Origin of the sequence: Paenibacillus sp. FSL R5-0636, assembly GCF_037974255.1 — a bacterium.
GTDB classification, from domain to species: domain Bacteria; phylum Bacillota; class Bacilli; order Paenibacillales; family Paenibacillaceae; genus Paenibacillus_AQ; species Paenibacillus_AQ odorifer.
Genome location: NZ_CP150232.1, coordinates 4,037,001 through 4,094,671, shown reverse-complemented (window position 1 = coordinate 4,094,671; position 57,671 = coordinate 4,037,001). Strand labels below are relative to the sequence as shown.

The 57,671-nt window shown below is 43.0% G+C and carries 40 protein-coding genes and 1 pseudogene (2 of these 41 cut by a window edge); 26 read left to right on the top strand and 15 right to left on the bottom strand.

The window, feature by feature from the left end; translation table 11 throughout:
• Window positions 1–638, top strand: the 3' end of a protein-coding gene (locus tag MKX34_RS18635) for an arylsulfatase (RefSeq protein WP_076146426.1). It extends 862 nt beyond the left edge of the window; the window shows 638 of its 1,500 coding nt (coding positions 863–1,500); the start codon falls outside the window, past its left edge; the stop codon is at window positions 636–638.
• Between the two features lie 72 nt (window positions 639–710).
• On the opposite strand, the gene MKX34_RS18630 is transcribed toward MKX34_RS18635, so the two are convergent.
• Window positions 711–2,165 carry a sulfatase-like hydrolase/transferase gene (locus MKX34_RS18630; protein ID WP_076098970.1) on the bottom strand — a complete coding sequence of 485 codons (1,455 nt, stop codon included), beginning with the start codon at window positions 2,163–2,165 and terminating at the stop codon, window positions 711–713.
• A 154-nt stretch (window positions 2,166–2,319) separates the two neighbouring features.
• Between MKX34_RS18630 and MKX34_RS18625 the strand changes: the two genes are divergently transcribed.
• Window positions 2,320–4,065 (top strand): beta-galactosidase, encoded by a 1,746-nt coding sequence (locus tag MKX34_RS18625; protein WP_076296233.1) that lies wholly within the window; start codon window positions 2,320–2,322, stop codon window positions 4,063–4,065.
• Window positions 4,066–4,196: 131 nt separating this feature from the next.
• The gene (locus MKX34_RS18620; protein ID WP_076225205.1) at window positions 4,197–4,586 is read left to right on the top strand and encodes a hypothetical protein; all 390 of its coding nucleotides are present in this window, start codon (window positions 4,197–4,199) and stop codon (window positions 4,584–4,586) included.
• Between the two features lie 81 nt (window positions 4,587–4,667).
• Here the strand turns inward: MKX34_RS18620 and MKX34_RS18615 are convergent, their stop codons facing one another.
• Both MKX34_RS18615 and MKX34_RS18610 read right to left on the bottom strand, forming a co-directional pair.
• Complete coding sequence (locus MKX34_RS18615; protein WP_076296232.1) at window positions 4,668–5,693, bottom strand: serine hydrolase; 1,026 nt, start codon at window positions 5,691–5,693, stop codon at window positions 4,668–4,670.
• 13 nt (window positions 5,694–5,706) lie between these two features.
• Entirely contained in the window at window positions 5,707–6,537 is an 831-nt protein-coding gene (locus MKX34_RS18610; protein ID WP_076098972.1) for a MerR family transcriptional regulator, read from the bottom strand.
• Between the two features lie 297 nt (window positions 6,538–6,834).
• Between MKX34_RS18610 and MKX34_RS18605 the strand changes: the two genes are divergently transcribed.
• Window positions 6,835–7,254 (top strand): hypothetical protein, encoded by a 420-nt coding sequence (locus MKX34_RS18605; protein ID WP_036688177.1) that lies wholly within the window; start codon window positions 6,835–6,837, stop codon window positions 7,252–7,254.
• 54 nt (window positions 7,255–7,308) lie between these two features.
• On the opposite strand, the gene MKX34_RS18600 is transcribed toward MKX34_RS18605, so the two are convergent.
• A complete protein-coding gene (locus MKX34_RS18600; RefSeq protein WP_076296231.1) occupies window positions 7,309–9,225 on the bottom strand; it encodes a right-handed parallel beta-helix repeat-containing protein in 1,917 nt (638 codons plus the stop codon).
• A gap of 120 nt (window positions 9,226–9,345) precedes the next feature.
• On the opposite strand from MKX34_RS18600, the gene MKX34_RS18595 reads away from it, so the two are divergent.
• Window positions 9,346–10,125 carry a helix-turn-helix domain-containing protein gene (locus tag MKX34_RS18595; RefSeq protein ID WP_076296230.1) on the top strand — a complete coding sequence of 260 codons (780 nt, stop codon included), beginning with the start codon at window positions 9,346–9,348 and terminating at the stop codon, window positions 10,123–10,125.
• Between the two features lie 79 nt (window positions 10,126–10,204).
• Here the strand turns inward: MKX34_RS18595 and MKX34_RS18590 are convergent, their stop codons facing one another.
• The 6 genes from MKX34_RS18590 to MKX34_RS18565 form a co-directional block, all read right to left on the bottom strand.
• Entirely contained in the window at window positions 10,205–16,078 is a 5,874-nt protein-coding gene (locus MKX34_RS18590; RefSeq protein ID WP_076296229.1) for a bacterial Ig-like domain-containing protein, read from the bottom strand.
• 231 nt (window positions 16,079–16,309) lie between these two features.
• Window positions 16,310–16,432, bottom strand: coding sequence for a hypothetical protein (locus tag MKX34_RS18585; RefSeq protein WP_256717821.1), 123 nt, complete (start codon window positions 16,430–16,432; stop codon window positions 16,310–16,312).
• A gap of 484 nt (window positions 16,433–16,916) precedes the next feature.
• Window positions 16,917–17,924, bottom strand: coding sequence for an alpha/beta hydrolase (locus MKX34_RS18580; protein ID WP_076296228.1), 1,008 nt, complete (start codon window positions 17,922–17,924; stop codon window positions 16,917–16,919).
• The gene (locus MKX34_RS18575) at window positions 17,908–18,585 is read right to left on the bottom strand and encodes an N-acetyltransferase (RefSeq protein ID WP_038571702.1); all 678 of its coding nucleotides are present in this window, start codon (window positions 18,583–18,585) and stop codon (window positions 17,908–17,910) included. Before MKX34_RS18575 ends, MKX34_RS18580 begins: the two co-directional genes overlap by 17 nt.
• A complete protein-coding gene (locus MKX34_RS18570) occupies window positions 18,582–19,370 on the bottom strand; it encodes a MerR family transcriptional regulator (protein WP_076296227.1) in 789 nt (262 codons plus the stop codon). Before MKX34_RS18570 ends, MKX34_RS18575 begins: the two co-directional genes overlap by 4 nt.
• A 481-nt stretch (window positions 19,371–19,851) precedes the next feature.
• The gene (locus MKX34_RS18565; RefSeq protein ID WP_076296226.1) at window positions 19,852–20,499 is read right to left on the bottom strand and encodes a transcriptional regulator; all 648 of its coding nucleotides are present in this window, start codon (window positions 20,497–20,499) and stop codon (window positions 19,852–19,854) included.
• 1,223 nt (window positions 20,500–21,722) lie between these two features.
• Here MKX34_RS18565 and MKX34_RS18560 point away from each other — a divergent pair.
• From MKX34_RS18560 to MKX34_RS18535, 6 genes are all read left to right on the top strand, one after another.
• On the top strand, window positions 21,723–24,833 hold the full coding sequence (locus tag MKX34_RS18560; protein ID WP_143763724.1) for an ATP-binding protein: 3,111 nt from the start codon (window positions 21,723–21,725) through the stop codon (window positions 24,831–24,833).
• A 3-nt stretch (window positions 24,834–24,836) separates the two neighbouring features.
• Window positions 24,837–25,928: a response regulator gene (locus tag MKX34_RS18555; protein ID WP_076296487.1), complete on the top strand. Its 1,092-nt coding sequence runs from the start codon at window positions 24,837–24,839 to the stop codon at window positions 25,926–25,928.
• A 133-nt stretch (window positions 25,929–26,061) separates the two neighbouring features.
• Window positions 26,062–30,456, top strand: a complete 4,395-nt coding sequence (locus tag MKX34_RS18550; protein ID WP_076296488.1) for an Ig-like domain-containing protein — start codon at window positions 26,062–26,064, stop codon at window positions 30,454–30,456.
• A 161-nt stretch (window positions 30,457–30,617) separates the two neighbouring features.
• The gene (locus MKX34_RS18545; protein WP_076296489.1) at window positions 30,618–31,157 is read left to right on the top strand and encodes an ankyrin repeat domain-containing protein; all 540 of its coding nucleotides are present in this window, start codon (window positions 30,618–30,620) and stop codon (window positions 31,155–31,157) included.
• On the top strand, window positions 31,138–31,512 hold the full coding sequence (locus MKX34_RS18540; protein WP_036688100.1) for a DUF4180 domain-containing protein: 375 nt from the start codon (window positions 31,138–31,140) through the stop codon (window positions 31,510–31,512). The genes MKX34_RS18545 and MKX34_RS18540 overlap by 20 nt, the downstream gene beginning before the upstream one ends.
• Before the next feature lie 19 nt (window positions 31,513–31,531).
• Window positions 31,532–31,906 carry a DUF1801 domain-containing protein gene (locus MKX34_RS18535; protein ID WP_036688098.1) on the top strand — a complete coding sequence of 125 codons (375 nt, stop codon included), beginning with the start codon at window positions 31,532–31,534 and terminating at the stop codon, window positions 31,904–31,906.
• A 129-nt stretch (window positions 31,907–32,035) separates the two neighbouring features.
• Here the strand turns inward: MKX34_RS18535 and MKX34_RS18530 are convergent, their stop codons facing one another.
• Window positions 32,036–32,968: a helix-turn-helix domain-containing protein gene (locus MKX34_RS18530; protein WP_235219558.1), complete on the bottom strand. Its 933-nt coding sequence runs from the start codon at window positions 32,966–32,968 to the stop codon at window positions 32,036–32,038.
• 143 nt (window positions 32,969–33,111) lie between these two features.
• Here MKX34_RS18530 and MKX34_RS18525 point away from each other — a divergent pair, with 143 nt between their 5' ends.
• Window positions 33,112–35,865, top strand: coding sequence for a glycoside hydrolase family 2 (locus tag MKX34_RS18525; RefSeq protein ID WP_076296490.1), 2,754 nt, complete (start codon window positions 33,112–33,114; stop codon window positions 35,863–35,865).
• 77 nt (window positions 35,866–35,942) lie between these two features.
• Here MKX34_RS18525 and MKX34_RS18520 read toward each other — a convergent pair whose 3' ends face one another.
• A complete protein-coding gene (locus MKX34_RS18520) occupies window positions 35,943–37,637 on the bottom strand; it encodes a M3 family oligoendopeptidase (protein WP_076296491.1) in 1,695 nt (564 codons plus the stop codon).
• 230 nt (window positions 37,638–37,867) lie between these two features.
• Between MKX34_RS18520 and MKX34_RS18515 the strand changes: the two are divergent.
• The 8 genes and pseudogenes from MKX34_RS18515 to MKX34_RS18480 all read left to right on the top strand — a co-directional run.
• A pseudogene (locus MKX34_RS18515) lies at window positions 37,868–38,002 on the top strand (VOC family protein); the annotation flags it as partial.
• Between the two features lie 218 nt (window positions 38,003–38,220).
• Window positions 38,221–39,405: a GntR family transcriptional regulator gene (locus MKX34_RS18510; RefSeq protein ID WP_076296492.1), complete on the top strand. Its 1,185-nt coding sequence runs from the start codon at window positions 38,221–38,223 to the stop codon at window positions 39,403–39,405.
• A gap of 245 nt (window positions 39,406–39,650) precedes the next feature.
• The gene (locus MKX34_RS18505; protein WP_076296493.1) at window positions 39,651–40,916 is read left to right on the top strand and encodes a glycoside hydrolase family 125 protein; all 1,266 of its coding nucleotides are present in this window, start codon (window positions 39,651–39,653) and stop codon (window positions 40,914–40,916) included.
• A 44-nt stretch (window positions 40,917–40,960) separates the two neighbouring features.
• On the top strand, window positions 40,961–42,265 hold the full coding sequence (locus MKX34_RS18500; protein WP_076296494.1) for an ABC transporter substrate-binding protein: 1,305 nt from the start codon (window positions 40,961–40,963) through the stop codon (window positions 42,263–42,265).
• A gap of 64 nt (window positions 42,266–42,329) precedes the next feature.
• Complete coding sequence (locus MKX34_RS18495; RefSeq protein ID WP_076296495.1) at window positions 42,330–43,217, top strand: sugar ABC transporter permease; 888 nt, start codon at window positions 42,330–42,332, stop codon at window positions 43,215–43,217.
• Between the two features lie 33 nt (window positions 43,218–43,250).
• On the top strand, window positions 43,251–44,138 hold the full coding sequence (locus MKX34_RS18490; protein ID WP_036688085.1) for a carbohydrate ABC transporter permease: 888 nt from the start codon (window positions 43,251–43,253) through the stop codon (window positions 44,136–44,138).
• A gap of 33 nt (window positions 44,139–44,171) precedes the next feature.
• Complete coding sequence (locus MKX34_RS18485; RefSeq protein ID WP_076296496.1) at window positions 44,172–45,227, top strand: glycoside hydrolase family 76 protein; 1,056 nt, start codon at window positions 44,172–44,174, stop codon at window positions 45,225–45,227.
• 12 nt (window positions 45,228–45,239) lie between these two features.
• Window positions 45,240–46,301 carry a glycoside hydrolase family 76 protein gene (locus MKX34_RS18480; protein WP_076296497.1) on the top strand — a complete coding sequence of 354 codons (1,062 nt, stop codon included), beginning with the start codon at window positions 45,240–45,242 and terminating at the stop codon, window positions 46,299–46,301.
• A 63-nt stretch (window positions 46,302–46,364) separates the two neighbouring features.
• Here MKX34_RS18480 and MKX34_RS18475 read toward each other — a convergent pair whose 3' ends face one another.
• Window positions 46,365–47,471 (bottom strand): glycoside hydrolase family 88 protein, encoded by a 1,107-nt coding sequence (locus MKX34_RS18475; protein WP_051491557.1) that lies wholly within the window; start codon window positions 47,469–47,471, stop codon window positions 46,365–46,367.
• A gap of 212 nt (window positions 47,472–47,683) precedes the next feature.
• On the opposite strand from MKX34_RS18475, the gene MKX34_RS18470 reads away from it, so the two are divergent.
• Window positions 47,684–49,138 carry a glycosyl hydrolase family 28 protein gene (locus MKX34_RS18470; protein WP_076296498.1) on the top strand — a complete coding sequence of 485 codons (1,455 nt, stop codon included), beginning with the start codon at window positions 47,684–47,686 and terminating at the stop codon, window positions 49,136–49,138.
• A gap of 7 nt (window positions 49,139–49,145) precedes the next feature.
• Here the strand turns inward: MKX34_RS18470 and MKX34_RS18465 are convergent, their stop codons facing one another.
• Window positions 49,146–50,003 (bottom strand): AraC family transcriptional regulator, encoded by an 858-nt coding sequence (locus tag MKX34_RS18465; protein WP_051491556.1) that lies wholly within the window; start codon window positions 50,001–50,003, stop codon window positions 49,146–49,148.
• 121 nt (window positions 50,004–50,124) lie between these two features.
• Here MKX34_RS18465 and MKX34_RS18460 point away from each other — a divergent pair, with 121 nt between their 5' ends.
• The 3 genes from MKX34_RS18460 (at window position 50,125) to MKX34_RS18450 (ending at window position 53,157) form a co-directional block, all read left to right on the top strand.
• Entirely contained in the window at window positions 50,125–51,708 is a 1,584-nt protein-coding gene (locus MKX34_RS18460; protein ID WP_076296499.1) for a glycoside hydrolase family 43 protein, read from the top strand.
• A 92-nt stretch (window positions 51,709–51,800) separates the two neighbouring features.
• The gene (locus tag MKX34_RS18455; RefSeq protein ID WP_036688074.1) at window positions 51,801–52,634 is read left to right on the top strand and encodes a hypothetical protein; all 834 of its coding nucleotides are present in this window, start codon (window positions 51,801–51,803) and stop codon (window positions 52,632–52,634) included.
• Between the two features lie 160 nt (window positions 52,635–52,794).
• A complete protein-coding gene (locus tag MKX34_RS18450; protein WP_036688073.1) occupies window positions 52,795–53,157 on the top strand; it encodes a DUF1304 domain-containing protein in 363 nt (120 codons plus the stop codon).
• 384 nt (window positions 53,158–53,541) lie between these two features.
• Here the strand turns inward: MKX34_RS18450 and MKX34_RS18445 are convergent, their stop codons facing one another.
• On the bottom strand, window positions 53,542–54,429 hold the full coding sequence (locus MKX34_RS18445) for a fructose bisphosphate aldolase (protein WP_076296500.1): 888 nt from the start codon (window positions 54,427–54,429) through the stop codon (window positions 53,542–53,544).
• Between the two features lie 174 nt (window positions 54,430–54,603).
• Here MKX34_RS18445 and MKX34_RS18440 point away from each other — a divergent pair, with 174 nt between their 5' ends.
• Window positions 54,604–54,786 carry a hypothetical protein gene (locus MKX34_RS18440; protein WP_143763725.1) on the top strand — a complete coding sequence of 61 codons (183 nt, stop codon included), beginning with the start codon at window positions 54,604–54,606 and terminating at the stop codon, window positions 54,784–54,786.
• Between the two features lie 1,916 nt (window positions 54,787–56,702).
• On the top strand, window positions 56,703–57,671 hold the 5' portion of the coding sequence (gene zwf / locus MKX34_RS18435; protein WP_076296501.1) for a glucose-6-phosphate dehydrogenase. Its footprint extends 567 nt past the window's final position; only the first 969 of its 1,536 coding nucleotides appear in the window; its start codon is at window positions 56,703–56,705; its stop codon lies beyond the right edge, outside the window.

Below are 57,671 nucleotides of genomic sequence, written 5' to 3'. Positions count from 1 at the left end.
ATCTTGACGACCAAATTGGGAGGTTGATCAATGGGCTGCAGGAGTATGGAGTTTTAAATGAAACTTTGATTCTATTTACTTCTGATCATGGTGAAATGATGGGGGATCACCATTACTTCCGCAAATCTCTTCCTTATGAAGGAAGTGCTAAGATTCCTTTCATAGTGTTTGATCCGGGAGAAACGCTTGGACTTCTTGCAGGCTCCCGGCCTGATTCCATTGTAGAGCTTCGCGATATTATGCCCACATTTCTTGAAGCTGCTGGCGTCCAAATACCAGTTCCAGTAGAAGGGCAAAGTGTGTTGCCGCTGTGCAGGGGAGATCAGACATTATGGCGATCTTATATTCATGGGGAACAAGCCTATGGAGAAAAGTCCCACCACTTCTTAACGGATGGAAGAGAGAAATTTATTTGGTATTCTCAGACAGGGGAAGAGCAGTATTTTGATCTAGCGGCAGACCCCTCAGAGAAGATTAATGCGATAGGCTGTACTGATAAATTTGAGCGTATAAAAGAGTGGAGAGAGCGTCTTATTCACGAGCTGGAGGGACGAGAGGAAGGGTTTGTAAACAACGGCGAATGGATTGCCGGACGCCCAATATCTCATATTCTAAAGGCATCCCAATTGGGGAAATAATCATAACATAGGGCAACCAGAACTCACAGGTTGCCCTACGTCTGTTACGGATATAAAGAAAGGTTAGTGAATTTACCAGCTACTCCGGCGTTCAGGCAAAGGGTCCTGATCTTGAATCATTCGATGGACGAGCAATTCAACCATCGAATGGCGAATATCACTATAATCGGGATCTTCAAAACGATTGGAGTTTTCATGAGGATCCTCTTTCAAATCATACAATTCGCCGTAGGTCTCACCTGCGAAAATCACCAGCTTATAACGTGTTGTACGCAAACACTTAGCGTTAATGCCGCGGTCATGAGCAATATAAGCGGTCAGGGCAGAATTGCGCACATGGGACTCTCTTCCAGCCAGCACCTCCATCTGTGACACACCTTGAATTCCGTAGGGAGTTTTGAGACCTGCGGCTGCAAGCAGTGTGGGGACAATATCAACATGTTCCATCAAAGCAGGGACCCGTTGCCCGGAAGCAATCCCAGGACCGCGTACGATCATCGGGATTCGTGTTAACCCTTCATAAAACCACGGCCCCTTGTAAATTAGTCCATGGTCACCGAGCAGTTCTCCATGATCGCTGGTAAAGAGGATGACTACATCATCGTACATTTCTTTTTGACGCCAAGCTTTTATAATACGTCCGATCTGCGCATCAATGAAGGTAATCATCGCATAATAATTTCGGGTGAGCCGTTTCATATGCGCTTCATCAAGAGAATGCTCCTCACCGCCACCAGGCCAATATCCTCCCTGACTCTGACGCAGCAGATGTGGAGGACGAAGATGCACGTCATCTGCTTCTCTGGCTGGAGATGGAATGTCAGTGTCAGCGTACATATCCGCGTAAGCTTTTGGAGGGTCAAAGGGGTGATGTGGATCGACGAAACTGGTCCATAAAAATAGCGGTTGCTCGGTTTTGTGGGCGAGGATAGCATCGATACTCCGTTCAGCAATCCAATAAGTCTGATGCAGCTCCGGAGGGAGTTCGCTCTCCCACACATCGTTTTGAGCATTAGAAGCTCTGTAATGGTCCTTGCTGAAACGCTCTGCCACTTCAGGGTTACGCTGTCTAAGCCACTCCATATATTCCCCGATACAATTATCTTCCGTAATATGATGTTCATCAAATCCGTAGTACGTTCCATCGGAAGCTCTTCCGCGGTCACGATAAGCAGGCTCTTCATATTCTTGTGAAAAGTTCCCCTTCATCTGAGGGCGGAAATGCATCTTTCCTATACCGATGGTTTCATAATCCGCTTTCTTTAAATGATCGCATAAGGTAAGTTCGTCTTCTCTGAGTGTGGTACCGATGTTCCAGGCACCATGAACATGCGGATACCTGCCTGTAAAAATGGAAGAACGTGAAGGCGTGCAAACGGGACTAGCGCAGTAAGCGCCAGTGAAGAGTGTGCCTTCCGAAGCAAGCTGGTCAAGTTCAGGTGTCAGTACGGAAGCGTTTTCGATACCTAGTGCGTCCGCGCGCATTTGATCTGTGGTAATTAACCAAATATGAGTTCTTTTTGACATCCGTAATAACCCCCTATGAATATAGTGTATAGCATCACAAAAGCCCCTAGCAACCAATGAATTCTCCATATATTTCATTAGAATCGTCCATATGGGTTGATATTTTTATTACCTATAATTAAATAGTCTATCTCAATGTTGGAGGAGAAATTATATGCGGAAGTTATCCATATCAGGGGATCATTTTATATTGGACGAACAACCCATCCGGTTGCTTTCTGGTGCGCTTCATTATTTCCGGATCGTTCCGGAATATTGGCAGGATCGTTTGCTGAAGCTGAAGGCTTGTGGATTGAATACTGTTGAAACCTATATTCCTTGGAATTTACACGAACCAGAGGAGGGGAACTTCAATTTTGCTGGATTTGCTGACATCGAGGCTTTCGTTAGACTTGCCGGAGAGCTTGGTTTGCACGTGATTTTGCGGCCAAGTCCTTATATTTGTGCGGAATGGGAATTCGGTGGATTGCCAGCTTGGTTACTTGCGGACAATAACATACAACTGCGTTGTAATGATAACGTCTATTTATCTAAGTTGGATGCCTATTTCGATGAGTTGCTTCCACGTCTGCGGCCCTTGTTAAGCACTAACGGTGGGCCTGTGCTTGCCCTTCAAGTAGAGAACGAATATGGAAGCTTTGGTAGTGATAAGACTTACCTGAATGATCTAAAAGCAGGAATAATCGCCCGCGGCATGGACGTTTTGCTGTTTACTTCAGATGGAGCTGAAGATCATATGCTCCAAGGCGGTATGATTGACGGAGTGTTCGCCACTGTAAATTTTGGTTCACGGGCAAAGGAAGCCTTTGCTAAACTACGTGAATATCAGCCTACGGGACCGTTGATGTGTATGGAATTCTGGAATGGATGGTTTGACCACTGGATGAAACCGCATAATACACGCCCCGAATCTGAAGTAGCGGAGACTTTGGATGAAATGCTGGCTTTAGGAGCCTCTGTTAACTTCTATATGTTCCATGGGGGGACGAATTTTGGATTTATGAATGGGGCAAATCTTTTTGACAAATATGAGCCCATCGTAACCAGCTACGATTATGATACGCTGCTGGACGAATCCGGTAAGCCAACTGCAAAATTCTATGCAGCACGAAAAATAATTGAGAAATACGTAACGTTACCGCCACTGGAATTACCGCCGTTATTAAAGTCACAAGCTTATGGTAAAGTGTTGATGACAGAAGCAGCACCACTGTTCACTCAGTTAGACGTTTTGTCTACCCCAGAACATAGAGCATGTCCCGAGCCAATGGAGAAACTGGGTCAGAATCATGGGTTCATCTTATATTCGACGAGGATCAGTGGACCCCGCAGCAGTATGGAGCTCGTCCTTCAAGAAGTACGTGATCGTGCGCTTGTATTCGCGAATGGGGCCTTTGTCGGTACAGTTGAACGCTGGGATCCGCGAGGAATTCCATTAGAGGTTCCAACGGAGGGACTGCAGATCGACATCCTTGTGGAGAATATGGGGCGTGTAAATTATGGCCCGCTGCTTTGTGATCCAAAAGGCATAACCTGTGGCGTTAGACTCGGCTATCAATTCCTGCATGATTGGACCATTCATTCTTTGCCTTTAACCAATCTTAAGGGATTATCATTCACACCGATAGATTGCGAGCAACGTCAGCAGCCTACTTTTTACCGGGGGAGCTTTCAAGTCAGTAAGTCTGAGGATACTTTTTTGCGGCTGGACGGATGGAGTAAAGGTCAGGTTTTCATAAACGGCTTTAATTTAGGGCGCTACTGGGAGCAGGGTCCAACTAAAACACTATACTTACCAGCTCCGCTTCTGCGTCAAGGTGATAACGAGCTTATCTTATTCGAACTACATGGCGTAATGGAGCCAGTAGTTACTTTTGTAGATACACCGGTGCTCACATGATATTTAACGGTTGAGTAAGTATCATGATTCTATAGTACGGGTCTGATGATTTTTAATATATAATCAAAACAGCCCAACAATTTATAGGAACTGAAAATGCACGATTAGGGTGGGTTAGAGGAGGATTTTAAATGAGCTATGATTTGATGGCATTTGAGACGTCTAAAGCACCGCAAGAGAGAGCAACGTTTATGGAGTGGTATGAGCAGCAAGTGCAGTGGTCGGAAGACCATGCCTATAACGATCCATCGGTTTTATCGGAGGCGCTGCAACGCTTTTATAGTGAGTTGTCTGAGCAATTTCCTAATATGAATGTAGAGGACGAGATTTTTGAGGCGATGGAGGAAGCCGGAACGGATAACCGGTTAACTGACTACTCGCTTGGCTCATCCGTCATCTATGCGGCTTTTGCGTATTCCGTAGCTGACGAAGCTTATACGGCGATGCGGGAGTTGGCTATAAAACATAAAGTTGGATTTTTTGATGTAAGCAGCAACGAAGGTGATATTATTTTTCCTTGAAGCAATATGATTTAGAGTGTAGACAGCTGGTTGCTCTCCTAGTTGTGAATGAAGGGGCAACCAGCATGTTTTTTATCTTCTTTACTCTACTACAGACGGAATAATACACTCCTTAATCAGAGGCCAGCGGTCACGAGGCTGAAGTGTGAATTCTGAGGCGATGGTTACGACAAGATCCTTTTCTGGAATGCAGCAAATGACATTACCACCATCACCTAACGCTGAGTAGGTGTAAACCCCGTCTTCTTCGCGTAGCCACCACAAGTAACCGTAATGATTAGGGTTCATCGCTGTTGATTCCTCAATCCATGTCTCCGAAATGATCTGATTTTGCTCCCATTGTCCACGGTTCAAATATAATAAACCAAAACGCGCCATATCGCGTGGAGACAACGTAAGTCCCCATCCTCCTGTGGTGATACGATTTGGGTCTTCCACCCACCCCTTCACATTTACCCCAAACAAATCATCGAACCCAAATGAGCTCATCTCATAATCCGGGATTTCATTCATTCCGATAGGTTTAAATAAACGTTCGTTGGCGAACTCACGGGCACTTTGTCCAGTGCTGCGCGTGATGATGGCAGAAAGCAGATGTGCTCCAGCGGTAGAATATTTGAAATCCCCAATTGTTCCTTGTTGGCCTAGCATATCCAGCGTATATTTTACCCAGTCAGGCTGCATACACATTTGCTCCAGCGGTTCGTGCCAATCTGCAAAAGCATAAGGTGCGGTCATCGTAAGGAGATGGTGCAAGGTGATTTCTTGTTTTTGCGGATCTTGAGCAGCGTTTGGAACATAGTCCGGGAAAAACTCCAGTACCTTTTGATCTGCATTGTTAATAAAGCCAGCATCTATGGCAATGCCTATGAGCGCGGATATGATACTTTTTGTTACAGAGGCCACATGATGTGTGTCATTCGGGCCAGCGCCATTATAATATTTTTCATAAGCGATAGTTCCACTTCTTATCACAACAATCCCGTTGATATTGCTATACTCGGATTTGATCCTTGATTCTAGTTCTGAAAGCATATCAGCATCCATTCCCAAGTTTGCGGGGGCTGAGATTTGCCAATCTGAAGTTGGATAATTGTTTTTGAGCATGAAAGTAACTCCTTTATGAATTTTTTTTCTTTACTGGAAAATAGACCTCGGTAACCAGATCCTCAGGCACAGCGGCTTGTATCGGGTCCGTTACATATATTTCATAGGGCGAATTCACCATTTCATAACCTTCATTTTCTATCCATTCTCTCAGCTTTGCATAGACCGAGGTCAATTCTGAATAGGCGCCTTTAAGAACAGATCTCGCACAAAGAGCATCAGGCAAATCTCTTGTACCTTTTACAACCTCTTTTATGGGGAGAGCAAACTCTGTATCATTTCCGGCTGGATTATATTCATGGCTGTGATAAATTGTTATTGGCGTACCGAGCAAAGTGAGTTTTTCAGTGGCGATTTTTTCATATAGCCCGCTAAAATAATGTCCATAACCTAGCGCATAGTCATCACTGCTCAACATCTGACGCGTAAAAAGAATATTCATAGGCTGAGTTTCAACAAGCTCTACTTTTATCTCATTCAGGTAGGACATCATGGGGATACCTTTCTCCAAATTTAATACATCACTATTGATTTGTTTTAAGGTGTATTCATAAGTACTTATTTTCTCCTGTATTTCTTTTTTCTTGAGATTAAGGGCTGAGTAGAGCTTCTCTTCTGAATGATCCTGTTCCCATTGCAAAATGTCTCTGATTTCTTCCAGCGAGAAATAATAAGCTTTTAGACGATTGATAAAAAGCATTTTTTTAAGTTGTTTGATGGAGTAATACCTATAACCGTTCTCAGGGTTAATCTCATCGGGATGAATTAATCCGATCTCATCATAATATCGAAGCGTCTTCGTAGAAACTTCGCATATCTTCGAGAATTCTCCAATCGACAGCAAAAAGTCATCTCCTTTTTTCGTTTGAATTAAGCTTCCAAGCTAAAACATCGATGTTTGGTTCTAGATCTACTTAACACCTTACCCTAAGGTCAAAGTCAACAGCAAAATAGTGAACCGATTCCAAGGTTACGACAATATATAGGTAAATGGCCATTCAGAAAGGAGTAGCCAACGGGGCTACCCTTATTTATTAGAGTGTATCATTTTAGCTAAAGCCTTCAAATATTTCCCATAAAACTTCTAGAACATGTTAAGATTTTCACAAGAAAAGATTATAGGAATGGAGAGGAGAACATTTTGTCTAGAAAAAAATACGTATCTTTATTCGTTTTGTTTATCGTCCTGTTATCGGGTTGCGAAAAAAACAATGCCGATATATCCAATAATACAGATGTAGATGTAACTGATGATCAAGAATATAACTTGCTGATTACGAATAACAGTCCGTTATTTTTAAAAAGTGTAGTTGTTACCGTTGATGAAGGAAATGACGTTCAAATTAACTCTTTGATCGACAGTAATATTAAGCATGGTGGGGTAGCAAAGTTCCCCATAGATAATGGAAAGCATTTATTTAAGGTTACACTCAATCCGAAAGATAATTACTCGGTCAGTAAAGAATTTAAGGAAGAATTTAAAGCAGGAGAGATTGTTGAATATCAGATCCTAATAGAACAAAACGAAGTATCTATTCAAAAGATTAAGGATATTAAATAGCAGACTCAATTATAGCAATGAAAAAGCAGGTGGACTTGCCACCTGCTTTACCGATCACCACACTTTAATATAATTTTTGCCCTTATTCAAAAGTGTAAGAGGTCCTAAAGTGCTTTTATGTTCTTTCTTTTTATCCAGAAAATCTGTATCCAGGATTATATTGCTGCCATCCGGATTCTCAAACTCGGCATCCACGATGCGCACCCGCGGCAAAGTCTCAGTTGAATGTACCTCACCTAAGAAGTTAACGAAGCTTTCAGGCAGATCAATAGAAAGGAATCCTTCTTCTCCTTGATCTACAATAAAGAAGTCTGGACCAAAGCTTTCCTCAACCAGCTTTACATTCTCTCTTTCGAAAGGCTCAGCACCGTTTAAATAAGCGTTGTTATTAATGAACATAGGCTGTTCAACGAGTTCAAACTCCTCAAGATCACCGTGTAACTTATGGACATTCTCGATATACTCCGCCAAAGAGGTGGTGTAGTTATTGAAATGTGATGTTCCCACGCCTGTCCATCCGTCTTTTCCAACAATGATATTGTTATAGAATCGATCGTCCCCACCATAAATAAGTGAGAAACCGGCAATTTTTGTACTATGCGGAAGATGATATTGCGTGGACCGGTTTAGTACCTTTCGATGAACCATCCTGCCGCCGATCAGATTGTTGATATAGGCTCCACCTTGGGCTACATTCTCCAAAGCATGTTTAGCTGTCAAGATATTATGGTCAACAATGTAAGGGCCATGGCTTACTTCTATAAACAAATCCCGGTGATTTTGATAGAACAGATTTTTACTGATTCTTGTCCCTTGGGTCTGCCAATCCAGCCATAAACCTAAAGTACAATCGTGAATCCGGTTATGGTGGATGTGAGTATCGATCGGTGCGTGAAGCTTGATCCCGGCAATTTCGTGGCCCCAGAATTCCCGTTTTATCGCAATGTTGTAAATATGGTTATGATGAATTTCGCTGAAAATACAACCTAAGTGGCCGACGATGGCATTTTGGCCGCAATCATAAATGGTATTATGGCGGATAAGATGTGAACCGATCGATTCTTTGCTCCAGCCCTGACGCTCAGCAGTAAAGACGGATTCAAGCTGATATTGATATCCGGGTTTGTCTTTTCGAATGGTACGGTAATTATGGCCTGTGGAAGCTTCTTTGCCGATACTGATAGCGCTGCATTTTGCATCGTGAATGATATTATTTTCAATAATCCAGCCTTTGCTCCAGTTAGTGCCCAGCAGTCCGGGCTGGTCTGCCGTTGGAGGTGCCCAAGGTGTTGCCGCATGCGCCATTTCAAAACCTTTTACAGTAATATAATCAATCCCGGTTTCTTCAGGGTAGAAACAAGATCTGCGTACATTGATTTCTACCAGTTCTTTGTTCGGGTTGGCACCTTGGAAATTAGCGTAAATCGTGGTGTGGTCAGGGCTTACTTTGGCAAACCAAACATAGGTCGTCTGTTTTGGATTTTGGACCGGAACCATCTCATGTGTCCAGAGATCCTTGAACTCCAGCTTTTCGACGGGAGCTGCCAGTTGATCATACTGACTGACCTCATAAAAAGACATGCCATTTAGATATACATCGCCTAAGTGTCTTGTCTCCTCTATAGTGACGAGCCAATCGCCAGACACTTCCTCAACATACGGATTAAAGCTGCCAAAAAACGTGTTCGGCAAGATCGCTTTCCAAATATGATTCTCAACCTGCTGCCAATCTTGTATATGTTCAGAGCCTTTTATGACAACCTGCTCGTCTTCAGCGGCTTGATAAATAATTCTTCTTTGTTCGCTTAATCCTTTGTATCTCGGTTTTACCCATTCGCGATATATCCCTTCATGAACGATAACCTTATCCCCAGCCACAGCTGCTGAAGCCGCTTTATTGATGGTTAAAAAAGGATCATGTTGAGTACCTTGACCTTGATCTGAACCAGTTTTTGATACGTGATATTCCATTGTCCTATAACCTCCGCTTGGTTGACTTTATCCAATATTATAGGAAATAACGTTGTTAGTTCTATACTTTATATAGTACACTTTAAGACAAAATTAGTGTTTTCGTGAAGGAGAATCTACTTGTGGCCCTTTTTTGAAAAACATGGTGTCGGCGAAAAAGATTACTTTAAACTCATTCCCTTGAAAAACTATCATTTTCCACTTCATTTTCATCGGGCATTTGAGATTATTTATGTCAACGACGGGCAGTTATCTATCACCATTGACGGGAAAAGCTATCAGGTGCAGAAAAATGATCTGGTTTTTATTTTTCCTAATCAGATGCATGAATTTGAGACGATTGATTTTTCGGAGATTATGGTGATCCTTTTTTCCACAGAATTGATAGGTGATTTTCACATGAATTATAAAAGCTTTATTCCAACTGACAATGTCCTCCATGCTGTGAATGAACCTGATTGTACAAAGCTGGATTCGATTTATAGCCAGAAAAGTTTCCTGTATGGTGTATGCGCGGAGTTGATCTGTCAGACATCATTTGCTCCGGTCAAACAGTCCCCGCAAACAAAGGTGCTCTATAAAATCCTGCTTTTTGTAGAACAAAATTATTCTGCCGATTGCACATTGAAAGCTGTAGCAAAACATCTGCAATATGATTACCCGTATTTATCAAAGCTGTTTGTTCAGCTGATGAAAATGCCCTTCACAGATTACTTGAATCACTATCGGATCTCACACGCATGTTATATATTAAAAAACTCGAATCTGACTATTGGTGAAGTCGCCAACCTTTGCGGCTATAGCAACTTACGGTCATTTCATCGGAATTTCCAGAAAATCACCCATCAATCGCCGAAAGGGTATCGGGTTTCCAATCCGCCTGATAAGAAAATGAACTAGAAGACTTTAAGAGGGTAGGGAAGAGGATAAAAAGAACTCCAAAACCACGAGTATAGTGGTCTTGGAGTTCTTCTTTTTTTTATTGTTGCATCATAATTCTGTAAATCAGCATGGCTGCTTCGGCACGTGTGGAATGGGCAGTTGGTGTAAGCTGCTGCTGAGAGTCTCCTTTAATGAGACCTGCTGATACCAGCGCCGCAATATCATTTGCCGCATAATTAGAAATTTGATTATGGTCAGTGTAGCCGTCTAATGCAGAGGAAGAGGTCGTATTCGATTTCCATACCTCTGCAGCCTTCAATGCCCTAGCTGCCATAACAAACATCTCTTGTCTGGAGATGGAATCATGAGGATGGTAAAGACCGTCGGTTTGGCCCGTAACGACCCCTAATTTCTGAGCAGTCATAAGTCCCTCATAAAAATAATCGTTAGGTGACACATCAGCAAAGCTATTTCCTTCTGCTGCGGATAGACCTAAAGCTCTAACTAATAAAAGTGCGAAATCTGCACGTGTAATAGTCTGTTCGGGTCTAAACTCTGTTTCCGTTACACCATTAATGACACCTTTTGATGTTAGTACTTCTACAATAAACTTCGCCCAATGAGAATCTGTTATATCCCTGAACGTTTTGTGATTGTAAACGGCGGCGTATTGTCCAGATGAATTTGTTGTTGAGAAAATAGCTTGCTTCTTATCTGAATCATAATTCCCGCCTAATACCGGTTGAATGACTCCGTACTCATTGACTTTCCACACTACAATAAAGGTGTTGTTCAATGGAGGTACAGCTTCTAGATAAGGAAGCCCAATTTGTATGGCTGAATTTAAGCTCTCTAATTGAACTGTTGTACCATCCAAAAGTAGCTCGTAATCAATAAGCGAACTTTCACCCAATCGGTTCTTTAAACTTCCTGTTGTATCGACAGATTTGAGGAGCAAAGTAACTGTCTTCACATTGTCCAGTGTCTTCGCCGGGAATAGATTATCCGGAAGTACAAAGGTAGCTAGTGTTGTATTGATCTCAAGCTGCAATGTGGAAGTTCCAACAAGAAATGCAGCGGCAGGGAGAGTGACTTCAAATGAGCTATCATCTGACGATTGTTCCTCTGCAAGCTGAATTCTTAGGATTTTATGGCCTGCAGAATTAGGTTTGGCTAAAGCGATAATCTTTTGTAAGGAAGATTCAGTCAATATCGCACTAGTTTTTCCTCCATTCATAGTAGTAGGTATCTCAATCCTTACGCTACCGTCCAAATGGAGTATAGTAGTGGCCGAATCTCCAACCGATGATCCGGAACTGCCTGAGCTCGGGGCAGCCGTCGGACTTGGAGAAGCCGTCGGACTCGGAGAAACAGTCGGACTCGGAGAAGCCGTCGGGCTCGGAGAAACAGTCGGACTCGGAGAAGCCGTCGGGCTCGGAGAAGCCGTCGGGCTCGGAGAAACAGTCGGACTCGGTGAGGCAGTCGGACTTGGAGAAGCCGTTGGACTCGGTGAGGCAGTCGGACTTGGAGAAGCCGTCGGACTTGGTTCCGGACCATCCAAAGGAATGAACTTCAAGAAATCGCCCCAGATTATATTCCCGTCAGCATCCCGAGAGTAATTGACTACAGGATTTAAGCTGACAAAGTTAGAATCGCTCAGTTCTTTTCCTGATTTATTCGCCGATCGCGTGCCGTCAAACATGAAATTATTGTCCGCAGCTAAAGAAGCTGGATATTGGTCTTTTGCAATGTTGGCAGTTCGGTAAGATAAGAAACCGTCAATCGTAAAGTCTGGAGTAATGTGATCATAAGTGGTGAAGCTTATATTACCACGCGTATTGTTAAATCCGATGTTGTTGATGGCGATCACACCTGGATTACTATTGCTTGTAAAACCATAAGCGCCATTACCAAAGGCGATGGAATCGCGGATGGTATGTGTGACATGAATGCCTTCGCCACCAAGCTTGAAGCCATTTTTATCACCGGCACCTACGGTTCCGTCTGTTAAGAACCCATTGTTGAAGGCGGCGCTGTGCTCAATCAGCACTGAACCTATCGCTCCTGAGCCTGCTTTCGTATATAAGTCCCAGCCATCGTCGATATTATTATGCGCCAGACAACCTCTAAAAATATTACCAACACCCGCAGTCAATTTCGCCGCAAAGCCATCGGCATTATTGTCGGATGGATCACGGTTGTCGAAGGAGGTACTGTTGAGAATTAAGTTGTAGGAAGGCCATTCACTGAGTTCTATCGCGGTACCATCTGTTCGGCTGATTTGTAGACCAGTGTCACCATTCGCATAGAAACGGCTATTTTCAACGATGTTATAATTGCCTCCCACTGTAAAGCCCTTGGTATTCCCAGCTGAGCGAGTGAAATCAAGTCCCTTCACATGCCAATAGTTTCCGCTCAAGAGAACGCCTTCTGTTTTTTTGTCAAAATCAAAGATAGGTCTTGCTCCTGGTGCTGCTTCTATATACTTTTTGGCGGAGGCTTTACCATCATTGTACTTTTTAATCTCAAGTGGTGATTTCCGCACATAACGACCCTCAAGCACAATAATATGCTGACCTGGTTTAACGAAATCAATCGCAGTATCGATATCAAGTGGGAGATTGATCGTTCCATCTCCGGAGCGTGATCCGGTGGGCGATACGTAGATCTCATCATCTTCGTTATAACTTTTTAGGGTGACGGTAAAGTTGCTGATGATCTTCTCATAAGAGGTCAAATACTGAGTATCATCTGGTAAAAAAGTAATGCTGAAGTTCGTATCTCCTTGATCAAGAAGTCTCGTGGGAATAGAAAGACGTTTACCAGCTATTGCCTCGATATCCTGAGCGATGATCGTAGAACCTTGCTTCAACGTCACCGTTCCGTTGACATTAGAGCGCACAATCATTTGGTAAGCTGGATCTGAGGTTTTACTTAGTGAAAGTATATTTAAGCTAGGTGTGACGGGAGTCGCAGGTGGTTCTATTTTAGGAGAATCTGTAGCTGCTGAAGTGACTGTTAATTGAATATTGCTTACATTAATTGTGGCTAAACGAGCGGCATAGAATCCGACGTACATTTTTGAATCCTGTACGCTAAGAATGTCTGGTGTGAAATGAATAGCTTGCTGGCCATTATTGAGCTGTCCTGTAAAACCACTATTCGTCTTTGCTAACGTTAAATGGTAAGGTGCTGCAGGAATAGTATTGGCAGGTGCCGGACGTTCTTTTTGAAGCATGGTGGTTTGAATCCCTTTACTGCCAGTCCCATCCGTTTTTTCAACTCCAGTGCGGACAAAAAGCTGTGTGCCCAGATCGCTTTTCGTACCGCCGCTATAACCACCGAGGGCAGCTATATTGGATGCAAAGACGCTAGAATTTCCTTGTGTGCCGATGACGTCACGTGCCATAATGCCAAAAGATTCTTGCCCGTCATATGGATTTTTTGCAAAAGCCAACACTTGGATATCCGCAGACAGCATGAAATTATCTTCCGCAGCATCTAGCTCGGTGTAATAGAAGGTAATGCCGTCATGATCTTCGGTGACTTTACCGCCGCCTTCCAATGCGATCAGTTGGGCGGATCCATCCTCGTTGACAATCGTCTGATTGTTAGCAGCTGAAGTGGACTGACCGAATTGAATGCTTTTCCAAACGGGATCCATCTTTTCTTTTACTGTAACGGAATACGTAATGGGATTAATAGAAGAATCGGTAGGGAGTATGCCAATTTCATACACTCCAGCTGCCTGATTGTCGAACTTGGAAGTGTCGAGCGTATAGCTGTTTAGCTTCTCTCTATCTGAATTATCATACACTTTGGATACGAGCAGATTTTTGCTGTCAAAGTTGTCGTTAATAAAAAAGGTAGTTATAGGATAGCTGGTGACTTCGATGCCAAGTAGTTTTTTAACGTTGACCTTAACTTGAAAAGAGGTTGTTAAGCCTTTATGCGTAATTGTGATTTTTTTATCCCCAGATGTCGTGGTGTCGAGAGGAGAGACCTTGTATTCATTGTTCAACAGCCGAATCTGTGTACCATCACTGTAATGAGCATAAACCACAAGTCCTTCTAATTTGAGGGAGTCACCGATATAGTAGAGTGTTTGTTTAGGTTCATTTCGAATTTCTAAAGCGGATAACGTCGCTGCTTTTACTTCCACGTTAAAGGTCGTTGTGATTGCCGGCGCCTCTGTTGAAGTAACGGATACCGCTGTGGAGCCTGATTGCGTAAATAGATACGGTAATAAATCGCTGACCGGTTGTCCGTTAATGGAGAGGGAATAAAGATCACTGGTCAGTTCTTTGGTCAGGAAGCCGTCGTTATAATTGGCAACAAGAACAAGACCTTCTGGATCGAAGGTATCCCCTGGGTAATATACGGTTTTAGCTGGATAATACTTCACTGATAATGAGGTCATAGATAATGGAACGATTTGCAATGGAATGCTCACGAAAGCACCGTTGTAATTAATGGTTATGATATTTTCTCCAACCTTGCTGCTATCAAAGCCTGTAACAATATAATCCGTAGAAGACAAAACTGCCTCACTCTCATCAGAAAAAATAGCCTTTATGACTAATCCAGTCAAATCAAGAGATTCACCAACCAGATAAGTGGTTTTCGTCATTGCGCTCGTATCAGCGGTTAAGCTGGTTACGATTTTGGATTCAAGCTGGATGTCTATGTCACTGAAAGTAACAGTTGCATCTCTAGCTACATAGATTCCGGCAAAAAGAGTATCTGTGAACGTATCGTCCAGTGTTATGATTTCGGTCTGATCACCCACACTTAATCGATAAGTATCTCCTGATTTTTTAATACTTAGCGAATATACAGCTCCTGCGGACGGGGCCTGGATATCGCTAAAAGGATTTAACTTCACTTGGGTGTCTTTTTTATAAAAACCTTTCATTACCTGATCCAAAGCACCCACCGCCGCATAGTTAGAAGTGGTTGTGCTTGTATCTCCGTTCGTCCCAATACTGTCGCGGAGCATAAGACCGAAGGATTTCTGGTTAGGTGTGCTGACAGTGCTATTGCTATTAAAAGCAATCACTGAAGCGGTCGCTTTCAGTTCAAAGTTCGCATCCACCGGAATCTCTTTCGAATAAAAAGATATTCCCTCATCGCTGCTGGAGATTTTGCCGCCGTAAGTCGTCATCGTTACAGAGGTTGGACTTTCAATTATAGGCTCGGGGTTCTTAGTTGGACTAGTGTTGCCTCCGAAGGCGCTGAAGCCCCAAGGTCCTAACTCGATTTGACCTTCTTGACTGAAATGAATATTACGGAACGTAACCGTAGTATTTCTAGCGGTGTAAAGGCCCGCATATTGAATGGAGCCGTCAAAGCTTTCGATCGTTTTGGTTTCATTGCCGATGCGGACAATATACAGATTTCCGGTCTTTTTGATGCTTAATTCGTAATTCTCTCCTTGGTCAGGGCGATTAACGATATCAAACACGTACCCAAGTTTCTGTAGGCTTGTATTTTGCAATTTGTGAAACGCTTTCATTTCTTGATCCAAAGCACCCACGGCGACATAATCTCCAGAGTAGGCTCCGGATTGGTTATCCCACACATTGCCGCGCAGCATTATTCCGAAGGAAACTTGGTTATTGGCTGTCCAAGCATCCACGTGAGCCGTTGCCTTCAACTCAAAATTAACACTTGGATCAACCTCTATAAAGTAATAAGCGATACCTTCCGTGCTGCCCGATACTTTGCCTCTGTCGTTCGAGCTTCGCAGTGTAGCTGATCCATCCGTATTCTCCATAATGCCAAAGTTGGCCGCAGTAATCTTGTCTTGCCCCCCAACATCACCAAATACGCTGCCTTGCCATTCACTTTGAATGTTAATCATTCCTTCATAAGGATCAGGTGCTTCCTCTGCAAACATCGATAACGGAAAAGAGGAGCACAAAAGCAGGAAGGTTACGAGCATGGCTAACAAACGTTGTTGTTTTCTCAATGATTAAAACCTCTCCTTATATGATCGATTTTGACCAAAGCTAAGCTTGATCATCCGAAATTATACGTTATCACTAAAGCGTACAGCTATAATCAATACGCCATATAACGCTGTTTATGCAGTAGGAGAGGGAGAATCTGAGTTAATGACACCCGGTTTATGCCTTTGCTTCTGCTACTTATGTGGAGTTTTCGGAGCTTGGTGTTGGTGGTTAGCACGCTGGCGTGGTGGTTACGGGCGCCGAAACTGCCGATAAGTACGTTCGCAGTGGAAGTCCGCGATCGTTTGAGCCCAAATTACTTCCGCGGTTGTCGTTACGGACCGTAATGCAGCTATTTCTGCTAATTCGCTCATTTTCCCTGAGTTTCGGACTGCATAGCTCTTAATGAGCTGAAAAAGTGGATCAGAGCAGTGTTTTTGAGTAAATAGCTGCAACGGAGTCCGATAGCGTGGCGAAAACGAGGAAATTCAGCAAATAAGGGCTATACGGTCCGAACGTAGGGAGTGCATTGGTGATAGTCGTAGGTATTCTATAAGATACGTAGATTCTGGGGAAATCAAAGCCAATACACGGGCTTGGGCTGTCGGTAATTCCTTCCGCGGTTGTCGTTACGGACCGTAAGGCAGCTATTTCAGCTAATTCGCTCATTTTCCCTGAGTTTCGGACTGCATAGCTCTTAATGAACTGAAAAAGGGGATCTGAGGGGTGCTTTTGAGTAAATAGCTGCAACTGAGTCCGATAGTGTGGTGAAAACGAAGAAAATTGGCAGATAGGGGCTATACGGTCCGAACGTAGGGAGTTCAACTGGCGAGAGTGCATTAATGGATGGCAAACAGATTAAAACTGGCTTACAAAGTGAACCAAATCATCTAAATATTGCTCAACAACAATATGTCGTGGGAAAAAGACTGCGGTCAAATATGTTCTTAATGGTGATGAGGCATTCTTTTTTGAGAGCATAGAGTGATCAGCATCAGGAAGATAGAAGACGGAGAGTAGGTTTTTAGGAATTTTTTCACGGTAAACACGTTCGGTTTCCTCAACATCTACATTTATATCTTGCCCGCCAAGAACTAAGTGGACAGGAGTAGTGAAGTTTTTTAAATCCTCGCTCGCATCTGACTGATAATTTTTAGAGAAAAAACCCCATTTTTCTTTGGAAATTAAATCGTCCGATTGTGCAATTCGCAAGTAACTTTCATATGACGCCTGTTCCTTAAGTAGCAGTAGGATTTGCGCGTTATAATCTTCTCTCTTTTTTATCTCCTTTTCCGAAAAACCTTCTAAAATCATCTCTTGTCTGGTATTGTATTGTCCTTGAGAAATCCATTGAATGGCGGGGGATACAAGAATACTGAAGGCGAGATCAGGCACTTTTTTAACAATCTTGGGAATCACCCAGCCCGCCTGACTTGCTCCCCACAAACCAATAGCTTGAGCATCAATCATAGGTAAGGCTTTAGCCCAGTTAATCGCATATATAGTTTCTTGTGCTCTATCCTCCATGCTTTGCTCTAGCCAGTTCCCTGAGGAACCCCCAATACCTGGTTTGTTAAGAGATAAGGAAGCATATCCGGCAGAGGCGAGCTTTTCCCACAAAGGTTTATATCCATCATCGTAAGTATCATTAACTGGGCCATCCCCATGAACAAAAACTACCAGTCCGACGGTTCCAGAGTAGCTTTCGGGCAGAACTAAGGTTCCTGTTAGTTGACCTTGAGGCGTATCAATTTCAATTTTTTGCTCAGTCATTGAGAAAGAATATTGCTGTAGTACGAACAAGACCGCTGCAATTAACAACGAAATGGTAATCATCCAGACAGTTAGCTTAATTTTCTTTTTCATTCATTGATCCCCCAGATTGTAGCGATGTTTTTCTTGTCATGTAATGCCAAATAGGCTCTTTAAAAAGCAAATGTCTTACCGCGCTATAGTTAGATTTATGGATCTCAAAGTTCAACTGCTGGTACATATTAATGGCTCGTTTATTCTTGTTAGCAACATGTAGTGTTAATTTTTCAACCTCAGAATGACTGTTTACAAAATCCGCCGCCCAACCCAGCAACTCTTTGCCAATTCCCTTATTACGGTGACTGGACCGAACAGCCAAATGAGCCACATAACACTCTTTTGCTCTAGGTTGATAATCCAAAAAATATAACCCAAGGATTAACTTACAAACATTTAAGTATCCAAATTTCTTGAATAGCTGCAAAAAGGGAGCCCGATTCAGTGGTTTAATTGATCCTTTTTTAAGGGAGAGAGTATCCTGCCATTTTAAGTAGATAGTGCCAACCACTTCTCCGTTTTCATAAGCGATTATTTGTTTAGATGATAAGGAAGTAGAATCTTGTTCCCAAAGTCTTATAAGTAGATCAGCAATTTCATTGTCCTCGAGAGAGAGGAGAGAGTGAAATTTCCCCTGAAATGCATCTACCAATAGCCTGCTTACAGCCTCACGATCTTGTTCCTGGTAATGGGCGATGATAACCTCGTTTGTACTCATTTAGTAGTATCAGCTAGGGCATGCTCGATTTGAATTTGAAGCTCATAATGAAGCTTGTCGTTGTTTAACATGGATAGGTACGATTTCTCCAGAATGATGATTGGTCCCAATACCATGTAGTGATGCCCATTTAAAAAGTGTTCCAGCTTGGCAATTTCATGATCTACATCCTGATCGTCAGCTACAAAAAATGCTTTATAGAGATAGCACCCTTTTTCTAAAAAAATGTCAGGGGCGGGAGTGGTTTCAATGGTTTCAAAGCATAAGGTTACTTGTTCAGAATCGTATACATAATGCAAATCTGTTTCAAATAAATGATGGTTCTGCGGTCTTTTTTCATATAAACTTCGCGCAGTTAGTGTTTCGTTATCCTCTAGCACCAACCACTTTTTCAGATAACGATTGTCCACATGTTTAATTTGATAATCCCCCTCCATGTTGCCATAATCTGCATGTTCTTTTAGTACCTTTTGTATAAATTGTTGCAGCATTATTAATTGGTTTATTTCTGAGTTGATTTTGTTTAGCGATTTCTCTAACAGCTGTTGGTAGTCATTCGTTGCGGATTTATTCATACTTTGGTTAATGGTACTGACAGGGATGTTTAATTTGCGGAGCAACAGGATATGTGCCAATTGATAGATCTCATCGATGCCGTACATCCGGTACTGATTATTGTCTATATAGGATGGAAACAGGATTTCTTTTTCTTCAAAATATCGAATCTGGTGGATAGATACATTCATAAGTTTTGATAGTTCTCCAATTGTAAGGTACGGATTCAAGGGCGGTGCTCCTAACTGTAAGTTATTTGATAAAATAACTATAAACCTTAGGTCAGACCTAAGGTCAAGCGTCGATTAAAATACGGGATAAGCAGAGCACTTTTTTTCTAAATAATGATTAGTAATAGTAATGGGTGGTATTGAAAAAGACTTAGATTTTGGAAGGACAATGCGGGGGTGCAACGGATTAGATTCATGATCATTTTTTTGTATGAGCCTTGCTGGTATGACCTTAGAGTTGCCATTACGGACCGTAATGCAGCTATTCGTACATTTCCGCTCGTATTCCAAAAGTTAGGGACTGCATAGCTCTTATTAGCTGCAAATCGACTCAAAATGGGGTGGTTATGAGCATATAGTTGCAACTGAGTCCGATAGCGTGGCGAAAACGAAGATAATTGGGAAATAAGAGCTATACGGTCCGAACGTAACTTTGTTAATCAAACCAAACTAATCAAAACAAACTAATCAAATCAAATCATCACATTCTAAGCTGATAGCTTCGATTCCGTTCTTTTCCACCGACGATCTCTAGTAGCTGCTGTTCAACTAACTCATGTAAAACACGTCGGGCATGACGATTAGTGACTCTAAGATGATGGGTGAGTTCAACAGGTGTGAAAGGACGCAGAAGACGTCTTGCGAAACGAAGTGTTTCAGCTTCTAACCAAGTTAATGAAGAGGGCACGTCTGAAGCCATGAATTTGCCGATGAATGCGAGTACTAGTTGTTGATATAGCTGAGGCTCGTCCGTGATTGAGGGATAGGCGATGGATAGGAAGGTCCAACCGTCTAGCGATAATAAGGAATGGCGTCTACATAAATCTTTGAATCGTCGTACATCAAGATCTCTAGCATGCGGACCGTAGCCTTGAATCTCAATTCCGCCCTTTGCTCCACCTGGCATATAGGCCAGATCAAGATAACGATAACCATTGTTGAAATCGCGCACTTCCCATTCCGGGAACAAGTAGTTGAAGTTTCCTACAGCAGGAAACCATACCGCACGTAGAAATTCGACTGTTCCATAGCCCAACCCTTTTGCAAGAAGCTCCTGTCTGCGGGGATTGTTCTCCTTATCCAAGTTGATCTGTAACCATTCCTCTAGTTGCTGTTCGAATCTGGACATTTTGTGTATCCTCCTTAAGTAATTTTTTTTGAAAAGAGAAAAAGCCGCTCCCATACAATTCCTCCTGAGCTTACCCAGGATAGAGATTGTATAAAAGCGGCGTGTTCTTCACGACCTATAGTTGCTATTATAACGAGTGCTGAGGATTTCTTCAATGAGTTACTGTGTATAAGGATGACGAATCCAAATAGGTTTTAGATGAAGGAAGCTAGCAGGGTGAACGAGCTGAATTTGCTGAAGTTAATAGTTACTCTAAAAGCGGATTCTTCCCCGCGCGGCCGCATGGCTTTTCTAGGACGATCATCATGTGGTTACTGATCCGCAAAAATGGATTACGTGCTCTGCGCAATATCATTATTCATTTTCGAACGTTGCGGACCGTATTGCAGCTATTCGTACATTTTCGCTCGTATTCCAAAAGTTACGGACTGCATAGCTCTTATTAGCTGCAAATCGACTCAAAATGGGGTAGTTATGAGCGAATAGTTGCAACTGAGTCCGATAGCGTGGCAAAACCCTCATTTTTCAGCAAATAAGGTCTCCTGAGTCCGCATGCGCGCGGTGTAAGTATTCAGAGTTCCCAACGACGTCAGAATTGTCTATCTAGTCCAAGTCGTCAGATTATCATTGTGTCCATGTCTTCCATGTCCCAAAGTCGTGTAACTCCAGCATGAACGGACCGTATTGCAGCTATTCGTACATTTTCGCTCGTATTCCAAAAGTTACGGACTGCATAGCTCTTATTAGCTGCAAATCGACTCAAAATGGGGTAGTTATGAGCGAATAGTTGCAACTGAGTCCGATAGCGTGGCAAAAACCTCATTTTTCAGCAAATAAGGTCTCCTGAGTCCGCAAGCGCCCGGCAGATACATTCGAGTTGCCAAAGTAGCACAAGTCGCCCAACTGGTCCTTTCATTTCGTCAATTAAACTCATCATGCTCATACCGTCGTCCTACTCATCGTGCTCATTTCGTCATCCTACTCATCGTGCTCACACCGTCATCCTACTCATCATGGTCATATCAGACCATCTTTTCATACAAGTCCCGCTTTTTCAGAAAAAAATCCTAATAAAGGCCCATTACTTTGTCGAATTGTGAAGGAAATTAGAAAATTTTATAGAATTATCTATGTTCATCTAAACTTTTTACTCTTCAACACGTGTTGCAGGATGGCCCTGGTGATTGCTGCAGCTTTACTCTTCCATAAAAGGGGCCGATACGATGCTCAAAAGGACATTACTTATCTATCTGATTGGTTTAATTTTATTATCTGCGATTCCTCTATCCATTCTTATGGGTCACGATAAACAAGGGAGTCACCTGCAAGTGCAGCATGGAGTCATGGATCTCGCAAATTGGGATTACGAACAGGATAAGATTATCAAGTTAGACGGTGAATGGGAGTTTTATTGGAATCACTTATTAACTCCTGAGCATTTTAGGGCGGGTAGCGCAGATATACCTGCTTCTTCAGCTTGGATGGAGGTGCCCTCCCGGTGGAACGGCAACATCGTTAATGGAAGCCCTTTACCCGCCTTCGGTTCCGCCACCTATCGGATGGTTCTAAAAAACCTGCCCGTAAGTGGGGTATTCGCCTTGAAAAAAACAAATATCCGCTTTTCAAGCAGGATTTTTGTTAATGGACAGTCAGTTATTGAGGATGGTAATCCTGCTGCTAATGAAGCTGATTATCGGTCAGGGAATATCCCGCAGATTGGGCTTTTTTCGTCTGATAAGGGAGATGTAGAAATCATAATTCAAGTCTCCAACTTCGATTATGTAAATGGGGGCATTCCGGTTTCTTTATCCTTTGGTGAGGAAGCAGCAATGATGGAGGTTCAGCAGAAGAGTACGGCCCGTGAATTTAGCACCGTTGCTATTTTAGGCACACTTGCCCTTATCTTTTTTATCTGCTTTGGGGCAGCGTCCTTATACCGTAAGCAGGATTACTCTTTACTTGTGTTTGCGACTATTTGTTTGCTGTTTGCGATATATCATGGGTTGATCGGTGAGCGTTCACTCTTACTCTTTTTCCCTAAACTTTCGTTCATAATGCTCTACAAAGTAAAGGATATAAGCTCCATCTCCTGCTTTATTGTGCTCGCAATATTTTTTTACCAAATGCACAAAAGCATAATATCTTTAAAATTTACTCAAGCCATTACGATTGTTTTAGGCAGCTTTATAATTCTGGTCGCCATCCTGCCGATTCGTTCTTACACGGTCATTTATCCGTATGTGATTATTTTATATGAGCTGATGTTAATTTGGATGTTATGTAGAGTGGCCACCCTGTATATCAGAAGCGCAGAAGTAAATAGAATCAAATTGCTGCTGATGTTTATGGCGATTCTAGCTATTAATCTATATTCCATAGATATTATTCTGTTTGCTCTTTCTATAAAAGAGAACCTTTGGCTCGGGCAGTTTTACATTGTGGCTTTTAATATCATCATGATCGTGCTGATTGTTCTACGTTTTTTTGAAGCCTACCATACCATAGACGAGATGAAAAACCAGTTGATCGGGCTGGATAAAATTAAAGATGAATTCCTTTCCAACACCTCACATGAACTAAAAACACCTCTAAATGCCATAGTGAACATTACAGCTACGCTGCTGGATGGGGTTGAGGGTCCAGTTAATGAAAAACAAGCGCAGAATCTAGCGATCGTAATCGGGAGCGGCAGAAGATTAACACATATGGTAAATGAACTACTCGATTATTCCAAAATGAAGTACGGAGACATCACATTATACAAAAGCAAACTGGATTTGAAAGCCGTTGTTGATTCCGTCATTGGCATTCATTCTTTTCTGCTCGGAGAAAAGTCGATCCTGCTCGTTAACAGAGTCGCTTCGAATTTCCCTATGGTGAATGCAGATGGCAATCGCCTGATTCAAATTTTCCACAACTTGGTTGATAATGCGATTAAATTTACGGAACAGGGTGAAATAGAGATTAGTGCCAGAGTTATTCAGGAGTGGGTGGAAGTACGTGTGGCAGACACAGGTTTGGGAATCTCACCGGAAATGCAGGAGCGTATTTTCAAAGCTTTTGAGCAGGTGGATGAGGCGGAGATTCATAGTCATGGTGGAACAGGGCTCGGATTAAGTATTACTAAGAAGCTAGTAGAACTGCATGGCGGGAACATAGCTGTGGAATCTACAGTGGGAAAAGGTTCGGTGTTTATTTTTACACTTCCACGGTGGGATAAAGCGGTTAAGCCAATCACGAGACCTACCCTTAAGGCGGCACATTCTTATAAAGAATTAAGTTTCTCCCATGGTGGTTATCCCCTTTATATCAAAGGCGAGATCGATGAGCCCATTTTAGTAGTGGACGATGATTTTGCCAATCTGCAATCTATGATCAATCTGTTTAAGCTAGAGAAATATTCTATTGTGGTTGTTAATCGCGGGCAGATGGCACTTGAGGAGCTAGCGAAAAACACAGATTTTTTTCTGGTGGTACTGGATATTACCATGCCGGACATTTCGGGTTACGAGGTTCTGCAAAAGATTAGAGAGAGATTTACTCCTTTTGAGCTGCCTGTGTTAATGCTGACGGCCAAGAACAGGGTGAGCGATATGAAGATGTCCATGGATAACGGCGCGAATGACTATGTGGGAAAACCTTTTGAAGCTGAAGAGCTAATGGCACGTGTTAAAAGTCTGACCCGATTGAGAGCTTCCGTGAAGACTGCCAAAGACGCCGAAATAGCTTTTTTACGATCCCAGATCAAACCTCATTTCTTATACAATGCTCTGAATTCAATTGCTGAACTATGTGTGGAAGAACCTGAGAAGGCCGAAGAGTTGACACTGCAGCTGTCACAGTATTTGCGAAGCAGCTTTGATTTCAAACAACTGGATTCACTAACGAGTCTGGAGAATGAGATTGAGCTGGTAGAGGCTTATATCAATATTGAAAAAGCACGCTTCGGTGCCAGATTAAATGTGGAATATGATGTGAGAGTTAATACGGATTACCGGATTCCTCCGCTGATTCTACAGCCTTTGGTCGAAAATGCAATAAGGCATGGCCTAATGTCCAATTTGCGGGGTGGCACGGTAAATATATCTGTAAAAGAATTAGAGAATTCGGTGATTAGCTTTATTGTGGAGGATAATGGATCTGGAATGAGTGAGCATAAATTGAAAGAAGTAATGAAGTCAGATGTAGATAAAAGAGGGGTGGGGCTGTGGAATATCAGTCAGCGCATCAAGCTATTATATGGAAAAAATATTCATATTCAAAGTGCTGAAGGATTAGGCACAACGGTATCTTTTGAAATTCCAATACAGCAGCTTAAGCGGATGGGAGGTTAAGGCATGCTGCGAGCGATTATTGTAGATGATGAGGAGTTATCGGTAAAACGCCTGAAGCGGATCTTATCGCAGAGCGGAGAGATTGAAGTCTATGAGACGTTTTTGGATCCAGCGGAAGCCTATGCTTTTGCGAAGGCCCAACCGATAGATGTAGCTTTTTTGGATATTTCTATGCCTGAGACGAATGGGATGAAGCTTTCTAGCCTTTTGCATGAATTGGATGAATCGATAGATGTGGTTTTTGTAACCGGATTTGATGAGTATGCGCTGCAGGCTTTTGACCTAAGTGCAGTGGATTATCTTTTGAAGCCTGTAACTGCGGAGCGGTTGTCTAAGACGTTAGAGAAACTCAAAAAAATGAATCGAAATACAACGGCTGAGCCTACGTTAGAAGTTTTTTTATTTAATGGTTTAAAAGTGTATCGCAGAGCGCAGAACAGAGAGCTAATCAAGCTGAGAAGTCCAAAAACAGAAGAATTATTTGCTTTTCTGGTTAGTAAAGGAACGGTTAGCCGGGAGGAAATTATCGACACGTTGTGGAGCGGATTGGAGCCTGAAAAAGCATGGAAGAATCTGAACTCGACGCTGTATTATATTCGAAAAGCAATCGGCGCCAATTATATAAAAGCAAGCAGGAACGAAATTCATGTAGTAGAGAGCAGCATTTATTGTGATCTGTATGAATTTGAGCGATTGTTAAAGCAAATCAGGCAAACCTCTGAAAGACATGTTGAATGGATGATTCAAGCAGAAGTTTTATACTCAGGAGCATTACTCAAAGGAAAAGCTTATGAATGGGCTAGTAGCAGGACCCGGAGACTCGAGCATGAATATATAGGATTGCTGGAGCTGGCTGCAAGATTTCATTTAGAGCAGAATCAGCAGCATCAAGCACTACATTATTTTGGAGAAATATTAAAATTAGATTCCTTGCGAGAGGACATCTATCATGAAATCATCAACTTATTAATTGAATTAGGGCGAATGAATGAAGCACAGCGGAAATTTGGCCAATTGGAAGAGATGTTGCAGCAAGAGCTCGGAACAACACCCGATCCTAAACTCAAAGCGTTAATTAAACAGAAGTTATTGTAATGGAAGGAACCTTCGAATGGATGGTTATCGAGGGTTCTTATTTTGTTTATTTTTTGTTTATCTTAATTTTGTATAATACTCTCGATTATTGTCGAATTAATGACATGATTTATGCTAGAGGGGGAAATAGAGTTTGAAGCCATCATTTATGAAAATAGGCATTAGTATTTCTTTATGTACTGGACTTGTGGTGCAGGGGGTGGGTCCTATGCAAACTCCAATCATAAGTGCAAAAGCTAGTTTCGGTTGGATCGAGAATAGCCCAGCTATAATAACGTCCATCAATGAAGATGACTATTCCAACGCAGGGGTTGAGGTAGCCAGCTTTTTGACAGGAAAAGTATCGGATCCAGCGTCAACAGGGATTGCTGTAGTAGCTTTAGATAATACCAAAGGGGCCTGGCAGTATTACAACACGGTGGGAAGAATTTGGTATAATATCGAGCCGGTGTCGAACAGTAATGCTTTTCTGCTGCTGAAATCGGAGAAAATCCGTTTTGTCCCGGCGAAAGACTGGAACGGAACGGCATCTATTAGCTTTAAGCTATGGGATACAACAGCATCCAGTTATCAAAATTATCAAAAAAATGCGAATACCACAGTATCTGCCGCGTTCAGCTCAGATCCGGGTATAGCCGTAATTACTGTAAATCCAGTGAACGATGCACCTTATCTGACAGAACTAAATGGTGGGGACTATCTTAGTTTTGACGGCAACGGGGATTATGTGACCTTCCCGGATCAACGGATTTATGGGAATTCTTTTACAGTTGAAGGATTTTTGAAGGTAGATGCTTTTCAGACCTGGATGAGATTTTTTGAATCATCGATCGCAGAGCAGAACCACAATATTTTTGTGGGTTTTAACGGCAAACGGATGAATTTCACTGCCTACACTAATAAGGGAGATATTAATGTCACTGAGGATTTCCCGATTTCTAAATGGGTTCATGTCGCGATTGTTTATGATCACAGTCAGAAAAAGGGACGGATTTATTGGGATGGTGTACTTAAGGAAGAAGGGGCTATGGATTTAAGTACTGTAGGCAACGTTGCACGTCCGAATAACTGGCTTGGAAAAAGCACGTGGAGACAGGACGGAGATTATAACGGTGGAATGAGAGACGTGAGGTTCTGGAGTAAAGCCAAGACCCAAAGTGATATTGTTCGAGAAATGAATGTCGACTTGACAGGCTCGGAGCCTAATCTGGCTTTAAACTATAAATTAGCGAATAGCAATGATGGGAATGTCGCTATTAATACTTCTGGTCTTCCCCTTAAGAACGGTACAATTACTGGGGCAACCTGGAAGCAGGACACAGGTTTTATGGGGAATACTACAACCGATAAAAACAAGTCGGTCTCACGATCCTTTAAGGTCCTCGATGTGGATGGAGATGACCTACAAGTATCAGCTACTTCCTCGAATACGCTCTTAATTCCGAATAATGGACTGAAAATAAGTGGAAGTGGTGAGCAACGAACTTTAGAAATAACACCCGCAGCGAATGCTTTTGGCACCAGTGTGATTTCAGTCAATGTAAGTGATGGAACATTAAACAACACCTACACTTTTAATGTGACGGTAAACAATACGGGGGATGTAATCGTAACCGGAGTGTCTTTGGATAAACCATCACTGAGTTTAACACAAGGAGAAGCAGGGGACACACTTAGTGCCGTAGTAACACCTGCTGATGCCACGAACAAAACAGTAAATTGGAGCTCTAGTGATGAAACTGTTGCAACCGTTGTAAACGGAGTGGTAACTCCAGTTGGCGTTGGAACAGCGATCATCACGGTAACGACTACTGATGGAAGTTTTACTGCTTCGTCTGTAGTAAATGTGAGTGCCCCAATCCCACCCGTTGTGGACGTAACTGGAGTGAAGCTAGATCAGGAGACACTGGAATTAACAGCTGGAGAAGCTGATGGACTCCTAAAAGCAACAATAGAACCTGCCAATGCAACGGATAAAGACGTGATCTGGAGCTCCAGCGATGAGACAGTTGCGACCGTTGTAAACGGAGTGGTAACTCCGGTTGGTGAGGGTACAGCTGTTATTACGGTAACGACGAAAGATGGAAGTTTTAAGGCTTCAACCACAGTAAATGTAAGTGCTCCAATCCCGTCGGTTGTGGACGTAACTGGAGTGAAGCTAGATCAGGAGACACTGGAATTAACAGCTGGAGAAGCTGATGGAATCCTAAAAGCAACAATAGAGCCTGCCAATGCAACGGATAAAGACGTGATCTGGAGCTCTAGCGATGAGACAGTTGCGACCGTTATAAACGGAGTGGTAACTCCGGTTGGAGAGGGTAAAGCAGTTATTACGGTAACGACGAAAGATGGAAGTTTTACAGCTTCGTCTGTAGTAAATGTGAGTGCTCCAATCCCGCCGGTTGTGGACGTAACTGGAGTGAAGCTAGATCAGGAGACACTGGAATTAACAGCTGGTGAAGCTGATGGACTCCTAAAAGCAACAATAGAGCCTGCCAATGCAACGGATAAAGATGTGATCTGGAGCTCCAGCGATGAGACAGTCGCGACCGTTGTGAACGGAGTAGTAACTCCGGTTGGTGAGGGTAACGCAGTTATTACGGTAACGACCAAAGATGGAAGTTTTAAGGCTTCAACCACAGTAAATGTAGCCGCTCCTAAGCCACCTAGCGTTATCGTAACTGGGGTGACTTTAGACCATACAGAACTTAACTTAACGGTGGGTGAAGGCGACGGTAATCTACAAGTTACAGTAGCACCTGCTAATGCGACAAATAAAGGTGTGATCTGGAGCTCCAGCGATGAGACAGTAGCTAAGGTTGTTTATGGAGTAGTAACTCCGATTGGTGAGGGAACAGCCATCATTACGGTAACGACGAAAGATGGAAGTTATACGGCTTCTACAACCGTCACTGTGAAGGCTCCTGTTAAGCCAGTTACAGCACCAGGAATTCCAACATCTGTAACTGCAACTGCAGAGAATGGTCAAGCAATCATCACCTTTATACCGCCGGTGAACGATGGAGGCAGCGAAATCATAGGATATATTGTAACTGCTAATCCGGGAGGTTTGACGGTTACGGGAACTGGAAGTCCGCTGACAATCAGTGGTTTGACGAATGGAACAAGCTATACCTTCACGATACAGGCAATCAATAAAGCTGGCATCAGCGAATCCTCTGCTGAGTCCAATGCAGTTGTTCCTAGCACTTCATCTGGTGGTGATGTTGTTGTTCCGTGGCAACCAACCCCATCAGCAACTCCGGCACCTGTGGTAAATGATGCTTCCATCCTAATCAATGGTAAAGCGGAAACAGTGGGAACCGCAACGAATGGTAAACGGAATGAGCAAACGTTAACCACCATTGTGTTAGATCAGAAGAAGCTAGAGGACAAGCTCGCCACTGAAGGTAAAGGTACGGTAGTTTCTATCGCTGCAAATAGTAAATCTGATGTTATAGTTGGCGAACTAAACGGACAAATGGTTAAAAATATGCAGGGTAATCAGGCAATTCTTGAGATCAAATCAGGAAATGCGACATTTACACTGCCTGCTCAGCAAATTAATATTGACGCTTTGAACGAGCAAATCGGCAAGTCGGTAGCTTTGCAAGATATTAAGATACAGATTGAAATTAGCGCCCCTACAGCCGATAAAGTTAAAGCTTTAGAAGCAGCTGCGCAAAAAGGATCCTTTTCATTAGTTTCCGCGCCAGTTAATTTTACGGCCAGAGGTATCTACGGAGATAAGAGTATTGAACTTTCCCAATTCAATACGTATGTTAAACGTACCATAGCCATTCCTGAGGGGATGGACCCGAACAAGATTACAACTGGAGTGTATGTTGATTCCGAAGGTTCGGTACACCATGTACCTACTAAAGTGGTTGTAATTGATGGCAAATATTTTGCTACTATCAACAGCTTAAGCGGAGGTACTTACTCAGTAATCTGGCATCCGCTTGAATTTAGTGATGTGGCTAATCACTGGGCAAAAGAGGCAGTGAACGATATGGGCTCTCGATTAGTCATTGAGGGAACAGGTAATGGTCAATTTACTCCGGATCAAGCCATTACCCGTGCAGAGTTTGCGGCGATTGTTGTACGCGGTCTGGGACTTGAGATGGAACAAGCTGCAACACCATTCTCAGATGTAAAGACCACGGATTGGTATAACAGTGCGATCAACACAGCATTTGCTTATCAATTAATTAATGGTTTTGAAGATGGTATGTTCCGCCCTGATGAACATATTACCCGCGAACAAGCGATGTTAATTATCGCCAAAGCGATGAAAATTACAGCGCTACAGACTAAGCTTTCTGTTCAATCGGCTGACGTTTTGTTAGCTCCATTTACAGATAGTAGTGAGGTTTCTAACTGGGCGATCAGTGGAGTTACTGACACTTTGCAGGCAGGCATTATCATGGGAAGAAGCAGTAAAGGGCTTGCTCCAAAAGATGATATGACAAGAGCTGAGGTTGCAGAGATCGTGAAGCGGCTACTTGAAAAGTCAGATTTAATTTAATCTACTAAGCTCCAGAATTGTGATGAAGATAGAGGATTCGTTCAAAGAACATTGAACGAGTCCTCTTTTCTTTTTATGGTTAGCCAAGCAGGAGAATGGCTAGTTATCCAGAAAAAATAACTTAGATCGTTTATACGATAATTAGAAAAGAGGCGAAATCTATGGAAATAAATCCACTCATTAATGATGTATTTCAGGCAGCAGAATCAGGCCAGGTAGAACGGCTGAAAGAAATCCTGGAAGCTCATCCGTACCTTGCGAATATGGAGAATAACGAGGGTCTTACACCGCTTGGCTATGCCGCGCATTTTGGTAAAGTGGAAGCTGTTCAGGTTTTGTTAGACTATGGTGCTGACATTGATGCAGTGTCACATTCCCAAATCAGCTATATTCCATCCAACACAGCATTACATGCGGCAATTGCTGGTGAGCGAAATATGGAGGTGATCCGGGTTCTTTTGCAACATCAGGCCAAGACCAATATATTTGATAGTGATGGATATACTTCCCTACATTCTGCTGCTTTTCATACGGATAATGTAGAACTAGTAGAGTTGTTAATCGAACATGACGCCGACATTTCTGCTAAAATTAAAAGTGGTGAATCTGTATGGTCGGTTGCGAATAAGCAGAGTAATCATAATGTTGCAGAATTTCTCCGCGGAAAAGGAGTAGTCTTGAATGAAAATCACAGTGGATGATAAGAATGATTCAACGGTAGCTATAATCTCTGGAGAAGAGATCATTATCAATAATGTAAGGGATGCCTTAGACTTAATGATGAATGTGAAATACCAAGGATGCGATAAAATGCTTCTGAGGAAGGAACAGATTACGGATGATTTTTTCGAGCTAAAGTCTGGAATTGCTGGTGAGATTGCTCAAAAATATACAAACTATCAGATGAGAGTTGCTATCGTAGGAGAATTTACAAGCTATAACAGCAAAAGTCTGAATGATTTTATTTACGAATGCAATCAAGGCGATAAGATGTTGTTCAAAAGTACTGAAGCTGAGGCTTTAGCAGCCCTTCATTTATGCAAATCGTGGAGATGATCCAGAGAGGAGATATATCATGGATGAAAGTAAAATCACATATGAATCGATCGATGCCTATATTTCCGGGTTTTCGCTTGAGGTTCAGGAAATCCTTAATACGTTAAGAAAGGTGATAAAAGAGGCGGCACCGGAAGCAGAGGAAAAAATAAGCTATCAGATGCCTACTTTTGCATTACACGGAAATTTGGTGCATTTCGCTGCTTATCCCAAGCATATTGGATTCTACCCCACACCAAGTGGAATTAATGCTTTTAAAGATGAATTATCAGGCTATAAAGGTGCTAAAGGTTCCGTTCAATTCCCCATTGATAAGCCTATGCCTTATGAATTAATTAGCAAGATTGTAACCTTCAGAGTCTCTGAGAATCTAAAAAAAGTTGAAGCAAAATAAGGCGTCTACTGGTATGAAATAGAGTTGTACGTCTGGCTAGGGCTGGAAGTGTGTATCCATTGTTGATCTTCTTCTTGAAGCTAGTGAACATTTGGATCCTCTTACGAGGCACTTCTTGCCTTTCTATCCTCATTGCGGACGTCGTACGAATGCCAGTATAATATCCTGGGCATAGTCCCCAAACCCACTTCCGAACAGATTTAATCCTCTTTTATTGAGTGCATCCTCCCGAATTTCAAAACGTACACGAATAGGTTCATTAAACGCCAGCTTTAAAGAGCTGATTGTAGTGGAAGATGAGAGAGAACCATTACAGCTGCTGCCCGATTTAGAGACACTCCATGTAGTAAGAGCTCCATATTCAGTTCCACTTCTCCAACGTTCAGGGGTCAGCTTCCCTTTGCGGTTACCGAAATCGGAGGGGCAAGTCCAAGTCCCGACTAACTGGTCATTGATGGATAAGCTGATATCACTGGCCCAATCCTCTCGGAACGAAGGGGCTTCTGAGCATACTTCTGCCGAAATGCGGATTTCATCCAACTCGACGCCTGGAGGCAGGGGGTTGGCAAAATAGTATTCGACATAACCCGCTTCCGCGAACCATAAGAGTGAGGCATCGACTCGTTCAGGCATGTAGAATGCTCTTGGATCATCCTGGGAGCCAATGACGCCACCATCTTTTCCGGCCATCCCACAGGACGGTTGTATGGAGCAGCGGGAGAACATGCCGATGGGCATATGTATTTCCTCGGTTTGATGCAGGCCATCCCCTAGTTTCGAAGGGAGATCGAGATGAATAGAGCGACAGGTAACCGCACAGATTTTTTCGCGATTTGCTCCTTGCGTAGACGAGATAAGATTAACCTGTTCTAATGTCTGCACATTGATAGATATGGTTGGCTGAGCTACACCTAACGTCTCAGCTAATTGACTGACACTCATAGGCTTTTCGCCAAGGGCTTCAAGAATGCGGACGCGGACGTCACCAGACAGTGCTTTAGCTACATCTAAAATGCGTGACGCGGGATAACGTATCGTTTCTTGTGAAATATCATTCATCATATTTGTTCCTTTTCGTTTAGGATGGGTTGAGGTTATTGTACAATGAAGAATGGATATTGTAAAATCATAATAAACATTGCGAAAATCATATACTGGTGCTAAAATGGGCTCAACTTCTTATTTTGAAAGGCTGTGCTCGCCAAATGACAACTTCTATATTAGCTTCTGAGACACTTGAGATTCCTCGATCTGAACACCCTCATCCACATTGGCAACGTCAGGAATGGATGAATTTGAATGGGCAATGGTCATTTAACTTTGATCCGAACAACGAAGGTATGAAGGCGTTATGGTACTCCAATCCTGAAATCGCTTACGATTCAATGATCACTGTACCTTTTTCTTGGGTAAGTCCCTTATCCGGAATTGGCTGCGATCAACAAGGAATCGGCTGGTATCGACGCACCGTGAATGGGCAGGCTATCGACCAACAAACACGATTGTTTTTACGTTTTGGGGCAGTAGATTATTCATGTGATGTGTGGATAAATGGAGAACATGTAGGTTCACATCAAGGTGGATATGGTTCATTTGAATTTGATGTTACACCTTACTGGGCAGCTAACAGTGAGAATAATATTGTCGTAAGAGCTGAGGATTTCGATCATGCTTATCAAGCGCGGGGCAAACAAGGATATGGAGAAATCCGTGGAATTTGGCAGCCTGTATGGCTTGAAGCACGCCCCGAAACTTATATGAAAGATGCAAAGTTTGTGACCAGTATAGATGGACAGGTGAAGGTAACTACAAGAATAATTGCGCATAAAACGGGTTCGGCAGATTTTACGCTGCAATTCGCTGATCATTCCGTTGTTCATACAGAGAAGCTGCAGCTTATAGCGGGGGAGAACGAATGTAAGCTGTCTATCGATATTCCCAATCCGCATTTGTGGAGTCCAGAAACTCCTTATTTATACGAAGGTGAACTGCAGCTTAGTGGATCGTTTGGTACAGATACAGTCAGCACTTATTTCGGAATTCGCGAAATTCAGACTGCCCGCTTTGACGATCGTGATTATCGGTGGATCACCTTAAATGGCAAGCCGATATATTTGAACGGCACTCTTGATCAGTCCTATCACAAGACAGGTTATTTCACCTATCCAACGGATGAAGACATGCGGGATGAAATTTATCTAATGAAACGTTTGGGACTAAACATGGTGCGAATTCATATCAAGCCCGAAGAACCCCGTAAGCTGTATTGGGCGGATAAGCTTGGCATTCTTGTTATGGAAGATATGCCTTGTTTCTGGGGTAATCCAGATGACAAAGCCAGAGTCTCCTATGAGAGTGAAGCCCTTGAGGTGATTGAACGAGATTATAATCATCCATCTATTTTTTCGTGGGTTATGTTCAATGAGACCTGGGGTTTGAAGACAGATGCTCAGGAGGCTGGCCTCACAAGTGATGTACAGCAGCAGAGTAGTTATCTTAAAGAGACACAGGAATGGGTGCGGGAGAAATATCGCTGGGCGAAGCAGCTTGATCCGACTAGAATTGTTGAGGATAACTCGCCTTGTAATTATGATCATGTGGAATCGGATATTAATACATGGCACTTTTACATTAATGGTTACGAGCAGCTGCAAGCCCACATGAATGAGGTTGTAGATAAAACATTCCCAGGGTCGGAGTTTAACTGTATTGGCGGCAACGTACAGTCTGATGCACCTCTAATGAACAGCGAATGCGGCAACGTGTGGGGGATCGAAGGTGGTGCAGGGGACAGTGATTTGGCATGGCATTACCGCTATATGATAAATGAATTCCGGCGGCATGATAAGCTATGTGGATTCGTATTTACAGAATTCCGTGATGTTACGAATGAGTTCAATGGTTATTACCGGCTAGACGGGAGCGATAAGGATTTTGGATATGGGGATTTTGTTCCCGGGATGACGATTGCGGATCTGCATTCCCCAGATTTTATCGTGATAGATGCTCCTCCATGCCAGACAGTAGAAGCAGGGCAGAGTGTTAAAGTACCTTTGCTAGGTTCCAGCTTCGCGGACAGCTATCACGGTCATAATTTGAAGCTGAAATGGGAACTGTGGTACGACAATTTGGGGACTCGGGTCACTGCGCAAAGTGGACATATGTCTGTGAAATGGGATAACTTTGGAAACACTATACTTCCTTCTTTGAACATTACAATGCCTGGTCAGGAGGCGGCTGCAATACTTGCTGTCTCTCTGATTAATGAGAAGGGTGAAGTGATCACGCGGAATTTCATTACTTTCGATGTAAGAGGCGGTAATAACACTGTATTGTTTAAAGGTGAAGGAGAATTTATTCAAATTCCAGTGGGAGCTTATACCGAACATAACTTTAAGCATCAATGGGATGCTATCCAAGGATCTAAGATCAATGGTGCTGGGCAAGGTCAGTATGTATACGAGGTTACACTGCCAGATGCAGCAGATAAATCAATGATTGGTGAGATCGAGATCATGTTCGAAGCAAGTGCTAAACGATTGCTTGCGCGGCATGTTGAAGGTATGAAGCTTAATGATATGGGCCTTGATCTTATGCATGGGGCAGATGCGAGGGTGGAATATAATCCGAATACGTATTATATGACGGATGAAGAGCGTCATCCTTCCCGAGTGAACGTTCTGGTGGATGGGCAGCGGATTGGTTCTTTCTATTTACCGGATGATCCGGCTGATAGCAGAGGGATTTTGTCTTGGCATTATCAGCCAATAGCGAATAAGCTGGATGAGGCTGGATCTTACGGCTACCTATGCAAGGCAAGTGTACCGGGGCAGTTAGCAGCGAAGCTGGATCGCTATCGTGTTTTCCGTTTGGAGCTGCAAGCAGAGGAAGGCGGGCTAGCTTTGTATGGCCGTAATGCAGGTCGTTATCCACTGGACTTATTGATTCGTTATCGCTAAATAACCTCGATGTGCAAAAAAAAGCAATCCCAGCTAAGAAGCAGGGATTGCTTTTTTATCGGTACTGCAAGGTATTATTAAAGTTCTTTATCATTAATACTGTTTAACCAGCTTTCAATCTCCCCAATGACCGAGCTAATGCAGCCATCTTCAAAAGGTGAAGTCAGGCCCGCAAGTTCAACTAGCTTGATAAAGGATTTGCTTCCTCCGGCTTGACATAACTCCAAATAATCACTCCAAGCGGATTTGAAATCTTCATTTGAACGTTTCCAGAACTGGAAAGCACATAGCTGTGCTAGTGTATAGTCAATGTAATAGAACGGGGAGGCGAAGATATGACCTTGCTTATGCCAAAATCCACCCTGTTCCAGATAAGCATTACCTTCATAATTGCGGTGCGGCAAATATTTTTTCTCGATTTCTCGCCATGCTTGCTTACGTTCAGCAGGGGTTGCTTCAGGATTGCTGTAAACAAAATGCTGGAATTCATCTACAGTAACTCCGTAAGGAATAAACTGAAGGCTATCTGCCAAATGATTGAAACGGTATTTGTCTGCATCCTCTTCAAAGAACAATTCCATCCACGGCCAAGCAAAAAACTCCATGCTCATGGAATGGATCTCACAGGCTTCATAAGTAGGAAAAGCATATTCAGGTACATTAATATTTCGGCTTTCATACACCTGGAAGGCATGCCCCACTTCATGGGTCAAGACATCAATATCCCCTGAGGTTCCATTGAAATTCGAGAAGATAAAGGGTGCTTGGTATTGGCTGAAGTAAGTACAATAGCCGCCGCCTTGCTTTCCTTTTTTACTTACTAAATCCACTAGATTGTTATCCAACATAAAAGTAAAGAATTCATCAGTTTCCGGAGAGAGCTCTTGGTACATCTTTGATCCGTTAGCTACAATCCAGTCAGGATCTCCTTTAGGAGTGGCGTTGCCAGTCTTGAAGCTGAAGTTCTCGTCATAAAACTTCAAGGCATCCAGCCCTAGACGTTCAGTCTGCCGTTTCTTAAGCTGTTGGGAGACGGGTACGATATGCTCCAGAACTTGTTTGCGGAAGTTGGCTACCATGTCGGCGTTATAATCGGTCCGCATCATCCGGTCATAACCTAGCTCCACAAAGTTGCTGTAACCAAGCTTTTTAGCAATGCGGTCACGGACTTTAACTAGCTCGTCATAGATTCGATCAAATTCACTTTCATGTTCAGACATAAAATCATATCTGGCTTGTGAAGCACGTTTACGCATATCACGGTCCGTGGACAATTCAAAAGGAGTAAGCTGAGTCAGTGTGCGTTCTTCGCCTTCGAATGGAATCTTAGCGGACGCGATAAGCTGAGCGTATTCTGTAGAGAGTTTGTTCTCCAATTGTAAATCTTCGATGATTTCTGGACTAAAAGTACGCAGAGCTACTTCTGCAAGCTGAAGCAGCTGTGTGCCCCATTCTTGTTCGAATTCGGCTCTGTATTTGGAATTGACGAGTGCTTTGTAATAGTCCGTTATGTATTCCTGAACGATAGGCCCAATTTCGTCCATGAATTCCTGTTCAGCCTTGTAGAATTCATCTGTTGTATTGATCGAATGGCGAACGCTAACCAATGTCTGCAGCGTGTCAAACTCATTGCGAAGCTTGTTAATAGCGGTAACGGAAGCCTTTTGCACTTCTAATGGCTCGGTGTCATTGAGATCTTTAAGCAGGTTGTTAAAATCCTGTTTGAACTTCTCTACATCCGGGCGCTCATAGCGATAATCATTAAATTTCATTAACTATTCAACTTCCTTTCTATACCAGATAGTCTCTATTATATATTCTGAACAGCAATTTACGATAGACCTGTGTTAGCTGTTTTTGAATAAAAAAAGAACAAATGGACAAAAGTGTAAAAACTTGTTAGATGAAATACGGTTTGATATTATCTAAGAATATAGTAGAAATGCAATTTATGAGCGCATCCGTACAATGTAATGAAGCGAAAATAGGAGGCTCGATATAGATGAAACCCCGGATTACAGTAATAACACTAGGTGTGGACGATCTGGAGAGGGCTTTGATTTTTTACAGGGATGGATTAGGATTCCCGACCAAAGGGATCATTGGGAACGAATTTGAACATGGAGCAGTTGCCTTTCAAAAGCTTATCTATTACTAAGTCTTTATTTAACCCGCATTCACTGAATACGGGTTATCTCTGTTTATATATGAATATTTGTATTTTTCCACTTTACACCATACATCCTTCCTCCCTCTTTTTTTGCAGCACCAGCACAAATGTCGACAAACTTAATATATCATGATATATTATTATGTATAAGATGAAAAAATTAGAGTCAGGAGATAACGAAAGTCATGAGTGAGACAACATCATCCAAACCGATGTATGAAAAAATATTTGATGAAGTGAAGCAACTTATCCTTAATAAATCTTATGGACAAGGCGAACGGGTTCCCTCTGAGAAAGAACTGGCTGAAGCCTATAATGTTAGTCGGATTACGAGTAAAAAAGCTCTGGAAATGCTCGCCGCGGAACAATTAATTGTGAGAAAACCTGGAAGAGGTTCATTTGTGGCTGATCCAGCAGTCGATTACATGGAATCAGCGATATCTCCGGGGACGGTCTCCGACGGAACTGTTCTCAATTCCTTTAACCATGAGGAAAAGACGATCGGTCTGGTTATTACCGACTTTGGCAACAGCTATGGCACAGGCTTGATTTATGGCATGGAGCAGGCTTCACGTGATAATGATTGTTTTCTGGTTTTAAGAAGAACCTTTGGGGTGCCGGAGAACGAAGAGAAGTCTATTCAGAAGTTGCTCAGCTTAGGTGTAGATGGTCTGATCATTTTTCCGGCTCAAGGCGAATTTTTTAATGCTGAGATTCTAAAATTGGTGATAGGGCGCTTCCCGCTGGTTCTGGTAGATCGCCATTTAAAAGGAGTGGCAGCAGCATCGATCAGTACTGATAATATGCAGGCTGCACTCAAGGGTACGGAGTATTTATTTGATCTCGGGCATACTCACATCTCCTTTCTCTCTCCACCTCCAGCGGATACCACAGCTCTTGAAGAGCGGGTAGAAGGATTTATTCAAGCGCATGCGGAGCGGGGGATAGCTGTAGACAAGGGATTGTGGGTCAGCGATTTGACCTCAACACTACCGGATTCCTTCAACGATGAGAATATTGAACATGACATTTCACGGCTTATTTCTCATTTGCAAAAGAATCCAACAATAACAGCGCTTTTTGCTGTGGAATATAATATTGCGCTGCTGGCTAGAACTGCGGTCCAACGACTTGGGCTACGGATTCCAGAAGATATTTCGATCATTTGCTTTGATAGTCCGCCAACTCCACTCGGTTCGGGTTATGCATTTACCCATTTACGGCAAAATGAAGAAGAGATGGGGCGACTCGCAGTAGAAAATGTATTACGAATTATGAACGGGCAAAGTGTGTCCAATAAGATAATGCTGGAAGCTGAGTTAATTTCTGGTGAATCAACAAGTTCTGCTAAACAATCTGTCTCTAAATAGAAATTTGGCTTATTATCCAAATTAAACATATATTAGTTGTTATGAAAACCTATCTTTATGGATGGGTTTTTTTATTTATTTTAGAAATATATTTATCTTTATAGATGTATTAATATATTATTATAATAAATAAACATATTGACATACCAATTACATGACAATATACTAATCAATGAAAGCGCTTCAAATCTCAAAAGAAAAAGGGGGTATTATAACTGAAAGCAACTAGAGAAATACCCGAGTCGATGCAAAAACTGGCATCTAGCGTAAAAGCACAGCTGGGTGATCGTCCGAAATTAGCCGACATGTTCGAGAAATGTATGGCTAACACCTGGAACACAACCTTAAAACGAATGCCAAATGGAAGCACTTTTGTTATTACCGGAGATATTCCAGCGATGTGGCTACGGGATTCCGCCGCACAGGTTAGACCTTTCCTAATCCTTGCCTCCGAAGATGAAGAAATTGCAGACATGATTGAGGGACTTGTACGTAGACAATTTACTTACATCCAGCTTGATCCTTATGCTAACGCATTCAATGAAGAAGAAAGTGGGCATGGTCACCAAGAGGATCTGACAGAGATGAGCCCGGGAGTCTGGGAAAGAAAATATGAAATTGATTCGTTATGTTATCCAATCCAACTGAGTTATCTGCTCTGGAAGAATTCGGGCCGCACAAGTCAGTTTAATGAGTCATTTGTAACGGGCGTAGAAAGAATCATAACATTATGGACTACCGAACAGAACCATGAGCGCGATTCAAAATATCTTTTTCAACGGATGAACTGTCCGCCCACGGATACGTTAGCTCGAGAAGGCAAAGGGACGTTGACGGCTTATACCGGAATGACTTGGTCTGGATTTCGTCCTAGTGACGATGCCTGTGAATATGGGTATTTGGTTCCAGCCAATATGTTCGCTGTGGTTGTTTTACGATATGTGTGTGAAATTGCCCGTGAGATTTTAGGTGATCAGGAGTTGGAAAAGAAAGCTAGGAAACTATCTGACCAGCTTAATAAGGGAATAAGTGAGTATGGAATTGTAGAACATCCAGAGTATGGGGCGGTCTATGCCTATGAAGTAGATGGTCTGGGACAGGTGAATATTATGGATGATGCAAATGTACCGAGTCTTCTCTCTATTCCCTATTTGGGTTATGTGAGTGCTGATGATCCTATCTATAAGAATACCCGTGAACTTATTTTAAGTAGCACTAATCCCTATTTTTTCGCAGGAAAAGAGGCTGCTGGCATTGGAAGTCCGCATACGCCAAATCGGTATATCTGGCCCATAGCTTTAGCGATACAGGGAATGACATCTGTCAGCATAGAGGAACAGGAGGTCTTACTTCATCTGCTGGAGAAGACGGATGCTGGAACTGGATTTATGCATGAAGGGTTTCATGTGGATAATCCTGATGAATTTACACGTCCATGGTTCTCTTGGGCAAACATGATGTTCTGTGAGCTTGTACTCATGCGCTGTGGTAGGCAAATTAAGCGCGGTTGAGACCAACAAGGTTTTTATAATCGACTCTAAAGGGGATAGAGAACATGAAAAAATGGCTGGTTACCTCCATTGTTTTGGTAATGACTACTACACTTGCTGCGGGCTGCGGTGGTAATAACGGAGCTGCGGACAAAGAGACCGGAAACACAAGCAAAGCTGGGAGCAGTACCGGGAAAAAGACAGAGCTTACCTTCTGGGGAGATTGGGGCGGTGAGGGGCAGAAGCAATTCGAGACCATGGTGGATGCTTTTAATAAATCGCAGGATAAAATTCACGTAAAATATGTGCTGCAACAGGATATGATTACGAAATTCCTAACTTCTGCGACCAATGGCGGCACTCCTGATGTACTGTTTTGGGACCGTTGGAGAACTTCACTGTATGCTCCGAAAAATGTACTGCATCCGGTAGATGAATACTTAACGCGTGACGGCATTTCCGAAGATGATTTTTACAGCGAATCGCTACGGGAGCTTTCATACGATGACAAATTATATGGGCTGCCGCTTACGGTAGATGCACGTGCTCTTTTCTATAATAAGAAGCTGCTCGCAGAGGCTGGACTTCAGCCTCCAACAACTTGGGATGAACTAGAGGCAGCGGCTACGAAGCTAACCAAATGGAATGGAAATAAATTGGAGACCGCAGGTTTTTCTATGGGGGATTTGGGACTTTTTAATATGTATCTCCAACAGGCTGGCGGCACCATGCTTACAGAAGATGGAAAGACCAATTTTAATAATGAGCAGGGCAAGCAAGTGCTTGAGTTCTGGGATCGATTGATGAACAAGGATAAGGTATATAAAGTAGGGTTCGAACTTGGACTTGGTGAAGGGCAAGATGCTTTTGTCACAGGTAAAGTGGCTATGCTGTATTCCGGTCCGTGGATGCTCAGCACCTATAACAAATATGGTAAAGATCTGGATTATGGAATCGTTCCTCCTCCGGCCGGACCAAATGGTGATAAAGGCAGTGTCATGGGGGGATTTGGTCTAGTGATTCCAGAAGGCTCCAGACATAAAGAAGAGGCATGGGAGTTCATCAAATGGTGGACAGCGAACAAGGATAACGCGTTGCTCTGGGCTAAGACGAGTCTAAATCTGCCGGGTTATAAGCCATCGATGGAAGATCCATTTTTCAAGGATGATCCAAAGTGGCAGCCGTTTCTGGAAACGCTGGAGTTCGCTAAGGTTCGTCCGAACCACCCTGGTTATTCCGTGATGGAGACTGATGCTTTGGCCCCTAATTTGCAGCTTAACCAGCAAAACAAGATGAGCATTGATGAGACCTTAAAGAAATCGCAAGAAGAGGGCGACAAAATGCTGAAGGATAATGAAGTAGTGAAGTAATAAGTAAGACATTTGAAGTGAAGGGAGGTTTCGCCTCCCTTTTGCTTAGGAGGGGGTAGCTGAAATGGCTTCCATCAGAAAGCTAGAGAAACATCAGGCGCGGACGGCTTATCTGTTTATTACACCCACGGTATTGCTGTTTACAGTTTTCACGGTCATCCCCGTGGTAATGGCGCTATATTTAAGCTTTACCAACTACGATGTACTTAGTAGAAACGATTGGATCGGTTTTGATAACTATCGCCGTTTGCTAGAGGACAGTTTGTTATGGAAAACATTCCGAAATGTATTTCTGTATTCCATCATTTTCGTTCCATTTAATATTCTGATTTCGCTTCTCCTCGGGATTCTACTTAGTCGATCCTGGCGTGGGGTAAAGTTGTTCCGCACACTGAATTATCTGCCTACCCTTACATCCGCTGTTGCTGCAGCTACGGTATGGATCTGGCTTTTGCATCCTGAATTTGGTTTGGTTAACGGATTGTTGTCTTATGTTGGGATTACAGGTCCGGCTTGGTTATCCGAGACACGAACGGCGATGTTGTCCATTATTATGCTTACCCTCTGGCAGTCGGTAGGTTCTAATATGATTATCTACTTGGCAGGTCTGCAAGGCGTGCCTGACTATTTGTACGAATCTGCACGGCTGGACGGTGCTAATAAGCTGGCTTGTTTCCGGTTTATTACTTGGCCGCAGCTGCGACCAACGACCTTTCTTGTCAGTACGATGTCAATCATTGGTGCGTTGCAGTTGTTCGACCAAGCTTTTGTGCTGACGCAGGGTGGTCCGGCGAATATGACAAAGACCCCGGTTTATCTGATCTATCAGCAGGGCTTTAATCAATTGCAAATGGGGTATGCGTCTGCACAAGCATTTGTGCTTGCTGTGGCGATTCTCATATTCTCACTTATAAACATGCGGATCACAAAGGCGGAGGAGTCCATTGTATAAGCCGGGCTTGCCATGCAGAAGGGGGATAGAGGTATGGATACTAGCGGAAGTTCGTTATTAAAAAGAAGCTTAAGTAAATCTATCTATTATATAGTGTGTATTGTTATTGCCATCGTAATGTTTCTACCTTTTTATTGGAGTGTTCTTACATCCTTGAAGCCTGACGAAGAGATATTCGCCATGCCCATCCGGTGGTTTCCTTCACATTTGACCTTAGAACACTATCGTAAGGCATTTACTACGGTTCCGTTTGCGCTCTATTTCTGGAATTCGCTTGTACTTGCAGTAGCGGGTGTACTGGCGAATCTGTTCTTTGGTTCCATCAGTGGATACGCGTTTGCAAAGTTGAATTTTAAGCTCAATAAGCCAATATTCCGCGTGCTGCTTGCGGCGATGATGATACCAGGCATTGTGACGATGATCCCCACGGTTTATGTTATGCGCCATATTCCTCTTTTTGGAGGCAATGATATTTTTGGTAGCGGGGGTAACGGGCTGATGAACTCATTCTGGGGGATTATTCTTCCGGGCGCTTCAGGAACCTTTGCTGTGTTCTTTATGCGGCAATTTTTTCTCACCTTACCTAGTGACATGATGGAAATGGCCCGGATCGAAGGCTGTGGAGAGTTTAAAATATTTTGGCGGATTTATTTGCCGTTGACTAAACCAGCGCTGGCTACATTAAGTATCTTTACCTTCCAAGCGGGTTGGAACAGTTTCTTATGGCCAATGATTGTGCTGAATGATCCCAATAAAGCAACGATTCAAATGGGACTTCAAGCTTTTTCTTATAATTTTCAAACAGACTACGGTCCAATGATGGCTGGTGCGCTAGTAGCAATCTTGCCGATATTGGTGTTGTTTTTAGCGCTTCAGCGTTATTTTGTACAGGGAATAGCCTTTAGTGGTATTAAGGGTTAATGCAACAAAAATCGAACCAGGGAGAGAGTCTATATGAACCAATTGGAGATAGGGATTTGGGAGGGACGGGCGAATCAAGCACAAGCTGCATTGGATTCATTATTCTGGAATGAAGCGATCAAAATGTACAATATAGAAACACCTTGTCCAAATGGAGAATGCAACACGATTTTTCATTATTGGTGGATGGCTCATGCTGTGGATGTATTGGTAGATGGACTACAGCGGACTAGAGAGAACTGGTATGCCGAAAGGCTTTCCGCACTTCATGAAGGTCTGCTTCAGCGAAATGGTGGAGTATGGCCAAACGAGTTGTATGATGATATGGAATGGATGGCTCTCGCGTGGCTTCGTGCATATCAAGCAACAGGAGTGGAAGGTTATAAAGATACAGCCCTTCTTTTATGGAATGACATTCAGACAGGCTGGAACGAGCATATGGGCGGTGGGATTGCTTGGCAGAAGTCACAGTTGGATTATAAAAATACACCAGCCAACGCACCGGCAGCTATACTTGCGGCACGCTTGTATCAAGCTTTTGGTGAAGCTAGCAATCTTGAATGGGCGTTAAAAATATACAGATGGCAAAAAGAGCATCTGGTAGATCCGGCAACGGGTTTTGTATGGGATGGCATGAATCGCACTGGCAATGGCCAGATCGATAAGGATTGGAAATACTCCTACAATCAAGGCGTCTTCATTGGCGCAGCAGTTGAACTGTACCGTATTACTAAAGAGCAAGAATATTTAGAGGATGCTCACCTAACCTTTGCCGCCGCAGCCCATGAACTTGCTGACTCTCAGGGAGGTGTGCTGCCAGATGAAGGGAATGGTGATGCGGGACTGTTTAAAGGGATCCTGATTCGCTATACAGCTGAATGGGTTAAAGCTGATTCTGCAGCAGTTGATGCTGTTGATTTCCTGCGTGCGAATGCAGAATGTCTCTGGGAACAAGGAAAGTCAGAGGACACAGTGTTGTTTGGCACAGATTGGACTTCGTCCACTGCTGGTGTAATTCAGCTCAGCTCCCAGCTTAGTGCGATCAAGCTGCTGGAGAAGATGGCTGAATTAACTAAGGAACAGGTTTGAGGTGAGTTCTTAATGACACAAGCAAAGGAAGCCATAGAAGCGGTCAGTTGGCAGGAAAAGTCCGAGTGGTTCCAACAATGTCTACTACGTAATTATTATAATGCTGAGACTGGGATCATGAACCAATGGTATCCCAGAGAGTACAACGTTGCGGGGGAAAACTTTTATTATTGGTGGCAGGCTCATGTCATTGATATTTTAGTAGATGGTTATGAGCGTAGTGGAGATCCTGTGTATTCCTTGAGAATTAAGGAGCTAAGTCAAAGTCTGCAAGCTTATAACGGGGGGACTTTCAGGCATAATTACTATGATGATATGGAATGGACAGCATTGGCGTTGCTGCGTGCTTATCGGGTTACAGGACATGAAGCCTATTTAAGTGCTGTGCTTGATCTATGGGAGGATATTAAGACGGCTTGGAATGAACAGTTGGGTGGAGGTCTGGCGTGGAAGAAGGATCAGCTCGATTATAAAAACACTCCTGCCAATGCACCTGCCGTTATCCTTGCAGCCCGGTTATATGAACTTTTTCATAAGCAAGAGGATCTGGAGTGGGCACTCCGTATCTATGAATGGAACAAGACATATTTAGTGGATTCTGCGACTGGTTTTGTGTGGGATGGGATGAATAGACGCGGGGATGGCCAGATCGATTACGATTGGGAGTTTACGTACTGTCAGGGAGTGTTTCTAGGCGCTGGCCTAGAGCTTTACAAGAATACGGGTAATGTTCATTACTTAGAAGATGCGAATCGAACGGCTAATACTTGTATTGATCGGTTATGTGATCCGGTTAATCTGATACTGCCTGATGAAGGCATTGATGATACGGGTTTGTTCAAGGGTATTCTGATTCGTTATTTGGTTCAGCTCTGTAAAGAATCTCCTGAAAATATCCGTATTCGCGAGGTCGTATTGGCCAATGCAATGCAGTTATGGGAAAAAGGTCTGGATAAACAACTGGGTCTGTGCAGTTCATCGTGGGAAGTGAAACCGGAGCTTCCGGTTCAGCTGAGCATTCAACTCAGCGGCTTGATGCTGCTGGAGGGTGCGGCGGCACTGGCGAACGAGTAGCATATAAAATATAAAGACACCTCAAGAGAGGTGTCTTTTTGTTGTTTGAATAACTATCTACAATTAGAAGATTCGATGCTTCCAGCCATTTAATTTAGCGATAGCCTCAATATAATAGTAGTCTCCATAGATCAGGGATACATCAATGAAGGAATCGCCACTGCCAGTTCCGTGCAATAAAATCGCTTCATGCTCCGGCTGCTCCCAGGTTGCGTAATTTTCAGTCAGTGAGCGCAGAATTCGCTCCGCTGCATTTGCATATAGACTTTTTTCGCCTAATGGTACGATATCTGCAAGCTCTAATAATCCTGAAGCGGCTATAGAGGCTGCGGAGCTATCTCGGAACATCCGTGTGTCATCCTCTAGGCGGAAATCCCAAAAAGGGACTTGATCCTCGGGTAAAGCAGAGATGAAATAATGTGCGATCCGTTTAGCAGTGTTCAGGAAACGTTCATCTCCAGTGTGGCGATAAGTATTGATGAAGCCGTACAGTCCCCAAGCCGTTCCACGGCTCCAAGAGGACTCAGCCGAGTAGCCTTGACCGCCAAAATTCTCAATATAAGCACCTGTCTCTGCATCAAAAGAAATAATATGTTTGGTGGATCCATCCTCACGTATGCCATATTGCATCGTCGTCTCGGCGTGGTTAATTGCAATATGCTTATAGCGGGGATCACCTGTCACTTTGCTGGCCCAGAACAGCAGGGAGATATTTAACATACAGTCGATAATTACCCAGCCGTATTTATCTTCATTCCATGCGCGGATGAATTTACCTACAGGATTATAGCGGGCAGCGAGGAAATTCGCCGCTTCAATTCCTCTGCGCAGGGCATCTTCGTCACCTGTAATTGTATGTTTGATTACAGCTGTCGGTAGGAATTGGAATCCCACATCGTGATGCATCTCAACCGTTGGTTTAATAAACCATTCCTCCAAGGTACCGTCCCAATGCCAAGCGGCCTCCTTGTAAAGGTCTTTTCCGGTCATATCATGCATGATCCAGAGGAGTCCAGGCCAGAACCCTGTAGTCCACCAGTCTGAACCGATATCATCAAATTTGCCATCTTTTCCGGCGAAATGCGGGCACTTATCACCGATTTGCTCTATCATACGTTCTACTTTTGTATCGAGTCTACCCATGATCTCTTGCCAATAAGGGTTTGTCATTATTACTGCCTCCAGTGTATTTAGGATGTTATGAGTATAGCTTTCTAAAGCTCAGGAAAGTTGTGTTTTGATATAAGGAAATGTTTGATTATTGTCATGTTGTAACAGGCTTTTAATCTATAACTGACAAAATACAAACATTTCTGCATAACACATTAAAACTTTATCGGAGTTGGAAGCGATACAATCTAAATGAACAGGAGGATGGTAAAGTGGATGATTTACAAGTATATAAAGCACCTAAAGATTTCCCGGGACGTGAGGATTATAAGGTCCGAGTACGGCAGCCTGAAGGAGAATGGCATAGCTTGTTTATTTACGAGGTTAAGGTAGATATGCATGAGGTACGTCCTGCATCCATGGCTTATTTTGATCTGGAAGGTACAGTAGAAGTTGAAGTCACCTGTCTTTATACGGAGATTGATTGTGTGAACATTGCTCCGGCTTCGCGAGAGGTCACTTACGAACATCATGGAAATACCATTTTGTTTAAGCTAACGGGTCCGCAAAAGTTATCGATTGAGATCAACGGTGATATTTTTCGGAATCTCCATTTATTTGCTAACCCTAAGGAGAAGGATGCCCCTCAACCAGAGGATGCTAATGTCCTAGTAGTCCAACCGGGTATACACCGGAAACCTGATCTTTTACGTCTGCTGGATAATACCGCTGCTGATCCTCGTGAAAAGAGGAAGGTGCTTTATTTCGCTCCGGGCACACATTATATAGAAGAAACAGTATTGCCGGTCCCTTCGGAAACCACGGTGTATCTTGCCGGAGGTTCTGTGCTTGTAGGTTCCTTGGTATGCGAGGGAGTTCATGATGTATCCATTCGTGGTCGCGGTGTAATTTATCTTGCGGATTTTCATCGATTCTCGGCCTTTCGAGGGATACGAATTGTTTTTTCACGATCTATAAATGTGGAAGGTATTACCGTGATTGATCCGCCACATTATAGCATTTTCATCGGGCAGTCTGAGCAGATTGTGATTGATAATTTCAAATCGTTTAGCACTCGCGGTTGGTCTGATGGCATTGATATCATGTCTAGTTCTGAGATTAGAATCCGGGATGTTTTTATGCGTAATTCTGATGATTGTATTGCTATCTATGGCTCAAGATGGGATTTTTATGGGGATACCCGCAATATTAGCGTTCATGATTCTATTCTGTGGGCGGATGTTGCTCATCCATTGATGATTGGCACTCATGGTGACCATGAACGGAATGGTGACGTAAATGAGTCTATTGTTTTTGCGAATATTGATATCTTGAATCATCACGAACCGCAAGAGAATTATTGGGGGGCACTGGCGATTAATGCCGGGGATCGAAATAAGGTGTGTAATGTTCTATATGAAAATATACGTGTGGAACGTATTGAGCAGGGGCAGCTAATTGATGTGCGAGTGGTCTATAATAAGGACTACAATCCAGAGCCGGGGACAAGCATCCGGGACATTACATTTCGAGACATCAGCTATAGCGGGAGGGCGAACCCTTCACGAATTTATGGATATGACGAAGAGAGAGCTGTTGAAAATGTGACCTTTGTCAATTTAAGGATCAATGGTGAACTGATGGACGCCCCCCGCCCAGAGCTGATAGATATTAATCATTTTGCTAAAAATATACTCTTCGTTACTGAAAAAAATACGGTTGTGTAGATTAGATCTAATTACTTTTTCTATATTTTAATGGAGTCGTCCCTAGGACTCTTTTGAACAGTTGATTGAAATAAGAGGCATTTGGAAAACCAACAGTGATTCCGATTTGCTCCACAGGCAGGTCTGTCGTTCCTAACAAGCGGCAGGCCTGTTTGATCCGGCGGGCAGTCAGATAATCAACAAGCCTTCCTCCGGTTTCCTGATGAAAGATTCTGGAGATATAGGATTTGGACAAGTGAATCTCCTCAGCCAACTGATCCAGATTAACCTCCTCATGATAATGCTCTTCGATAAAACTCATGATTTTCTCAGAATAGCGCAAGGTTCGCCGTTCTCCTGATTGGAATACATGCTGATCTTCAGTTCCTATACTGCTCAATAATTGAAGAATTAACAGTGAAATGTCTTCGGTATCCTCAGTCAGACTGACTTTTTTATTGTGATTATAATGCTCCAGAATCCACTCCACAGACTCAACGTGGTCCTTAAGATCAAAGGCACAATGTGTATTTTTTCCTTGCCAAAGCGCTGTGAATAAAGCCTTTCTTTTCGCAAAACCCTCCAGCAGGTGCTCAGCAACATGTGGATCAATGTAGAAGATGGTTCGTTCAAAAGGACACTCGGGAGAAACCTCAGAATAGATCCGGTGCAGCTGATAGGGCTGGAAAAAGAATAACATTCCCCTGCGAATATCGTACATCTGCTGATTCACAACAACGTTTCCCTGTCCGCCATACACGAACATGACTTCGCAGCATTGATGCCAGTGATAATAACCTTTGTAATAGTCGTCGGTATATATTTTATAATCCCAAATCAAGGTCTTGTGTTCTTCAAAAACAACAGGTTCGAACAGCTGCTTCATAGGCCCTCCAAGATGACAAAATATAAACATTTTCTTATATCCCATTATAACTTTAATTATTATGAAAGCGATACAATAAATACGTTAAACTATGAAAAATCCGGTAGTGGAGGGTAACATTATGACGCGAAAAATTGTTAATCCGGTGTTGGCAGGTTTTCATCCAGATCCGTCTTTTATTAGAGTAGGGGATGATTATTATATCGCAACATCTACTTTTGAATGGTTTCCAGGTGTAGAAATCCATCATTCCAAGGATCTAGTCCATTGGCATTCCATTTCACGTGTTCTGACAGAAGCCTCACAAGTAGATCTGCGTGGTAACGTAAGTTCTGGTTCCATTTGGGCACCAGCGCTTTCTTATGATCAAGGCGTGTTCTATCTGCTATTTACAGATGTGAAATCTCGCAAAAGTGTATATAAAGATCTGCATAACTATTTAATTACAGCGACTGATATCATGGGTCCGTGGAGTGAGCCGGTTAGACTTAATGGCAGCGGGTTTGATCCATTTTTGTTCCATGATCTGGACGGGACCAAATGGCTGCTTAATATGCGTTGGGATTTCCGTAAAAATCACAATAACTTCTCTGGCATCATTATGCAGGAATATGACCCGGAGACTGGCAAATTAACGGGACCTATCCATGAAATTTATAAAGGGACACCTATCGGAGTGACCGAAGGTCCGCAATTGTACCAGAAGGATGGGTACTATTACTTACTGACAGCTGAAGGGGGCACCGGCATCAACCATATGGTTACCTTAGCTAGAAGCCGAAGCCTCACAGGTCCTTATGAGACTGATCCGGATTTCCCGATTATGACCACGGCGCATGATCTGACCTACCTGTTTCAGCAAGCAGGTCATGGATCGCTCGTAGAGACTCAGAATGGGGACTGGTACATGGCACATTTATGCACACGTCCGATTCCGGGAACGTCAACGATGAATCCGTTAGGCCGGGAAACTGCTATTCAACGCTGTGAATGGACAGAGGATGGCTGGTTGCGATTGGCCCACGGAGGGAAGCTGCCTGCATTGGAGACAGTGGCTCCTGAACTGCCTATATTCACTTTTGAGGAGCTGCCAAACAGAGATGATTTTGATGGAGAGGTTCTTGGATTTCCATACCAAAGCTTGCGTGTGCCCTTTGATGAATCTTGGGTTAGCTTGAAGGAACGCCCAGGGTTTCTTCGTCTGCGCGGTAGAGAGTCGTTAGCTTCACTGCATGATCAGAGCTTAATTGCCCGGCCGATTCAACATTTTGAATGCTCAGCGACAACCTGTCTGGAATTCGAGCCGGATAGCTTCCTGCAAATGGCTGGATTAGTCCTCTATTATGATGACAGTGATTACTATTATTTGCGTGTTACCGCAGATGAGATCCGTGGAACTAGTTTGGGCGTTGTGCTGTGTAGAGGTGGCAAATACGATGAGATTTCCTCTATGCAGCTATCTGTGAAGAATTGGGATCGTTATTATCTAAAGGCGGAAATTCATGGACGTGATCTGTTGTTTTATGCCTCTCCAGATGGGGTGAATTGGACAGCTGTCTGTACTCCCTTAGATTTTGGCACGCTTTCGGATGAATATGGCGGTAAGCTCGGCTTTACCGGTTCCTATGTCGGGGTATGTGCTCAGGATTTGGATCAGCAAGCGAAGCCGGCTTATTTTGACTATTTTGAATATAAAGCTTTATAGGTGTTCAAAAAAACCATAACATTCTTCATATTCTATTTTAGGATAAAATGTTAAATTTTACTTATCTTACATAGAAAGGGATGTTTGTGATTTTGAAAAAGACTTATAAAGTCGTATTAACCTGCACACTCTTGCTGAATCTGGCCCTGTCCTCTGCTGCAATGGCCGCACCCATCGACGTCGACGTGAGTAATTTGAAAGAAGTCCAAACTTCTGGACCGGAAAAGGCTTGGGTTGGAGAATGGAAAGGCGACGATACGATTATTGTGGACACACAAGGAAATGTTACTACTGTTGGAGAACTCAAAGAGTCTTCAAGCTTTGTGCCCCCAGCAGATGACAACCTTATAAATAATGAATTGTTGGCACCGGAGCTAATAACACCTACTTTTGAACCTGATTCTCCGCAAGCAACCCTATCTTCCGCTTATGGTCATGCATGGCCGTATACAGCCGAAAATAGCTATGGAATTAACTGTTATGGTTATGCCTTAAGATTTCCAGGGGCAATCAACCCTGGTGATGGAGACGGGGTCTCAAATGTCAGAGATCCTGCCTATTTTACTAATGTGTATTATACTGCTGGTCTTGTGGTTCAAGATGGCAATACGAATCCTTTATATTTTAAGCCGGGTTGGCGGATACTTCCGGGCCGAACTGCAGCGATTAATTCCGATGAACATCGTATTGCACTTAGAGTGGGGTGGATCGACTCAAATGGGAATGGTAAAGTCGATATTCCTGAGGATAACGTTGATTACCACTTCATGCTTCAAAATAGCTCAGGTTTATGGTCAGAGAAACATGGACATCAACCTTCTCAAAACACAGCAATTTCAGATCCTAGCAATTTCGTCTGGAGCAATGGCTCTCATTATGGTTTTTACAATAGCGTGACCGTTTATATTGCTGCAAAAATATTTTAGAATTTCATAAACATTACGTATGGAATAGCGATAGTCTTTTTTTGAAGATTATGGCTATTCTTTTTTAGTTTCGAATTGTTTATGGGATTATGTATACACTTTTTAACTTTGGTATGATACAATTAAATTGTACACAAATTAAATAAAGGTGGTTATTTTGATGGTATGGGTAGCTAATATTATGGTCGGTGTTGTTGCGTTAATACATATCTATATTGTTTATTTAGAAATGTTCGCTTGGTCAAAGCCAAAAGGGCTTCGAGTCTTTGGAATGACACAGGAAGTTGCGGATGCTTCTAAAACTCTGGCCGCGAATCAAGGGTTATACAATGGATTTTTGGCGGCAGGTTTAATTTGGGGATTGGTTCATCCGAATGTAAATTTCGGCCATCAAATTGAAATCTTCTTCTTGGCAACAGTTATTGTGGCGGCATTATATGGCGGACTGACGGTGAAAAAGTCTATTTTGTTTATGCAAGGTCTTCCAGCCTTAGTTGCATTAATCCTCGTGGTTTCGATTTAAGATAACTTAGAAGTAATGGACTTTAGTAGGGTTTCTACTCGCATACATGCGTGGTGGAGCCCTTTTTTGCGTAAGATCAAGAAATTATTGGGAAAGGTTATGCGCTGGTTTAAATGCAGAAATTATGAATAGGTGTACTAAGAAACAGCAAAGAAGTGGTAGATTAATATGTTTTAGGTAAAGGTGCGGCCTTTAGATAAGATGAAAGGGGGACTTTAGCAAACCTATTGCATGCTTGTGTGGGCTGAAAGAGTAGACGAAATGGCGTTTAATCTGAAAGTTCTAGACTTTAAAAGTAAAACCTTATCATAAAAAAGAGCTGCTTCCCAGCAGGGATCACCTGTCGGGAAACAGCTCTTTTTATGACTGGTTTAAATGAGGCTATCATTTAATAGAGGCTGTATAAATCGCTTCTACAGATTTGGAGAGGAGCGCGTTAAACTCTTCTTCTGATTGTCCAGCGCTTAGTCCCTGCGATAACGCACGTGAGAAGCTGGCAATCAGCCCTTGATTATGGGCGAGCATATCGTTTGCTTCTGCTTGTGTGTAACCGCCTGATAAAGCGACAATTCGCAAAACGTGAGGATCATCCATTAATTCGCGGTAGAAATTATTCTCCGTTGGAATGGAGAGCTTAAGCATGACCTTCACGTCTTTGCCCAGCGTAGACAATTGGGCCGATAGTTCTTCTTTTAGCAGCTTCTCTGAAGCTGTTTTATCAGCAGTGTGGATATCAACTTCCGGTTCGATAATAGGAACGAGTCCCGCTGCTAAAATCTGCTTGCCGATTTCAAACTGCTGTTCTACCACCTTTTTTATACCGGCAGGGTTAGCCTCTTTAATCACCGAGCGCATTTTTGTACCGAAGATGTTACGTTCGTTGGCCCGCTTCAGAAGATCATTCAAGCCGGGAATAGGCTTCATTAGTTGTACTCCGTCCTCAGGGTCGGCAAGCCCTTTATCGATTTTCAGGAAAGGCACAATCCCTTTTTTCTCCCATAGAAAATCGGCAGTATATTGACCGTCTATAGAACGATCCATTGTGTTCTCAAATAAGATTGCACCCAGTATATGCTTAGAATCAAATGCAGGGCTCTTGATAATGCGCGTTCTCATCTCGTGAACCAACCCATACATTTGATCTTCATTAGAGTAACTGTCCTCTGCAACACCATATTGCAGCAGCGCTTTTGGTGTACTGCCACCACTTTGATCCAAGGCAGCTATAAATCCCTGTCCCGTCCGAATTCGTTCCCATTGCTCCATATTCATGAAAATTCTCCTTCCTTTCGTGAACTGAATGAAAATTCTTATGTTCATTAACTATAACACTTAATGTACCGGCTCTAAACAAATGGCATTGTAAACTTGGCAGGTAACTAGTTCGTCATGAGTATTTTTTGAATCTGCGATATAAGGACTTCTGGGTCCGGCTGTTCTATGAGGATGACGTGGTATCGACGTGTGTGGTCTTCTGAGTCCGGACTAGCCAAGATTGACGATACTACATCATCGTTCGGACTGTATTGCAGCTATTTGGTGTTTTTGGAGCATTATTCAGAAGTATCGGACCGCAAAGCTCTTATTGCCAAGTTTTTGCTCCAAAGAAGAGTGGATTTGGTCGAATAGCTGCATCCGAGTCCGATAGCAGGGCAACATGGCCTAAATCTGCGAAATAGCGTCTCCTGAGTCCGGACCGTCGATGGCGAGGACGAGTAGCCTCAGCAGACGATTAAGAATCGACATATAGCGTCATCTGAGTCCGGATTAGCCAAGATAGACGATACTACATCATCGTTCGGACTGTATTGCAGCTATTTGGTGTTTTGGAGCATTTTTCAGGAGTATCGGACCGCATAGCTCTTATTGCCAAGTTTTTGCTCCAAAGAGGCGTACATTTGGTCGAATAGCTGCATCTGAGTCCGATAGCATGGCGAAACGGGCTAAATCTGCGAAATAGCGTCTCCTGAGTCCGGACTTTCGATGGCGAGGACGGTAGCCTCAGCAGACGATTAAGATCGACGTATAGCGTCATCTGAGTCCGAACCCATAGTTAGTGTGGACATAAATCCTCAACTGACGAGTACGAATCGACGTCTGAGGTCACCTGAGTCCGGACTAGCCAAGATTGACGATAATACACACCGTAACGGACTGTATTGCAGCTATTTAGTGTTATTGGAACATTTTTCAGAAGTATCGGACCGCATAGCTCTTATTGCCAAGTTTTTGTTCCAAAGAGGAGTACATTTGGTCGAATAGCTGCATCTGAGTCCGATAGTATGGCGAAATGACCAAAATCTGTGAAATAGCGTCTCCTGAGTCCGGACCATACATGGTGTGGAGATAAAGCCTCGGCAGACGCGTGCGAATCGACGTTTGAGGTCAACTAAGTCCGACTAGCCACTATTGACGATAATACACACCGTAACGGACTGTATTGCAGCTATTTAGTGTTATTGGAACATTTTTCAGAAGTTTCGGACCGCATAGCTCTTATTGCCAAGTTCTTGCTCCAAAGAGGCGTACATTTGGTCGAATAGCTGCATCTGAGTCCGATAGTATGGCGAAATGACCTAAATCTGCGAAATAGCGTCTCCTGAGTCCAAACCATCAATGGCGAGGATCATGTAGCCTCCGCAGACGATTAAGCATCGACTTATAATGTCCCTGAGTCCGAACCCATAGTTAGTGTGGGCATACAGCCTCGGTTGATGAGAACGAATCGACGTTTGAGGCCACCTGAGTCCGTCCCCTCCATGGTGTGGACATGCAGCCAACGCAGACGAGTGAGAATCGACGAATAAGGTCTGTTAGGTCCAATCTCGCAGCAGTCCTAGATACGGGCAAACATAAATGTTACTCCAAGCAGAAACTAAAGACGCTCTATGCGAACTTTAAAGTGATCCCCCAAAGCGCACACCTAGCAAACTTCAAGACATCCACAGGGTTCACCTAGCAAACCTCAACTCGTTCCCAAAGGTACTCTTTACAACATATTGTCCTCTTGGGAGACTCCAAGTCATTCCGAAATGCTGAGTGAAAATTCCTTCGAAGTATTCTCTGATAATATTCCTCGAAGTAGTCACTTTTTATGCTTAATTCCCAAACTTGGAATCAAATCGCATAGTCTTCTTCGAGGCGCGACAGACCAATCCAGTCAATTACTTAAAGTTAGTTTGAAACACAGTGGAAGGATGATCACATTTAGGCGACTGGGAATTTTGATCATGTTATAAACAGCTTTGTATGAAGAATTTTAAATCAGAGTGTGTAAAGTTAGAGCACCTAAACCCATGCTGGGAGCGGGTTGTTAACTTGCTCGCGGATTATTTCCTAGTAATTTAATATGAATAATCCAATAAGATAATTGGTGTGACATTAATCATAATTACCAATTTGAAGCTTTGTGAAAATAATAACTTTTCGTAAATGTCGAAATGAGGTTGACGAATAAAAATATCAGTCGTATGATTGATTCTACTGAGTATGCTAGTAATTAAAAGTAAGTTAATAAATAATATATAATAGCGGGAGGAATGAAAGTGGAATCATCAACATTTGTGCTTTTTGGCGCTACAGGAGATTTAGCAAAACGTAAAATCTATCCTGCACTATATAACCTCTTTTTAGATGGTCAAATTTCAGGTCCTCTCTCAGTGATTGGATTAGGAAGAAGAGAAGTTTCAACCGAAGCTTTCCGTAAGCAAGTCCTGCAATCTTTGCAGACATTTTCTAGACAACCGGCAGTTGAGTCTCCACAGTTGCAGGTTTTCTTGGAAGCTTTTGAATATAGCGTTCTAGATGTAGGTAATACAGAGGATTATTTGAAGCTCCTGGAGCATGTTAAACGTCGTGAGCAATTTTTTAACATTCCGGAGAATCGGATGTTCTATTTATCGGTGGGTCCTGAGTTTTTCAAGGAAATTGCCGCCAATATTCACTCCAGTGGTCTGGGATCGACGAAGGGCTGGAAGCGTCTGATTATTGAGAAGCCTTTTGGTACAGACTTGCAAACAGCAAGAGAGTTAAATGACAGCTTGAATGCCGTATTTGCAGAAGAAGAGATTTTCCGAATTGACCATTTCTTGGGTAAACCGATGGTTCAGAATCTGGAAGTTCTAAAATATTCAAATCCTGTACTTAGAGCACTGTGGAAAAATCGTTATATCGCAAATGTGCAAATTACGGCGAGTGAGATTGTTGGCGTTGAAGAACGGGCAGGCTATTATGATAAAGCTGGGGCACTTCGTGATATGTTCCAGAACCATATGCTGCAATTGCTCATGATGATGGCGATGCAGCTTCCAAAAGGCAGTACACCTGAAGAGATCCGCGGGAAGAAAAGATATGTCATGGAGCGCCTCATTCCGTTAAGTAAAGACGAGGTTAATCAATACGTTGTCCGCGGACAATATGCTGAAGGTGAAATTAAAGGTAAATCTGTTGCAGGATACTTAGATGAACCAGGAATTAGCCAATCCTCACAAAATGAGACGTTTATTGCAGCGCGT

What these genes read in the sequence shown, in the direction of transcription:
- MKX34_RS18630 (WP_076098970.1), bottom strand. Translation starts at nt 2,165, where the DNA reads ATGTCAAAAAGAACTCATATTTGGTTAATTACCACAGATCAAATGCGC.
- MKX34_RS18625 (WP_076296233.1), top strand. Translation starts at nt 2,320, where the DNA reads ATGCGGAAGTTATCCATATCAGGGGATCATTTTATATTGGACGAACAA.
- MKX34_RS18620 (WP_076225205.1), top strand. Translation starts at nt 4,197, where the DNA reads ATGAGCTATGATTTGATGGCATTTGAGACGTCTAAAGCACCGCAAGAG.
- MKX34_RS18615 (WP_076296232.1), bottom strand. Translation starts at nt 5,693, where the DNA reads ATGCTCAAAAACAATTATCCAACTTCAGATTGGCAAATCTCAGCCCCC.
- MKX34_RS18600 (WP_076296231.1), bottom strand. Translation starts at nt 9,225, where the DNA reads ATGGAATATCACGTATCAAAAACTGGTTCAGATCAAGGTCAAGGTACT.
- MKX34_RS18585 (WP_256717821.1), bottom strand. Translation starts at nt 16,432, where the DNA reads ATGAGCGAATTAGCAGAAATAGCTGCATTACGGTCCGTAACGACAACC.
- MKX34_RS18580 (WP_076296228.1), bottom strand. Translation starts at nt 17,924, where the DNA reads ATGAAAAAGAAAATTAAGCTAACTGTCTGGATGATTACCATTTCGTTG.
- MKX34_RS18575 (WP_038571702.1), bottom strand. Translation starts at nt 18,585, where the DNA reads ATGAGTACAAACGAGGTTATCATCGCCCATTACCAGGAACAAGATCGT.
- MKX34_RS18565 (WP_076296226.1), bottom strand. Translation starts at nt 20,499, where the DNA reads ATGTCCAGATTCGAACAGCAACTAGAGGAATGGTTACAGATCAACTTG.
- MKX34_RS18560 (WP_143763724.1), top strand. Translation starts at nt 21,723, where the DNA reads ATGCTCAAAAGGACATTACTTATCTATCTGATTGGTTTAATTTTATTA.
- MKX34_RS18555 (WP_076296487.1), top strand. Translation starts at nt 24,837, where the DNA reads ATGCTGCGAGCGATTATTGTAGATGATGAGGAGTTATCGGTAAAACGC.
- MKX34_RS18545 (WP_076296489.1), top strand. Translation starts at nt 30,618, where the DNA reads ATGGAAATAAATCCACTCATTAATGATGTATTTCAGGCAGCAGAATCA.
- MKX34_RS18540 (WP_036688100.1), top strand. Translation starts at nt 31,138, where the DNA reads ATGAAAATCACAGTGGATGATAAGAATGATTCAACGGTAGCTATAATC.
- MKX34_RS18535 (WP_036688098.1), top strand. Translation starts at nt 31,532, where the DNA reads ATGGATGAAAGTAAAATCACATATGAATCGATCGATGCCTATATTTCC.
- MKX34_RS18530 (WP_235219558.1), bottom strand. Translation starts at nt 32,968, where the DNA reads ATGATGAATGATATTTCACAAGAAACGATACGTTATCCCGCGTCACGC.
- MKX34_RS18525 (WP_076296490.1), top strand. Translation starts at nt 33,112, where the DNA reads ATGACAACTTCTATATTAGCTTCTGAGACACTTGAGATTCCTCGATCT.
- MKX34_RS18520 (WP_076296491.1), bottom strand. Translation starts at nt 37,637, where the DNA reads ATGAAATTTAATGATTATCGCTATGAGCGCCCGGATGTAGAGAAGTTC.
- MKX34_RS18510 (WP_076296492.1), top strand. Translation starts at nt 38,221, where the DNA reads ATGAGTGAGACAACATCATCCAAACCGATGTATGAAAAAATATTTGAT.
- MKX34_RS18505 (WP_076296493.1), top strand. Translation starts at nt 39,651, where the DNA reads ATGCAAAAACTGGCATCTAGCGTAAAAGCACAGCTGGGTGATCGTCCG.
- MKX34_RS18500 (WP_076296494.1), top strand. Translation starts at nt 40,961, where the DNA reads ATGAAAAAATGGCTGGTTACCTCCATTGTTTTGGTAATGACTACTACA.
- MKX34_RS18495 (WP_076296495.1), top strand. Translation starts at nt 42,330, where the DNA reads ATGGCTTCCATCAGAAAGCTAGAGAAACATCAGGCGCGGACGGCTTAT.
- MKX34_RS18490 (WP_036688085.1), top strand. Translation starts at nt 43,251, where the DNA reads ATGGATACTAGCGGAAGTTCGTTATTAAAAAGAAGCTTAAGTAAATCT.
- MKX34_RS18485 (WP_076296496.1), top strand. Translation starts at nt 44,172, where the DNA reads ATGAACCAATTGGAGATAGGGATTTGGGAGGGACGGGCGAATCAAGCA.
- MKX34_RS18480 (WP_076296497.1), top strand. Translation starts at nt 45,240, where the DNA reads ATGACACAAGCAAAGGAAGCCATAGAAGCGGTCAGTTGGCAGGAAAAG.
- MKX34_RS18475 (WP_051491557.1), bottom strand. Translation starts at nt 47,471, where the DNA reads ATGACAAACCCTTATTGGCAAGAGATCATGGGTAGACTCGATACAAAA.
- MKX34_RS18465 (WP_051491556.1), bottom strand. Translation starts at nt 50,003, where the DNA reads ATGAAGCAGCTGTTCGAACCTGTTGTTTTTGAAGAACACAAGACCTTG.
- MKX34_RS18460 (WP_076296499.1), top strand. Translation starts at nt 50,125, where the DNA reads ATGACGCGAAAAATTGTTAATCCGGTGTTGGCAGGTTTTCATCCAGAT.
- MKX34_RS18450 (WP_036688073.1), top strand. Translation starts at nt 52,795, where the DNA reads ATGGTATGGGTAGCTAATATTATGGTCGGTGTTGTTGCGTTAATACAT.
- MKX34_RS18445 (WP_076296500.1), bottom strand. Translation starts at nt 54,429, where the DNA reads ATGAATATGGAGCAATGGGAACGAATTCGGACGGGACAGGGATTTATA.
- MKX34_RS18440 (WP_143763725.1), top strand. Translation starts at nt 54,604, where the DNA reads ATGACGTGGTATCGACGTGTGTGGTCTTCTGAGTCCGGACTAGCCAAG.